Here is a 53,244-nt window from a genome sequence, read left to right as displayed (position 1 = left end):
GCCACGAACCAGTGGCCTCGATTTCGAACATCCGATCGGCCCCAGATTCGAGCGTTGCCGACAGCATCACGCGCGAAGCACTGGGACGCCGTGTCCACAGGCGACGTTAGATAGCGCCCTTCCGCGAGCTCCCGACCACTGAACGAGGGTCGCTGGTGGCGGCAACGTCAGGAGCACGGAAAACGCGGCGCGTAGGCGGGCAGATCCAGGACACGTTGTCGTGAACAAGGGGTGATCCAGTCGCGGTACCTTCCCCCTGTGACGACATCCCTTGGCCGCCTAACGGTCGTGCCACCTCGTCAAGTGTGGCCACACGAGGCGCACGATTTCACACCGTGGCTGTTGGGGAACGTGGACGTACTCTCTGACCTCCTTGGCATGGATCTGGTGCTAGACGTGGCGGAGCACCCAGTGGGCGGCTTCTCTCTCGACCTACTCGGGAGGGACGAGGCGACCGGTCACACCGTGATAGTCGAAAATCAGCTCGAGGTCTCAGATCACACTCATCTGGGGCAGATCCTCACGTACGCGGCAGGCACTGATCCAACAACAATCGTCTGGATAACGACGGGTTTCCGTTCAGAACACCGCGCGGCGATTGACTGGCTCAACGAGCGCACCGACGAGGAAACGCGATTCTTCGGTGTCGAGGTTGAGGTTGTCCGCATCGGTGACTCCGCACTGGCACCCGCCTTCAAGCTTGTCGCCCAACCGAACGACTGGGGGAAGCAGGTCCGAACCGTGACGGCTCTTGCGGCAGGTGAAGTATCGGAGCGGGGGCGTCTGTATTGGGAGTTCTGGGAGCGTGCCCGACTCCGGATTCAGTCCGACCATCCAGGCTGGAGTCGCGCGCGGACCTCAACAACCGCTTCTTGGTACAACACCGCGCTCGGGACCAGCGGAGTGGTTCTCTCTATGGCGTTCACGCGTACCGGTCTGGTCTGCCAGATCTACTTCGACGCTCCGGATGCGGACCTCAACGTCGCGCGCTTCGAGGCGATGTACGAGCGGCGCGCGGAGTTCGAAGCCGCGCTGGGCGAACCGGCAACCTGGGACGAAATGGCCGGACGCAAGGGCGCGAAGATCTTCATCCAGTCGACCTACGCGAATGTTGCCGACAGAGACAGCTGGTCGCTCATGATCGATTGGCTGATCGAGGCGCAAGCACGCCTCCGGAGGGCGCTCGAAGCGATTGGTGGGGTGCCCGCGGCCTGACGGTCCTCACTCCGGCCGTAGCTCTCAGGGCGACACGCGGCGGAGTGACGCACGCCGGAGAAGGCGTCGGACGAAGGCTCTTGGCATACGTGGGCATGCAGCCGGGGGCGCCCAGGCCCGGGTCGTGGGTGCCTATCGCACCTACGGGAAGATTGGGGCCGACGCAGAAGGCCCCAGCCCCCCGGTCGCCGAGTCCGGGCCTACCATCGGCGCATGGAGGCTAAGTGGGATCGACCGCCGGAGTTCGCGCAAGATGGCACGCCGCCACCCGTCCAGACCGCGCCCACCGATTTAGAAGTTGGCTACAGGGTCCGCACCGCTGAGTCGGTCCTACCAGGCGACCCGTTCGCCCTGCGGGTATTGCTTGATGATTCCGAATCGGGGGACATGGAGTTCAGTGCTGCACACAACTGGTTGGCCGGGCAGCTCAAAGCGAATCACCGGCACCACGTTGCTACGAGGGACAATTACCGGTTGGCCCGAGCTCAACGCGACCTCGGCAGAGGGATACCGGGCAGCATTCTGGCTGCGATCCCCGGAGGTGCTGCCGCCGGCGCCGTGGCAAAGTCACTGGAGTGGATGCAACGCACGTTAGGTATGTCGACCTACACCGGCCTCCTGCGCTGGCGATACCGCACCTACTGGCAACGCGAAACGGATATCAAGCAGGTCTCCAGAAACAATACTGAGAAGCTCAGCATCTCGAATATCGTGGGTGTTTCTGACACGACCCTCCACGAGGTTGCCGAGACCTTGGGCATAGAACTCGGCGCTAAGAACGGTCCCAAACTGTCTTCAGCTTTGACCGAGAAGTTTGCAACATCTGTGACCTTCACGACCCAAGACTCGACCACCAGAGAGATGACCCTCTCGGGCCCCACGGGCTCCGGCAAGTACCGCTACTATGCTTTTTGGCGTCGTCGCTATAAGTTCGAGGTCGACTTGTTAGTGGTAAGAGACGGCGCCCTCCATTGGCAAAATGAGCAAACTGCAGATTACTCGATCGACGATGCAGTGATCGTTACCGACACTGAATCCTCGACTGAGAGCAAGGGCCTTGATCAGGGGCATGGCTGAGACCAACAGTGCCGCAGCGGATCCCCGCCGCCGCTCGCAACTCAACCCTTGTTTGCCACCGCCCACGTCCGGTGACCGGCGCCGTGTCCCTTCTGCACATCGGAAGCAAAGCCACCAAGCGCTCGACGTCCGGTTCAGATCGGGCGGCGGTATCCCATCGAGGTGGCCCAGCCGTGCGCGGCCCCCATGTGGTTCAGGCCCGTTCGTCAGAGGTCAGGCCGCTCTCTAAGCGTCCTGCTGAGAGCGCTAGGCTTTGCCATCGCGATGCGCCCAGGCATCGACCCCGGTCGTATAGGAACGCTCTTTGAACAAGATGCCCCGCGTTGTGACTGCTGTTGCCATGACAAGCGTGGCGCTTGGCGCTTGCGGTGTAGGGGCGGACCCGGCGGCGCAGCCCTCGGCCACAACGCCACAGATCGTTAGCACCACTGCTTCGCCCACAACCGGCACGGCGACGTCATCCGCAGCCACCGCTCTTACAAGCCAAGCCGTCGGCGTTCCAGTGTTGTGGTCAACTACGACCGCCGGGAGCAAGTACGAATCGATCGTTGCGCCCGCGAGCGCCAACACCAAGAAGATGCTCCGCCTGATCGATGCGAACAACCTGCCAGGCCTGCGTAAGGCGTGCAAGGAACAGATCGCCCTGGACGACCTAGCTATGCGCAGCCTGAACGCTGGCCTGTGGCCCACAAAGGTGCAGCCGTACATCGACAAGGTCATCGACAACCTGGCCGCCCGGCGCGACTTCTGGAAAGACTGCACCAAAGTGGCGTCCGTCAGGGAGTGGAATGACCTGCCTGACATGCCCAATCCGAACGCTGGCGCATCTCAGCGCGTGCGAGTCATGCTGGGGCTCTCGGGCACGAACTGAAGACGGCACGCGCTGCAGGTCCGCCTCCTCGCGGCGTAAAGGCGCAGGTGCGCCCGGCCTGGTTCAGAGCCGCCGAGCGATAGTCCCGAACGCCGGTTGACCCGTCGCCTGAGGTGCTGAGCAGCATTGAGCCGGGATCGGCGGTCGCGTAGCGGTGGCAGTCGGCGGCTTGCTCGCCTTCGGTCCCTCGCTCAGACGCAGCCGTTGAGGTTCTCCTGCGTCATCGACCAGTGCCACTGTCCGTCTTCCCGGTACATGTGTGCCGTGACGGGAACCTTCACGCCCTGAACCGTCAGCTGCACGGTCACCTTCGTCGAGGGCAGTGACATCTTCGTCCCCGGGATCGCGTCCGTACCGCCGTCAGTGACCGACAGGACCTTCACCCACTTGAACGACGGCGCCGCCTTCTTGGACCGGCACGCGACGTACTCGTCCTTGGAGATAACCGCCTTCTGCGCGCTCACCAAGGTGTCGTAGTGGCCGATCCAGTTCTTGGCGTTGAACTGCTCGACCCACATCTTGAACGCGGCCTCGGCCGACCCTCCCGCCTGCGGCGTCGCCGCGCCCGTCGGACCAGCCGTCGAGGCGGCGGTGACTGGCGGCATCCCCTCACCGTCCCAGCTCGGGTCCGGCCCCACGTACGCGCGGCACGCGGCCGGCGCGCCGGAGACGAGGAGGTCGGTCTCGACCTTCACCTTCCCGGACGCGGGCACCAGGTCCGGGTAGGAGTTGCCGCCACCGATGATGCTGCCACTCTTGTTGGTGCACACGACCTGGATCCGAGGCGACTTGAGCGCCACCGTGACCGGGTTGGTCATCTCGAACGACGCGACGCTCGGGCTGAACTCGCCCTTGCCGATCTTCACGGCGCTCGTGGAGGCGACGGGGAAGGGCTTGTCGCTGAACGCACCATTGGCCTCCACGTCCAGCGATGCTTCGACCTTGGCCGCCTTCTGCCCCGGCTCCAAGCTCACCTGGGTCCCCACCGCGTGGTCTGCACCAGGTCGATAGAACGACTCGACCTGTGACCCCGTCTTCAGCAGGGTGCCGTTGGCGTCCAGGACGTTGAAGCTCACGGTGACGGCCTGCCCGACGTAGGTGCTGTTGTTGTGCACCACTGCGGTGACCCACACGTACTGGTCGCGCTGACCGAACCCGCTGGCCTTGATGGTCCCGAGCTCCTTCGGCACCGAGGACGTCGGCGACGGCTGGCTCGAGGCCGGAGAGACCGCGCTGCTCGAGGAGGGCGCCGAGGAAGGTGTCGGCCCGCCGCTACAGGCGGACAGGGCCAAGACGGAAACGGCGCAGGCGATGGCGGCACGGCGCATGAAGGAACCCCCGTGAAAAGTTAGATGTTCGGCGAGCCGGACACAGGCTAGCGCTCAAGCAAGGCGCGAAATCAGGCAGGGCCCTGCCCGCGCAAACCACACGACTAGCTGTGCGCCACGCTGGATGGACGGGCCCCGGATACTCCAAATCCGCGCTTTCGCTGAGGCGGTGGTTGCCCGGGTTGCCGTTGATTGATCACCGTGTACGAACCCATGCCCACGAGGCAGAGAGGAGACTTCACGCGGCCCCTACGGAACGAAAGGGGACGCCTACTGTGGTCGCCCGGACGCGGCGGCGAGACGCTGGATCCCTGTGGCACGAGCACGGGCGTTTGCGAGCAATCAGGGCCCCCGCTGGCTGCGGGGTCTACGCGCAGACTCGCGTCGGCTGCCGCCCGCGAGGCAACATCACCTCGGAATTTGACTCAAAGCGCGCCAGTGTTGACGGCACCTGTCAACAGATCGCGTGGCATTTGTCCAAATCTGGGCATCCTCGACGTGGCTTGAAGTCTTGTCTGCTAGAACCTGCCCCATGACACACAGGGGAACTGCTTTTGCTGCAGTGCTGCTCACATTTGGACTCGCTGGCTGCTCCAGCGCGACCACGCCCGATGCCGGGTCGCCGACCACTCCGGCAATGATTACAACCACCACAACCACGCCGTCACCGACGCCCACCTACGCTTCTGAGAATCAAGTCGCCTCGGTCATCGCCGGAAACCAAAAGACCTGGCGCGAGGTCGAGGACAGCGCGCTGCCCTGTCGGTCAGCCATGGTGCTGGGGGAGGACAGCGGGATGAGCGAGATCGAGCTCATCACCTGCTACACAAACGAGGTCACCGCGGGTGTCGCGGCTCAGAACGCCATTCGCGATCTTGAGGCCCTCGACGTCCCGCCCTCGATGGAGCCGCTCGTGGACGAGACCAGGAGGGTGCTGCAGGGCATGGCGGACGTGGATCTCGAGAAGGCTTGCGGGCCTTCCTTTGAAGTCCCGAAGGACAGCAAGGCGTGCACCGAAGCGTTGGGTTCGAGGGCCACCAGCTACTTCCTCGTCTCCGGAGTTCTCGACAAGTGGGCCCCGTACCTCTGACCTGGTCGCTGCCAAGCCGAGTACCTACGTTAAGGCGTCTCGCTCCGCGATCACGATCAGGGGCGCGGAGCGAGTCAGCCCTCGCTACATCACCCACTGAGTGAGTTGGAGCGCAACTTTCTCTTGCGGCGCAGTGATCCACGCCCACTGTGGGCGGTGTTGGGCAGGGGCTCGCGTGCATTTCGGATACCGCTCGAGTGGCCGTGGCTGTCCCCGCCCGGGACCGACGCGTGTGCTCGGTGGCAGTTTGCTCCCAGGTCTGGCGCTCGAGAAAGCACCGTCCCTTCCGACGTCCTCGCGACCGCCACGGGTGACGAGAGCCTTCATGCGGGGTTGTCTCGCCTCCCCGGCTTAGAGTGGAGGGCATGACCGTCCTTCCCGACCCGAGCGTTCGACCGGCAGGCCTGGCCGACCAGTTCGGCCGGGTGGCGCGTGACCTGCGCGTGTCCGTGACCGACCGCTGCAACCTGCGCTGCACCTACTGCATGCCCGCCGAGGGCCTGGCGTGGATGCCGAAGGCCGAGATGCTCACCGACGAGGAGATGCTCCGGCTCATCGGCCTCTTCGTCCGCGACGGCGTCACCCAGGTGCGCCTGACCGGGGGAGAGCCGCTGCTGCGGCGTTCCCTCGTCGAGCTCGTCGCCGGCATCGCTGCGCTCGAGCCGCGGCCGAAGATCGCGATGACGACCAACGGCGTCGGGCTCGAGCGGGTCGCGCGAGGGCTCAAGGAGGCCGGCCTCGACCGTGTCAACGTCAGCCTCGACACCATCGACTCCGAGACCTTCACCCAGCTGACCCGCCGCGACCGCCTGGCCGACGTCGAGGCGGGCCTCAAGGCGGCAGCCGACGCGGGCCTCACCCCCGTCAAGGTAAACGCGGTCGCCATGCGCGGCATCAACGACGACTCCGTCGCCGACGTGCTCGCCTGGTGCCTCGAGCGCGGCTACGAGCTGCGGTTCATCGAGCAGATGCCGCTCGACGCCCAGCACGCCTGGGACCGTTCCACCATGATCAGCGCCGGCGAGATCCACGCCAGGCTCTCCGAGCGCTGGGAGCTGACGCCGCTGCCGGCGGCCGACCGGGGGAGCGCCCCCGCCGAGCGGTTCCTCGTCGATGGCGGCCCCGAGACCGTCGGCATCATCGCGAGCGTGTCGAGCCCGTTCTGCGCGGCCTGCGACCGCACGCGCCTCACCGCCGACGGCCAGGTGCGCAACTGCCTCTTCTCCAACACCGAGACCGACCTGCGCGGCCCGATGCGCGCCGGCGCCACCGACGACGAGCTGCTCGACCTCATGCGCGGCGAGATGTGGCGCAAGCGCAAGGGCCACGGCATCGGCGACCCCGACTTCGTCCAGCCCGAGCGCCCCATGTCCGCCATCGGCGGCTGACCGGCTGACCGGCTCACACCTCACCCAACCGAGCCGTACGCGTACGGCCGGGTTCGAGCAGCTCTACCCGTCAGCCGAGGTGAGCGCCTCGACGGGCACCACCTCGATGAGGAAGCCGCGCAGCGCCACGAAGTCGGCCAGCGACTTCTCGTGCTCGTCGCACGCCAGCCAGACCTTTCGCCGCTCCGGCTTGTGCAGCTTGGGGTTGTTCCACACGACCGCGTGCCGAGCGGTCGCCCGACACCCCTTCGAACTGCACACGTGATCGGCGGCCTCCGACGCGGAGGCAGCCTCGAAGAGCCCGCTCACTGCTCGATGCGGCGGATGTCGTCCTGCGGCGTCACCGTCTGCAGGTCGCCGGGCTGCCGCGGCGCGACGGCGTTCGCGATGACCACGGCGATGTAAGGGATGATGACGGCGCCGAGCACCGCCGCCCAGCGCAGCCAGCCCGAGGTCACGAAGACGAGCCCGAAGAGGGCGACGCGGATCCCCATCATCGTGAGGTAGCGCTTGATGCGCTTGTCCTGGTCGTCGGTCGTGGAGGACGGCGCCGACGTGACGGTGTGCACGACGGGTTCGTGGTGGGCTCTTGGCACCCATCCACCATAAGCCCGCTGGGCGGGCATGGACCGTGCTGTCTACCCTTCGGTAGTCCGTTAGGTTTCGGGGCAGGACCGAGACTCCGGCACCGCCGGACGGATGGAGGAACGCACTGTGTCAACGACCGCGGAGACGGCACCCACGGCCACCCCCGGACCCACCAGCACCTCACCGCGCAACGTGCTCGTCACCGGCGGCAACCGCGGCATCGGCCTCGCGATCGCCCGCGCGTTCGCCGACGCCGGCGACAACGTCGTCATCACCCACCGCTCCGGCCAGCCGCCGGAGGGCCTCCAGGGCGTCGTCTGCGAAGTGACCGACTCGACCTCCGTCGACGCGGCGTTCAAGGCCGCCGAGGAGATCTTCGGCGGCCCCGTCGAGGTGCTCGTCGCCAACGCCGGCATCACCCGCGACACCCTCCTCATGCGCATGACCGACGACGAGTTCGACTCCGTCATCGACACGAACCTCGCCGGCGCCTTCCGCTGCGCCCGCCGCGCCGCCACCGGCATGATCCGCAAGCGCAAGGGCCGCATCGTCCTCATCAGCAGCGTCGTCGGCCTCTACGGCTCCCCGGGACAGGCCAACTACGCCGCCTCCAAGTCGGGCCTCGTCGGACTGGCGCGCTCCATCTCGCGTGAGCTCGGCGGCCGTGGCATCACTGCCAATGTCGTCGCCCCCGGCTTCATCGACACCGAGATGACGGCCGTGCTGCCCGACGACCAGAAGAAGCAGTACCTCGCCAACATCCCCGCCGGCCGCTTCGCGACGCCCGAGGAGGTCGCGTCCGTCGTGCGCTTCGTCGCCAGCGACGACGCCGCCTACATCACGGGCGCCGTCATCCCCGTCGACGGCGGGCTCGGCATGGGGCACTGACCCCACCCGACGGCATACGGCCGTATGCCGTGAATGTCGTTGCGCTCCAACCGTCCCCACTCTTCCCCACCCACACGAGAAAGTCGCAGGCATGGGAATCCTCGAAGGCAAGAAGCTCCTCATCACCGGCGTCCTCATGGACAGCTCCATCGCGTTCCACGTCGCCAAGCTGGCGCAGGAGGAGGGCGCGACGGTCATCCTCACCTCCTTCGGCCGCACGATGAAGATCACGCAGACCATCGCCAAGCGGCTGCCTGAGACGCCGGTCGTCATCGAGCTCGACGTCGCCGACCAGGAGCACCTCGACACGCTGGCCGACCGGCTGCGCGAGCACGTCGACGGCCTCGACGGCGTGCTCCACTCGATCGGCTTCGCCCCGCAGGGGGCCTTCAACTTCCTCGAGGGCACGTGGGAGGACGTCTCGACGGCCGTGCAGATCTCCGCGTACAGCCTCAAGGCGCTGGCCGTCGCCACGCTGCCGCTCATGCCCGAGGGCGGCAGCGTCGTCGGGCTCACCTTCGACGCGAAGTTCGCCTGGCCGGTCTACGACTGGATGGGCGTCGCCAAGGCCGCCTTCGAGTCGACCAACCGCTACCTCGCGCGCGACCTCGGCCCCAAGTCGGTGCGGTGCAACCTCGTCGCGGCCGGCCCGATCCGCACCACCGCCGCCAAGTCGATCCCCGGCTTCGAGCAGTTCGAGCAGATCTGGGACGAGCGCGCCCCGCTCGGCTGGGACGTCAACGACCCGGTGCCCGCCGCGAAGGCGTGCGCGGCGCTGCTCTCCGACTGGTTCCCGGCGACGACGGGCGAGATCGTGCACGTCGACGGCGGCGTCCACGCGATGGGGCAGTAAGGCGGGCGCTGAGGTGGTCAGCAAGGCGGGCAGGAAGGCACAAGTGGTGACCGGGCGAGGCCTCGCCCGCTCTCGCTAGAGTCCTGCCCATGCCTCACGCCGGGACCGAGTCCAGCACCCTGCCGACCGACGACACGCAGAACGAGACGGACAACGCGCCAGTGGCGGTGGCCCCGGTCAGGGTCGACGAGGTGCGCGTCCTCGACGGACCCAACCTCTACTTCGCGCGGCCCGCGATCAAGGTGATCCTGCACCTGCCCGGCTACCTCGACCTCAAGCGCACCGAGGCGGAGACGCTCGCCCGCCGCCTCGGCATGCGCTCGGCCCGCCCGGGCAAGCGCGGCACGGCGCTGCGCCAGCGCTTCGTCATGCGCCTCATCCGCAACGTCACGCGCCGCGTCGGCACCGAGATCGGCGCTGGACGACTCGGCGTACGCGTGCGGGCCGGCCAGACGGTCGAGGACGTCGTGCTCGCCTTCCCGTGGGTGCACCGCACGCGCGGTCGCGTCGCGGGAGAGCAGTTCGGCGCCGTCATGGCGGGTTTGCTCGACCCGTCGCGCCGTGTCGACGACGTCATCGAGGAGGTCGCCGCGGTCATCATGGCGGCGCCCGACGGCCCGGGGCCGAGCGTCATCACGCCGACGGTGCCCGTCGCGTCCGTCACCGGCACCAACGGGAAGACGACGACCACCCGCCTCATGGCCCACATGTGCATGACCGCCGGCCTCACGACGGCGTGGAGCTCGACCGACGGCGTCGTCGTCATGGGCGAGACGAAGGAGGAGGGTGACTTCTCCGGACCTGCCGGCGCGCGCGGCGTGCTGGAGACCCCTGGCCTCGACATCGGCATCCTCGAGACGGCCCGCGGCGGCATGCTGCTCAAGGGCATGGGCGTCACCGCCAACGACGTCAGCGTCGTCACCAACGTCAGCGCCGACCACCTCGGCCTGCAGGGCATCGACACCCTCGACCAGCTCGCCGAGGTCAAGGCCATCGTCACCACCGTGACCAAGCCGCAGGGCTGGGTCGTGCTCAACGGTGACGACCCCCGCGTCTGGGCGATGCGCTTCGGCATCAAGGCCAAGCCGTGGGCGTTCAGCCTCGACCCCGCGTCACCGGCGCTGTGGGAGTCGATCAACTCCGGCGGGCGCGGCATCACGGTGCTCGACGGCGAGATCGTCGTCCTGTCGCCCAACGGCGACCCCGACCGGCTGGTCAAGATCGTCGACGTGCCGATGGCGCTGAGCGGCCTGTCGCAGAACAACATCGCCAACGCCCTGGCCGGTGCCGCAGCCGCGTTGGGGCTCGGCGTGCCGCGGTCGGCCGTCGTCGAGGGGCTGCGCACCTTCGCGCCCGACCCCGAGCACAACTGGGGCCGGCTCAACACGTACTCGCTCCCGCTGCCGCAGGGCGGCAAGGCGACTGTGATCATGGACATGGCGCACAACGAGGCGGGGCTCGAGGCCCTCCTCGACGTCGCGCGCGGTCTCGCGGCACCGGGCGGGGCCGTACGCCTCGGGCTGGGGTGCGCGGGTGACCGCGCCGACGATGCCATCACCGCCATGGGTGAGATCGCCGGGCACGGCGCCGAGGAGGTCGTCCTGAAGATCGCCCGCCACTACCTGCGCGGGCGCCAGCCGGAGGAGCTCCTCGGGCTCTTCCGCGAGGGCCTCGCCAAGGTCGGCGTGCTCGACGTGCCCGGCTTCGACACCGAGCTCGAGGCGCTCGAGGCCCTCGTGCCGCATGCGCTCGACGGCGACGTCATCGCCCTGATGTGCCACGCCGAGCGCGCCGAGGTCAACCGCTGGATCCGTGACCACGGCGGCAAGGTCGACGATGCCCGCACGATCCGGCGCAAGGTCGTCGCGGCCCGCGGCGAGCACGAGCTCGAGGCCGAGATCGCCGCCCTGTGGGAGCTGGACGACGACACCGCCCGCACCGCCGCGGCCCAAGAGCTCGTCGACACGCATCCCGGAGACCCGCGCCTCGTCTTCGAGCTCGCCGGCGCCAAGGACGCCGGCGGCGACGAGCAGGGCGCGATCGGCCTCTACGAGCAGGCCCTCGCCGGCGGGCTGCGTGAGCCGCACCGCCACCGGGCACAGCTGCAGCTCGCCTCGAGCCTGCGCGTCGTCGGCCGCGCGGCGGAGGCACAGGCACTCGTCACCGACGTGCTGGAGGCGCGACCGCACAACACGGCAGCGCTCATGCTCCGGGCACTGGTGCAGGCCGACCTCGGCCAGGAACGCCAGGCCGTGGCCGACCTCATCCGCGCGACGCTCGAGGCGACGACCGACGTCGACACCCAGAGCTACCGACGGGCCCTGCGCGCCTACGCCGACGAGCTCGCCCCCGCCGCCGACTGACCGAGCGGCCGACCCTGAGTCGGCGGACGCGTACGCGGAAGCGAGGCTTTCAGCGACACCTCTCCCTGAGTCGAGTGCTCACTTTCTGACGCAGGGAACTGAGCCCTCGATGGGGTTGGTGCGTCGGAAACTGAGCACTCGATGGGGTTGGCGCGTCGGGAACTGAGCACTCGATGGGCCGGTGCCTCGAGTGCTCACCTTCCGACCTTGGAAAGTGAGCACTCGACGGCGTCGGGGGACTCGGATCAGATCGCGGTGTCGTCGGCCATCTCGGGCTGCGTCTCGCCCGGCACCGCACCGAGTGCCTCACCCTCGGCCTCGTCGCCCTCCGCCTCGGCCGTCTCGGTGAGGGTGGTCGGGTCGAGGTCGGGGTCGCTCGTCGCCGCCGCGGGTGTGCCGATGCGGGCACCGGCCTGGGCCGACTTCGTGCGCTCCTCGAGCTCGGCGACGACCATCGAGTGCTGGTCGACGCACATGACGACGAGGTCGCCGGGATTGGTGCGGGCGAGCACGTGGCGGGTCGCCTCCAGCTCGTCGAGCACGATCTCGACCTGGCGGCAGCGCGCCCCCTCGGCCATCGCCTGACGCGCCCCCTCGGCGACGAGCGCGGCGCTCACGCCGGCCTTGCGACCTCGGAGGCGGGCGTCCTCGCGCACCACGAGCACGTCGAAGTGCTGGGCGGCGACGGCACCGAGCTCGCGGATGTCGTCGTCGCGCCGGTCACCGGCCGCACCGATCATGCCGATGCGCGACGTCCGGCCGAGGTCGGCCTGGCCCTGCTTCTGCGCGGCGTAGCGGTCGACGAACGCGCCGAGCTCCTTCATGCCGGCGGCGTTGTGGCAGTAGTCGACGAAGACCTCGGCGTTGGCGACCTGGACGAGGTTGAGGCGGCCGGGGGAGAGGTAGTACGTCGTCGCGAAGGTGCGCAGCCCCTGGCGGATGTCGTGCAGGGGAGCGTCCGCGGCGAACGCGGCGCCCGCTGCGGCCAGCGCGTTGGCGACGTTGAACCCCGCCGCACCGCCGAACGTGGCCGGCAGCAGGTGCGTCCACGCGAGCTGCATGCTCCGGCGGCCGTGCTTGATGACGATCATCTCGCCGCGGTCGCTGGGCTCGAGCACGACGGCGCGGCCGCCGCGACGGCAGTAGTCGTCGACGAACTCGCGCACCTCGCTGCCCGGCTCGGACATCGTGAACCAGACGATGCCGCCCGAGCACTTGCGGCGCATGTTGCGCACGTGCGGGTCGTCGGCGTTCAGCACCGCGAAGCCGTCGCGCGGGACGGCCTCGACGATGACGGCCTTGACGTCGGCCAGCTGGCGAAGGGTGTCGATTCCCTTCATCCCCAAGTGATCCGGGGCGATGTTCGTGACGACCGCGATGTCGTTGCGGTCGTAGCCGAGGCCCTCGCGCAGGATGCCACCGCGGGCGACCTCCATGACGGCGAAGTCGACGCGAGGGTTCTGCAGCACCATCCGGGCCGACCGCGGACCCGACGCGTCGGCCTTGATGACGAGCCGCTCGTCGATGACGACGCCGTCGGTCGAGGTCATGCCGACCTTGCGGCCGAGGCCCTTGAAGATGTGGGCGATCATGCGCGAGGTCGTCGTCTTGCCGTTGGTGCCGGTGACGGCGACGATCGGCACGCGCGACTGGGCGCCCGGCGGGAAGAGCAGGTCGACGACCGGCTTCGCGATGAACTGCGGCTCGCCGACGGTCGGGTGCGTGTGCATGCGGAAACCCGGCGCGGCGTTGACCTCGCAGATGGCCCCGCCCGTCTCACGGACCGGGTAGGTGATGTCGGGGCAGATGAAGTCGATGCCGGCGACGTCGAGGCCGACGATGCGCGCGGCCTCCTCGGCGATCTCGACGTTGTCGGGGTGCGCGTCGAAGGTGCGGTCGATGGAGATGCCGCCGGTCGACATGTTGCCGGTGAGCGCCAGCTTGACCATCTCGCCCTCGGTCGGCACCGACTCGAGCGTGTGGCCCTGGCCGGCGAGGATCTCGAGCGCGTTGGCGTCGACCTTGATCTTCGTCAGCACCTTCTCGTGCCCGACGCCGCGGCGCGGGTCGGCGTTCGTGATGTCGACGAGTTCGGCCACCGTGTGCGTGCCGTCGCCGACGACGTGCGCCGGCACGCGCTCGGCGATGGCCTGCATGCGGCCGCCGACGATGAGGCAGCGGTAGTCGCGCCCGGTGACGAACGACTCGACGATGATCGTGCCGCGCCGCGACTCGGCCTTGGCGATGTCGTACGCCTTCTCGACCTCCTCGTCGCTCTGGAGGTTGAGGCACACGCCGCGCCCGTGGTTGCCGTCGAGCGGCTTGACCACGACGGGGAACCCGATGCGGCGGGCCGCGTCGAGCGTGCCGCGCAGGGTGCGTACGGCCTCCTGCTTGGGCACCGGCAGCCCCGCCGAGCCGAGCAGCTTGGTCGTCATGTCCTTGTCGCTCGCGATGTCGACGGCGAGGGCGCCCGTCTTCGACGTCATCGTGGCGCGGATGCGCTGGGCGTGGACGCCCTGCCCGAGCTGCACGAGCGAGGCGGAGTTGAGGCGGATGAACGGGATGTCGCGGGAGGCAGCCTCCTCGAGGATCGCCGCCGTCGACGGGCCGAAGGCGACCCGCTCGGCCTGCCTGAGGAAGGCGTTGAACTCGGTCTCGAAGTCGAAGCCGTCCTCGCCGTCGACGAGGTGGTTGATGAGGCGCACGGCGAGCTTGCCCGCGGCGACGCCGACGGTCTCGTCGGTGTAGCTGTAGATGACGTTGTAGTGGCCGGGCTCGCCCTTGACGGCGCGGGTCTTGCCGCGCCGCGAGTCGTGGCCGGCGAGGGTCTGCAGCTGCAGTGCGACGTGCTCGGCGACGTGGCCGAGCCAGGTGCCCTCGCGCAGCCGCTCGATGAAGCCGCCGCGCCGGCCGAGCGAGCACGTGTGCCGCTCGAGGCCGGGCACCAGCTCGATGAGCCGGTCGGTGAAGCCGTCGAGCGAGACCGTGGGGTACTCCTCGAGGCTGCCGAGGTCGACGACGAGGTGGATGGCCTGCTGGTAGGACCAGACGTTGGGGCCGCGGTAGATCCGGGTCTCGAGGATCTTCAGGTCCGGGCGGGCCGGGCCTGTGGGGGTGGGGACCTCGACGGCCATGGATCTCCTCCTACGTGGTCGTGCGTATGCCGCAGGGGCACCTCGCGCACGACCGTACTCTCAGGGACGGGCGGGACTGCTGGACTAGCGAGCGGCGCTGCTCGTCGAGGAGCGCGCCGCCCGGACCTTCGCCGGGACGACCGCACCCTCGATGTCGGGGTGACGTTCGACGAACGCGGTCAGCTCGACGTGGCCCAGGTCGAACGTACTGCCCGTGGGCAGCGAGTGCACCACCGCGCCGGAGACGAGCAGCGGCGCACCGCGCCGGGCGTCGGGCGCGTCGGTGATGGCGTTGCGGGCGTTGACGACGAAGATCGAGCCGGCCCCGATGACCGACATCACGGTGCCGCCGCGGATCTCGGCGGCCGTGTTCTCGTCGATGCCCATGCCGAGCAGGTTGGGGGAGGCGGCGACCATGGACATGAGCCGGCCGTAGCGGCCGCGCTGGTCGAAGTGCTGGTCGATGATGACGTCCTCGACGAGGCCGAGTCCCGCCGAGATCTGGCTCGCGCGCTGGCGTGGGGTGAGCCCCTCCTCGCCGAGCGAGATCATGTAGCGGCTCATGATCGAGGCGCCGGCGGACGTGCCGGCGACGACGGCGCCGCGCTCGTACGCCCGCACGATCGCGTCGCCGACGGGGGTGCCGACGATGTTCTGGGAGAGCTTGACCTGGCTGCCGCCGGTGAGGAAGATGCCGGTGGCGCTGTCGAGCAGCTCGACCATCGCCGGGTCGTTCGAGTCGCGTCGGGTCGCCGGGTTGACCACGGAGACGTCGCCCCCGCGCAGACGGGTGAAGACGTCGCGGTACGCGTCGGACACCTCGTCGGCGAACGACGACGCCGTGGGGATGACGACGATGTGCGACCGCCGGCCCCCGGCGAGCTTGACGAAGCGCTTGAGCACGACCGACCGGCCGATGCGGTCCTCGGCGCCACCGATGACGAGCAGCGTGCGCCGTATGCCGTCAGGGTTCGGTGCTGCTGACGAGGTGGCCACGGTCTGCATCGCGCCAGCCTAGTGACCGTGGTGCGGGACCGGCGGAGCCTGGGTCGGCGTGCCGTCGTCGATGTCGGCCTCCTCGATCTCCTCGCGGGAGATCCCGAGCAGGTAGAGCACCGAGTCGAGGTAGGGCACGTTGACCGAGGTCTGGGCCTGCTCCTGCACGATCGGCTTGGCGTTGAAGGCGACCCCGAGGCCGGCGGCGTCGAGCATGTCCAGGTCGTTGGCACCGTCGCCGATCGCGACGGTGCGGCTGAGGGGCAGCCCCTCCTGCTCCGCGAACTCGCGCAGGGCGCGCGCCTTGCCGGCCCGGTCGACGACGTCGCCGACGACGCCCCCGGTGAGGTGTCCGTCGACGATCTCGAGACGGTTGGCGCGGGCGTGGTCGATGCCGAGCTCGGCGGCGAGGTCACCGACGATCTCGATGAAGCCGCCGCTGACGAGACCGACCGTGAAGCCGAGCCGCTTGAGCGTGCGCACGAGCGTGCGGGCCCCGGGGGTCAGCTCCACCGCCGCGCGCACCTCGTCGAGCACGCTCGCGGGCAGGCCCGCGAGCGTCGCGACCCGCGCCCGGAGCGACTCCTCGAAGTCCAGCTCACCGGCCATGGCCCGCGCCGTCACCTCGGCGACCTCGGCCTCACGTCCGCAGTGGGCGGCGAGCAGCTCGATGACCTCCTGCTGGATCAGCGTCGAGTCGACGTCGAGGACGACGAGGCGACGCCCGCGCCGGGCGAGGCCGCCGGGGGCGACGGCGATGTCGATGGCCTCCGTCGCCGCGACGAGCGCCATGTCCCGGCGCAGCGACGGCACGTCCGCTCCCGAGACGTCGAACTCGACCGTCGTGACGGGGTAGCGCGAGAGGCGCCGGATGCGGTCGATGTTGGCGCCGTGCTCGGCGATCTGGGTCGTCACGAGCGACACGGCGTCCGCGCTCAGCGGCGCGCCGAGCACCACGACGGCGGCGCGGCCCTGGCGGGGACGCGCGTTGTCGCCGGTGCCCTCGACGACGGTGAGCGTGAGCCCGAGCCGGTGGGCGGCCACGGCCGCGGCGTCTCGCAGCTGGTCGACGTGCGCGCCGGGACGCAGCAGCACCGTCAGGGTGAGGTGACCGTGGACGACGACCTGCTGGATGTCGAGCACCTCGGCGTCCACGCCCGACAGCGCCCCGAGCAGGGTGCCGGTGACACCGGGCCGGTCGTCACCGGTCACCGTGACGCTGAGCGTCTGGATGTCCGTTGCGGAGGTCCCGTGCGTACGGCTCTCTTCGGTCACCCGCGTCAGCGTAGTGACGGCACGGGCGGGCGCCACCTCGCCATCCGGCATACGGCGGCTCGGGCGTGGTGACCGCCGTCTCAGCCGAGCGCGCTGAGCAGGAAGGCGAGGGCGAAGCCGATCATCGTGACGAGGCCCACGAGCCGGCCGGCGTGCTCGGTCGCCTCGGGGATCATCGTGTCGGCCAGCATCGTGATGATCGCCCCGGCGGCGAAGGTCTGGATGCCCGCCACGACCGCGGGCGAGGCGCCCTGCAGCAGCACGTAGCCGGCACCGGCCGCCAGTCCGGAGGCGAGGGTCACGGTGAGCCACAGCCGCAGCACCTGGCCGCTCGAGCGCCCGGCGCGCTTGAGCCCGGCACTCGCCGACATCGACTCGGGCACGTTGGAGAGGAAGACCGCCGCCACCATGGCGATGCCGACCTCGCCGCCGCTGAGGATGCTGACGCCGATGGCGGCCGACTCGGGTATGCCGTCGAGCAGCGCACCGAGGACGAGCGCCATCGCGCCCGCGCCCTGCTGCGGCGTGCCGGTCGGGCTCTTGCGCCGGTGGCCGCCGCGCCGGTCGATGAGCCAGTCGCCGACGAAGAAGACGAGCGACCCGCCCACGAGGCCGAGCACGACGGGCAGCGTGCCGCCTGACCGGAAGGCCTCCTCGGTCAGCTCGAAGGCCACAGCACTGATGAGCACGCCCGAGCCGAAGGCCATGACGATGCCGATGACACGGTTGGAGGCGTGCGCGTAGAGGCCGAGCAGGGCCCCGACGAGCAGGGCGGCCCCGCCCACCAGGCCCCAGAAGGTCGCGGTCAGCATGGCGGGTCCATACCCTCAGGCAGGCGCTGCGGTCGACCTCGCGCGTGTGGCGTTGACCTCGTCGCGCCACTGGAGCAGGTCTCGCACGCGCGCCAGGTCGGGGTGCGCGGCCGCGACGCTCGCCGTGAAGAGGCGGGTGCCGATGTCGTGGAGCTGCTGCGCGTTGCCGGCGTAGTCGCCGGACTGGTCGGGGTTGCGTCCCGGCACGAAGGCGACCCCCGCCGACCGCTCGATCTCGAGCGGGTCGCGGCCGCGGCGCGCGCACCACTCGTCGAGCACGCGGTGCTTGTGGGCGATCTCGGCAGGTCCGCCGAAGCCGTGCCAGATCGATGCGTGCTCGGCGACGATGCGCAACGTCTTCTTCTCGCCGCCGCCGCCGATGAGGATGGGGATGTCGCGCGTGGGAGGCGGGTTGAGCCTGGCCCAGCGGTCGCGGATGATCGGCAGGTCACGGGCCAGGTTGTCGAGCCGACCACCGGCGGTGCCGAACTCGTAGCCGTACTCGTCGTAGTCGAGCTGCTTCCAGCCCGAGCCGATGCCGAGGATCAGCCGTCCCTCGCTCATGTGGTCGATCGTGCGGGCCATGTCGGCGAGCAGGCTCGGGTTGCGGTAGCTGTTGCACGTCACGAGGGCGCCGATCTCGACGCGCTCGGTCGACTCGGCCCATGCGCCGAGCATCGTCCAGCACTCGAAGTGCAGGCCGCCGGGGTCGCCGCTGAGCGGGAAGAAGTGGTCCCAGTTGAGGAGGACGTCGACGCCCATCTCCTCGAGCGTCGCGGCCGTGCTGCGGATCTGCGCCCACGTCGCGTGCTGCGGCGGGATCTGGATGCCGACCCGCGCCGGTCGGGCGTCGACGGAGCTCGCGGGCGCTGCCGGCGCCTCGTCGGTCGCCGGGGTCACCGGGTGACGACCTGGCCCTTGCCGACGACGACGATCCCGGTGTCGGTGACGTGGAAGCCCCGTGCCCGGTCGTACTCGTGGTCGATGCCGATCTGGCAGCCCTCGGGGATGACGACGTTCTTGTCGATGATCGCGCGGCGGATCTGTGCATGCCGCTGCACCTGGACGCCGTCGAGCAGCACCGACCCCTGGATGCTCGCGTAGGAGTGGACGTGCACGAGCGGCGACAGCACCGACGCGTAGATGTGGGCGCCGGAGACGACGACGCCGGGGGAGACGGCCGAGTTGAGCGCCTCACCGATGCGGTCGCCGCTGCCGTGCACGAACTTCGCCGGCGGGTAGGGGCTGTGCTGCGTGTAGATCGGCCACTCGTAGTTGTAGAGGTTGAAGACCGGGTGGATCGAGATGAGGTCCATGTGGGCGTCGTAGTAGGACTCGATGGTGCCGACGTCACGCCAGTAGCCGCGGTCGCGGTCGGTCGCCCCGGGCACCTCGTTGTCCTTGAAGTCGTAGACGCCGGCCTCGCCCCGCGAGACGAAGTAGGGCACGATGTCGCCGCCCATGTCGTGGTTGGAGTCCGCGTCGTCGTGGTCGGCCGTCACCGCGGCCTCGAGGGCGTCGGCGGTGAAGACGTAGTTGCCCATCGAGGCCAGCACCTCGGCCGGGTTGTCGGGCAGGCCCTTCGGGTCGCTGGGCTTCTCGAGGAACGCGGCGATCTTCGACGGGTCGGCGTCGTCGACCTCGATGACCCCGAACTGGTTGGCGAGCGAGATCGGCTGCCGGATCGCGGCGACCGTGCACGCGGCGCCCGACTCGATGTGCTGCTCGACCATGGCGCTGAAGTCCATGCGGTAGACGTGGTCGGCGCCGACGACGACGACGATGTCGGGCCGCTCGTCGTGCATGAGGTTGAGGCTCTGGTAGATCGCGTCGGCGCTGCCGAGGTACCAGTTCTTGTCGACGCGCTGCTGCGCCGGCACCGTCGTGACGTAGTTGCCGAGGAGCGTCGACATGCGCCACGTCTTGGTGACGTGGGCGTCGAGGCTGTGCGACTTGTACTGCGTCAGCACGACGACCTGGAGGTAGCCGGAGTTGACGACGTTCGACAGGGCGAGGTCGATGAGGCGGTAGATGCCGGCGAACGGCACCGCTGGTTTGGCCCGGTCGGCGGTGAGCGGCATCAACCGCTTGCCCTCACCCCCGGCGAGCACGATCGCAAGAACCTTCGGACCAGCGGCTGGGCTTCGTCGGGCCATGCTCGCCACCCTAGGGCAGGCTCCGGCGCCTCGACAGGTTCAGCACGCAAGATCGCCAGAGCTTTTCGCTCTCTGGGATTGCGACGGCACTAGGGTCGAGGTGTGCGCGTCGACATCCTCAGCAAGGAGTACCCGCCCGCCATCTACGGAGGCGCCGGCGTCCACGTGGCCGAGCTCGTCCGGGCGCTGCGGGCCCGCGGCGACATCGACGTGCAGGTGCGCTGCTTCGGCGCGCCGCGCGACGAGGCCGGCACGACGGCATACGCCGACCTCACCGAGCTGGCGAGCAGCAACGCAGCCATGCAGACGCTCGGCGTCGACGTCGCCATGGCCGGCGACTGCGTGGGCGCCGACCTCGTGCACTCCCACACGTGGTACGCCAACATGGCCGGGCACCTCGCGTCGCTCCTCGGAGGTATGCCGCACGTCGTGACCGCGCACTCGCTCGAGCCGATGCGGCCCTGGAAGGCCGAGCAGCTCGGTGGCGGCTACCGCGTGTCGTCATGGGCCGAGCGCACCGCCTACGAGTCGGCCGCCGGTGTCGTGGCCGTCAGCGCGGGCATGCGTGACGACATCCTGCGCAGCTACCCGTCGCTCGACCCGTCGCGAGTCCACGTGGTGCACAACGGGATCGACGCGCAGCTGTGGCAGGCCGATCGCTCAAGCGAGGCCGCCGACATCGTCCGCAAGCACGGCGTCGACCCCGACAAGCGGTCGGTCGTCTTCGTCGGGCGCATCACCCGCCAGAAGGGCCTGCCCTACCTGCTCCGGGCCTGCGCCCAGCTGCCGCCGGACGTCCAGATCGTGCTCTGCGCCGGCGCGCCCGACACCCCCGAGATCCTGGCCGAGGTCGAGGGGCTGATGAACGAGCTGCGGGACCAGCGCGACGGTGTCGTGTGGATCCCCGACATGCTGCCGCGCAACGAGGTCGTCGCCCTGCTGAGCCACGGCACCGTCTTCGCGTGCCCCTCGGTCTACGAGCCGCTCGGCATCGTCAACCTCGAGGCCATGGCGTGCGAGCTCGCGGTGGTGGCCACCGCGACCGGTGGCATCCCCGAGGTCGTCGTGGACGGCGAGACCGGCTGGCTCGTGCCCATCGAGCAGGTGACCGACGGCACCGGAACCCCGGTCGACCCCGACCGGTTCGTCTCCGACCTGGCTGCGGCCCTCACCGACGCGGTGTCCGACGTCGACCGGGCGCGCGCCTTCGGGCAGGCCGGCCGCGCGCGAGCGGTCGACTCCTTCTCGTGGGCGTCGATCGGTGACCGCACCCTCGAGGTCTACCGGGCAGTCCTCGGCGGCTGATGCCGGCAGGCTTCACCGCACGATCCGACTGGGCCGATGCCCCACGATCGCTGGTCCGCGCGGTCGAGCGAGTCCTGGACGCGCCGATCGTCGGGGTCGAGGCCGTCCACGGCGGCATGGCGCCCGGGCCGGCGGCGGTCCTGGCGTTGGGTGACGGACGCCAGGTCTTCGCGAAAGCCGTTGCAGCCCAACAGAGTGCGAAGGCGCACGGGCTCTACACGCGCGAGATCGAGGTGCTCGCACGAGTCCCCGACGACGTGCCGCACGCCCCTCTCGTGGCGCACGTGGTGCACGGCGACTGGGTCGTCATCGTGACCGAGGCCGCATCGGGGAGGGCCGTGGGGCCGCCGTGGCGGTCGCAGCACCTGGCCGCGGCCACCAAGGCGGTGGCAGTCCTCTCCACGCACACCGACGTGCACGGACTCCCGCCGGCGGTCGACCGCCTCCCCGCGCTCGACGGCTGGGAGCTCCTCGCCGAGCGTCCGGATGCCGGCGAGGTGCTCGATCCCTGGGAACGGGAGCACCTCGGCCCGCTCGTCGCCATGAGCCGCGGCTGGCGCACTTGGACCGCGGGCCGGCACGCGGTCCACCTCGACGTCCGGTGCGACAACGTCGTGGAGCACGACGAGGGCGTCTGGCTCGTCGACTGGGCGCATGCGGCGATCGGAGCGCCGTGGCTCGACACGGCCTGCCTGGCCGCCGACGTCGTGGCCTGCGGGCATGTGGGGGGAGACGCGGTGGCCCTGCGCGCCGCCAAGGGAATCCTCTCCGGACTGCCTTACGAGGCAATACGATTTGTCGTCGCGATGACCGGCATGTTCCGGCACAACTCGCTGCGCGACCCGGTCCCGTCCGCTCCGACCATGCGCGCCTGGCAGGCCCGGCGGGCCCGCGCCCTGCGCCCGCTGGTCGAGGCGCTCGTCACCCGATGAGGCGTCCCGCCAGGGAGTAGGTCGCCCCGGTCACCTCGGCCGGACCTCCGAGGATCATCTGCAGCAGGTCCCGCGGCTTCGGGTAGTCCGGGCCGAGCGCGGCGAGGTAGGCGTCGTGGGCCTCGAGCGAGGCGACGGCGGCCTCGAAGTGGTCGGACGTGTCGACGAAGTGGGTCGGCTCGGGATCCGCGGTGACGAACAGCTGCTTGACCTGCCACGGCTCGTGCCCCTCGTCGAGCAGGTCGGGAAAGATCCACCGGTTGCCCGCGTCGGCCTTCGCGTCCACGGTGGCGAGCCCGACCGCGCGGTGGTCGGCCTGGTTGACGAACCCGCCGGGGAAGTGGTCGGCGTACGTCGTCGAGACCACGAGGTCGGGGCGCCGGATGCGGATCTCGCGGGCGATCGCGCGCCGGAGCGGCAACCCGTACTCGACGACGCCGTCGGTGAAGCCGTCGAGGAACTCCACGACGTCGACCCCGACCCGGGCCGCCCCCTCGCGCTCCTCGCGCTCGCGCAGCGGCCCGGCCTCCGCCGGCGCGATGGTGTCGATGCCGGCCTCGCCGCGGGTGACGAGCAGGTAGGTCACCGTCTTGCCGGCCCGCACCCACTTGTCGACCGCGGCGGCCGTGCCGTACTCGAGGTCATCGGGGTGCGCGACGACGCAGAGCACGGTGTCGAAGGTCGTCTCGTCGAGGGGGGTCAGGCGGGGGCGCTCGGTCTTCTCGCTCTGGTGGGTCACGGGACAAATCTAGGGTTCCTTGGCCCGTGACCGGCCGGATGTGACGATGGAGCATGCTGACCATCGAACTCGCCCGACGGCTCACCGACGCCGGCCTCGTCTGGCAGCCCAGCTCGGGCGACCGTTTCGTCGTCCCGGTGAACGGCATGGAGGAGGACGTCTTCGTCATCAGCGAGATCACCGTCGACGTGCACCACTTCAAGACGGGCGACGTCATCGGCTTCAACGGCACGACCGAGTGGGCGCTCGACAGCGTCGAGCAGGACAAGGTCGTGTGGCTGCCCCGCGAGGACCAGCTGCGTGACCTGCTCGGCGACGCGTTCGTCTCGCTGGAGCGCCTCGAGGGCGGGTATGCCGTCACGATCCGCGGGGCGCACGACGACCTCGAGCGCCACGTCGACATCGACGCCGAGCGCGCCTACGCGCGCGCAGTGACGGCCGTCCTCGGCTCGTCGGCACCGGACGAGGAGCAGTCCGCCTAAGCCGGACGCCAGCCGGCGATCGTCATGACCGCGACGTTGGTCGCGTCGGCGAGCGCCGAGTCGGCGTCGGCCGCGAGGCTGCGCAGGAGCATCCCCCGGCCAGCCGCAGTGCCGGCGTCCAGCCCGCTCGAGCCGAGCGAGGTCAGGCCTGCCGTCCGGTGCGCCAGGCGTGACAGGTTGGCGGCGAGGGCCATGATGCGCAGGGCGCGGCCGGGGGTCGCGGGCGGGATGCCCCAGAGCGCGGTGTCGAGGTCGGCCTGCGCCTCGGCGCGGGCCTCGTCGCCCCACGGATGGCCACCGACCTGCTCGAAGCGGGCGGTGTGCTCGCGCAGCCGGTGCATCAGCTCGCGCTCGACGTCGCGCAGGTCGAGCATCTCCATGCGGTGCCGCGGCACGGGGTCGGCCTCGTAGGCCGTCCAGTCCGCGCGGACGCCGATGTCGCCCTCCGGCCCGAACTCCGACAGCGTCGGCACGAGCACACCACCGATGCCGGCGACGAAGACGCACTCGCCGGCGTCGGCGGCGTGGGCAGTCGCGGCCGCCGAGCCACGCGGCATACGGCTGAGGTCGCCCGGCCGGGGGAGCGCGACGAAGAGTGCCTGCTCGCCGAGGTCGCGCCAGACGTCGAGCCGGGCCAGGTCACCGGCCACGTGGTCGAGGTCGGGGAAGGCCCGGGTCAGCGCCTCCGACGTCGTCGGACCTCCGTGCCACGACGCCGTGACCCACAGGGCGAGGCGGACGGAGGCAGGCAGCTCGGGCACGTCGTCATCGTAGGGGTGCGCCGCACCGGTGCCCGGTGACCGTGTCATAGGGTCTGGTCCATGAGTGACGTCCTCGCCTTCGCCGGAGTCACCGTTCGCCGCGGTGCGACGACGCTGCTCGACGACGTCACCTGGGAGGTGGAGGAGGGCGAGCGCTGGGTCGTGCTGGGCGCCAACGGTGCCGGCAAGACGACGCTGCTGCAGATCGCCGCCGCCCGCATGCACCCGACGTCCGGCGTCGCCGGCATTCTCGGCGAGGTCCTCGGCGCGGTCGACGTCTTCGAGCTGCGGCCTCGCGTCGGGCTCGCGAGCTCGTCGATGGCCGAGCGCATCCCGCCGTCGGAGCTCGTCGGCAACGTCGTCGTCACCGCCTCCTACGGCATCATCGGCCGCTGGCGCGAGACGTACGACCACATGGACTACGTGCGCGCGATGGAGCTGCTCAAGGCGCTCGGCGCCGACCACCTCGCAGACCGGGCGTTCGGCACCCTCAGCGAGGGGGAGCGCAAGCGCGTGCAGATCGCGCGAGCGCTGATGACCGACCCCGAGCTCATGCTGCTCGACGAGCCGGCCGCAGGTCTCGACCTCGGTGGCCGCGAGGACCTCGTGCGCCGGCTCGGTGACCTCGCCGCCGACACCGAGGCGCCGGCGATGGTGCTCGTCACCCACCACGTCGAGGAGATCCCACCGTCGTTCACCGACGTGCTGATGATCCGCGACGGCAAGGTCGTGGCCGCCGGACCCATTCCGCTCACCCTCACGGCCGAGAACCTCAGCGCCACCTTCGGGTTGCCGCTCGTGCTCGAGCAGCACGGTGAGCGCTGGTCGGCTCGCGCCGAGTCCTGATCGCAACCCGCGACCGCCCGCGATTCGTAGGTCCTCGAAGGGAACTGAGGCAGAATCGAGAGCGTCACAGGTGTGACGCACGAGACGTCGGTGTCTTCACGGTGCCGGCTCGACGATATGGGGCTACTGGTGTTCGAGGGCTACGCGTGGCTGGTCTGGCTGGGGGTGGCGCTCGTCCTCGTCGCCATCGAGGCCGCGACCGTCGACTTCACCTTCCTCATGCTGGCCGGCGGCGCGGTGGGCGGCTCGGTCGCTGCCGCGTTCGGTGCCCCGCCCGTCGTGCAGGCGGTCGTCGCGGCCCTGGTCGCGGTCGCCCTGCTCGCCATCGTGCGTCCCTGGTTGGTGAAACGCTTTCAGGCCAACACCCCACAGCAGCTCATGGGCGCGGCCGCCAACATCGGCCGGTCGGCGGTCGCCCTCGACCGCGTCAGCCCTGCGGGCGGCACGGTCAAGCTCGCCGGCGAGACCTGGTCGGCCCGCACCCTCGGCGACAGCATCGAGCCGGGTGAAGAGGTGGTCGTCGACTCGATCGACGGCGCCACCGCCGTCGTCAGCCGCGCTCGCCTCGTCGGCGAGTGAGACCGACGAACCGTCCGGGCCGCCCGGTCCGGACGCCCAGACCACGCGTCCTCGGGGGCGCACAGAGCAGGGAGTAGTCCGTGGACCCGGTACTCATCATCCCGATCCTCATCGTGATCGTGGCCATCGTCGTGGTGCTGCGCACGGTGCGCATCGTGCCGCAGCAGACGGCCCAGATCGTCGAGCGGCTCGGCAGCTACAACAAGACCCTCACGGCCGGCATCCACTTCCTGGTGCCGTTCGTCGACAAGGTCCGGGCGAACATCGACCTCCGTGAGCAGGTCGTGTCGTTCCCGCCCCAGCCCGTCATCACCTCCGACAACCTCGTCGTGAGCATCGACACCGTCATCTACTACTCCGTCATCGACGCCAAGGCGGCCGTCTACGAGATCGCCAACTTCATCCAGGGCATCGAGCAGCTGACGGTCACGACCCTCCGCAACGTCATCGGCTCGCTCGACCTCGAGCAGACGCTGACGAGCCGCGACCAGATCAACGGCCAGCTGCGCGGAGTCCTCGACGAGGCCACCGGCAAGTGGGGCATCCGCGTCAACCGTGTCGAGCTCAAGGCCATCGACCCGCCCCACTCGGTGCAGGACTCGATGGAGAAGCAGATGCGCGCCGAGCGCGACCGTCGTGCGGCCATCCTCACCGCCGAGGGCGTCAAGCAGTCGGCCATCCTCACCGCCGAGGGTGAGAAGCAGAGCCAGATCCTGCGCGCCGAGGGTTCCGCCCAGGCGCGCATCCTCGAGGCCCAGGGCCAAGCGCGCGCCATCCAGCAGGTCTTCTCGGCCATCCACCGCGGCAAGCCGACCCAGAAGCTGCTCGCCTACCAGTACCTCCAGGTGCTGCCGCAGCTCGCGCGCGGCGACAGCAACAAGATGTGGATCGTCCCCTCCGAGCTGACCGACGCCCTCAAGGGCATCGGCAGCGCCCTCGGTGGCACCGAGCCGCGGCAGGGCGACGACGACGAGCCGTGGGTGCCGACGACGGACGCCGAGGAGGACGCCTTCGCCGAGACGATCCTCGAGGACTCCGCCAAGGCCCTCGCCGAGGCCCGTGGCCAGGCGGCCGCCGCCAGCGCCGAGTCGACCGAGCACGCCGCCCCCATCGGTCGGCAGCAGCCTCCGGTCCGCCCCGGCGGAGCCGACGTCCCGCCGCCGCCAGCAGCAGCCCCGCCGACGCCCGGAGCCCTGCCGCCGGCGCCGCCTGCGTCGCCGCCGGCCGACATCGCGGCCCCCGAGGACCTTCCGGGGTCCAGCCCCGAGCCGCCCACCCAGCGCTGACCCCGGCGCTCCACGGACCGCCACCACGGCGACACCCGGTCACCCTCTGTAGGGTGGCCGGGTGTCGTTCTGGTCCGCCGTCGCCATCACTCTCGCGGGCACCGGGGCGGGACTGATCAACACGATCGTCGGCTCGGGGACGCTCATCACCTTCCCGACCCTGCTGTTCTTCGGGGTCAACCCGCTCGTCGCCAACGTGTCCAACAACATCGGGCTCGTCGCAGGCGGCATCACGGGCTCCTGGGGCTACCGGCACGAGCTCGGTGGCCAGGCCCCGACGCTGCGCCGCCTCATGCCCCTGTCGTTCGTCGGCTCCGTGGTCGGGGCCGGGCTGCTGCTCGTGCTGCCGGCGACCGCGTTCCGCGCGATCGTGCCGGTGCTCATCCTCGTCGCCCTCGTGCTCGTGCTGGCCGGTCCACGCATCCAGGCCCGGGCGCACCCCGAGGGGGTGGACACCCGTCCGCCGGCCTGGCACGCCCCGGCCATCGGGGTCGGCGTCTTCGTCGCCGGCGTCTACGGCGGCTACTTCGGCGCGGCCCAGGGCGTCCTGCTCATGGGCCTGTTCAGTGCCCTCAGCCTCGAGCCGCTGCAGCGGCTCAACGGCTACAAGAACGTGCTGTCGCTCATCGTGAACTTCGTGGCCGCAACGGTGTTCGTCATCTTCGCCCGTGACCACATCGACTGGCTGGTCGTCCTGCTCATCGCCGTCGGCGCCTTCGTCGGCGGCATCATCGGCGCCCGGGTGGGGCGACGCATCCCGCCCAACGCGCTGCGTGCGCTGATCATCACGATCGGCCTCGTCGCCGTGGTCAAGCTCGTCTGGTTCCCCTGACCATCCGCCACGGCCACGGCGCGACCGGGGCCTGCACCCGCCGGTGACGGCGCCCCCTCGTGACGGCACTAGCCTGACGGGCGTGCCGATCGAGATCACCGACCCCGCCGACCCCCGGCTCGCCGACTACGTCGCCCTGACCGACGTCGTGCTGCGGCGGCGCACCGAGCCCGAGCGGGGCCTCTACATCGCCGAGAGCCAGAAGGTGATCCGCAGGGCCCTGCGGGCGGGGCACCGGCCGCGGTCCTACCTCATGGCGCGGCGCTGGCTCGACGACCTGGCGGACATCGTCGCCGACGCGGAGGCGCAGGGCATCCCGGTCTACTTCGGCGAGCACGACGTCATCGAGCAGCTGACCGGCTTCCACCTCCACCGTGGCGCCCTGGCCGCCATGCAGCGCCCCGTCCTGCCCGACGTCGAGTCCCTGCTCGCCGGTGCGCGACGTGTCGTCGTGCTGGAGGACGTCGTCGACCACACGAACGTCGGAGCGATCTTCCGGAGCGCCGCCGCCCTCGGCGTCGACGCCGTGCTCATCACCCCGCGATGCGCCGACCCGCTCTACCGCCGCTCGATCCGGGTGTCGATGGGCACCGTGTTCCAGGTGCCGTGGACGCGCATCGACCCGTGGCCGGGCGGCCTCGACCTGCTCAAGAAGGCCGGCCTCACGGTGGTGGCCATGGCCCTCACCGACGACTCCGTCTCACTCGACGAGCTCGAGGCCCATCCGCCCGAGCGGGTCGCGCTGGTGCTCGGCACCGAGGGCGACGGGCTCTCGCGTCACACGGTGCAGGGTGCCGACGTCACGGTGCGCATCCCGATGGCCGGCGGCGTCGACTCGCTGAACGTCGCGGCCGCGAGCGCCGTGGCGATGTGGGCCCTGCGGGCTCGCTGAGCCGAGTCCCGTTCGGGCTCAGGCGCGCACGAGCCGGTCGAGCAGCCGCTGCAGCTCCACCGCCGGGTCCTCGCACAGACCGCCGTGCACGGGGCCCGGCTGCACCACGGTCGATCGCGGGGCGATGATCCAGCCGAAGCGCTGGCCCTGCTTGTCGAGCGTCGGCAGGCCGCGTCCGGTCTCGCCGCGGCAGACGGCACGCACCCGGTCGAGCATCGAGCGGACGCCGTCGAGGTCGCACGTCGGGCACAGGGCCGCGGCCCGCGACTCGTCGATCTCCCAGGCGGCGTCGAGGAACCCGGTGTCCTGCGAGTAGAGGACGACTCCGACGTTGATGAACTCCTCGCGGTCGACGCGGGGGACGAGGCGGAGCAGGACGTACTGGTACGCGTTCACGCCGCGACCCCCGACGGCACCCACGCGAGGGGCCCGTCCAGGCGCGCACGCAGCATCCGGGCGTATGCCGCCCGCACCGCGTCCGGGTCGGCGAGGTAGGGCGTCGGCTCGAGCCACTCGTCGGGCACCTCGGCGATGACCGCCGCGAGGGCGGCGGGGTCGAGCCGGGCCGCCAGCTCGTCGTGCCTGCGCGCGACGTCACCGGCGACGTCGCGCAGCACGTGCTTGCTCGCGTCGAAGGGCTGCGCCGCGAAGCGCTCGGGCGACGGCTCCTTGCCGGGCCACGAGTGGTGGAAGTAGAGGGCCGCACCGTGGTCGATGGCCCAGGTGCGCCCGTGCCAGACCAGCAGGTTGGGGTTGGCCCACGTGCGGTCGACGTTCGCCGTCAGCGCGTCGAGCCAGACGACCCGCTCGGCGAGGTCGGCGTCGGGCGGGCGCGAGCCGTCGTAGCCGAGAGAGCCGGGCAGGAAGTCGACGCCGAGGTTGGTGCCGACCGAGGCGGTGAGCAGGTCCTGGACCTCCTCGTCGGCCTCGTAGCGGGCGATGCGCGGGTCGAGCCGGACGACGGCGAGGTCGGGCACCGGCACCTCGAGCAGCCGGGCGATGCCGGCGACGAGCACCTCGGCCACGAGCACCTTGAGGCCCTGCCCGGCACCCCGGAACTTGAGCACGTAGGTGCCGTCGTCGCTGGCCTCGACGATGCCGGGGAGCGAGCCGCCCTCCTTGAGCGGCGTCACGTAGCGGGTGGCGGTCAGCTCGGGCAGCACGCCGGTCAGCCTAGTGGCCGCTCGAGGTCGAGCACGGAGGCCCGGGCCCAGAGCCGGCCGAGGAGCATCGCGGCGACGCCGTAGAGGCAGGCGAATGCGATGAGCGGCCACCAGGCCAGGCCGGTGGACGGCAGCACCAGGGCGCCGAGCGCCGCGGCGGCCACCATGCCCGCGTTGTAGACGACGTCGTACGCCGAGAAGGCGCGGCCCAGCAGGTGGTCGTCGACGTGCGCCTGCATGAGCGAGTCGACGGTGATCTTGACGCACTGCGACGTGAAGGCGACGACGAAGGCGACGACGACGATGCTCCATGGGCTGAGGAAGGGACCCAGCACGGCGCAGACGAGGGCGCCGAGCGCGAGCATGCGGGCGGCATACGGCACGGCGGTGAGGCGCGGGGCCAGCCACGGGGTGACGAACGCGGCCGAGGCGAAACCGACGGCGGAGGCGCCGGCGGCGATGCCGAAGCCGAGGGCGCCGCGACCCTGCTCGAACGGGCCGCGGAAGAGCAGCAGCGTCTGCAGCAGCAGGAAGCCGAACGGCAGGCGCGTCAGGAAGACGAGCACGAGCAGCAGGCGAGCCTTGCGCGGCAGCGTGCGCACGGCTTCGACGAGGCCGCTCACCACCGAGCGGGTGATGTGCCCGACCGAGGGCGCCCCGCTCGTGTCGTCGGGCCCGATGAACGGCAGACGGGTCGCCGCCCACGCGGCCACGACCACACCCACCGCGGCGAGCAGCACGTCGAGGACGTCGCTGCCTCCAGCGGCACGCAGGCCCGTGCCGACACCGCCACCGAGGAGGTACGCGAGTGAACCGCACGTCGGGGCAACGGAGTTCGCGCTCACGAGCGACGAACGGGGCACGACGTGCGGCATGGCCGAGCCGAGGCCGGCGAGGATGAAGCGGTTGACGGAGAAGACGACGAGGACCAGGACGAAGAAGGCCGGCCCCGTCTCCGCTCCCGTGACCAAGCCGGTCACCCCCAGGATGGCCGCGGCTCGCACGAGCTGGCTGACGACGAGGACGCGGCGACGTGGCCAGCGGTCGAGGAGCACACCGACGAAGGGCCCGAGCGCGCTGTAGGGAAGGAGCACGAGGGCGAACGCCACCGCGATGCCCTGGGCGTCGGCGGCCTTCTCGGGGTTGAACAGCACGTGGCTCGCGAGCGCCACCTGGAAGATGCCGTCGCTGAAGGAGGAGGTGACGCGTGCGACGAACAGGCGTCGGAACCCTCGGCCCCGGAGCAGGGTCCACAGGGCACGCAGGAAGGTCACGCGGCACAGACTAGGGCCCGGCGGCCCCGGGTCGTCCGAGGGCCGCTGCCGCGCGCTGCGGTCGCCTCGTCAGGCGCTGCCGTCGAGCACGGCCTGCTGGGCGCCGAGCGCGAGCGGGGCATGGGACCTCGGGGCGTCGGGGAGCCGGGCGGCCACCTCGGCGATGAGGGGGAGGGCGTCGGCGATGCGTGTGCGGGCCGAGGCGTCCAGCGACTCCAGCGCCGAGGCCATCGCGTGGGCGCGCTGGTCGCGCCACAGCTCGACGGCCGCTCGCGCGTGGGCCGTCAGGTGCAGCCGGGCGACGCGTCGGTCGCGGTCGTCACGCTCGCGCACGACCACGTCGAGCGCCACGAGCTGGCCGACCAGCGTCGAGACGGTGTTCGGGGCGAGCCCCAGGGCGGCGGCGGCATCGGCCACGGCCACCCCGGGGTTGCGGCGGATCACGCGGACCAGCTCGAGCTGGGCGCCGGAGAGGTCGAGCTCGGGCAAGGGTGCGCCGACGAGCCGGCGCGAGCGGCGGCGCACCAGGCCCAGGACGTCGTAGAGGTCGTCGGCGAGCGTGTGGGAGGGGCTCTCGCTGCGGTGCGGCTGGCTCACCCCGCCAGACTAGTTCGCCGACGCGGCCCGCTCAGGAAGTGACGCCGATTCGGTGTCTCGTGCACCGGACGCGTACGCGTGGCTGGCGGCCACGATCCCGGCCACGACCTCGAGCTCGGCGGCGTCGCGGGGGCCGAAGACCATGACGAAGCCCGGCGTCAGGCGACCACCGGCCCATGGGTGGGGCGTGCCCCAGCCGTGCGCGACGAGGTCCGCCGCCTGTGCCGCGGGCAGGGCGAGGTGGAGCGAGCCGTCGTACGCCGGGTGCAGGTGGGCGAACTCGCGGACCTCGGGGACGAGGAACGCCTCGTCGGGACCCGCCCCCTGCTCGAGCAGGAGTCCCCGGGCGCCCGGCACGGAGATGCGGGACGGCCCCGAGGTGACGTCGGCGAAGGCGCTGATGCGCGCGTAGAGCTGCTCCTGCAGCTCGGCCGGAGCGTTGTCGGACTGCTGTTGCTGGGGGATGGACCACGCGACGTCGGGTCGTGAGCCGGCGCGGTGGGGGAGGGAGCCGCCCGCGACGGTGGGCCAGGCGACGTCCGCAGGGACCCCGACCGGCACCGACCCCCGCTGGAGCACGTGCGAGAGACGGGCCTGCACCCACTCGGACAGCTGTCGCAGCGACGTCGGAGTGATGCCGTGGCCGCCGGGGTCGCGGTGCGCCCACGTGGGAGCCCCCGACTCGCCGAGCAGGTAGGTCCAGGTGCGGTCGAGCAGCTCGCGCGGGATGACGTGGTCGGCGTCGCCCTGGGCGACGAACATCGGCAGGTTGGCGAGCCGCCACGGCGTGACCGGCACTCCGGCGTCGAACGGCAGGGTGCCGTAGAGGATGGCCGCCCCGGCGTAGCGAGCGGGGTCGGCGAGCACGAGGCCCCCGGCGAAGGCGGCGCCGCCGCTGAAGCCGGCGAGCAGGACGGGGCGTCCGGCCGGCGCCACGTCGTCGAGCCACGTCCGGAACCAGGACATCGTGTCGGCAAGGGACTCGGCGACCGGCCGGCCGATGCCCCGGTTGGCGAACCACGCGTAGCCGCCACCCTCGGCGATCGGGGCGCGCACCGCCGCGTAGGTCGCGCCACGAGGCAGGTGTGCCGCGAGCGAGATGATCTCGCGCTCGTGGGAGCCACGCCCGTGCAGCAGGACCACCAGCGGTGCGTCGGGGTCGTCGCTCCCGGCGTACGCGACGGCGGGTGGGGCGAACGACGTGCTCATGGGGACCTCTCGACGGTAGTTGCGTGTTCAACCACGATGGCATGACTTGGTTGTAGCGTCAACTAAAGCGTAGGATGGTCTCATGGACACGAGATGGCTCGACGACGACGAGCGCGCGGCATGGCTCAGGCTGATGGCGGTGGTGGAGCTGCTCCCCGGGGCGCTCGACACCCAGCTGCGCCGCGACTCCGGCCTCTCGCACTTCGAGTACTTCGTCCTCGCCATGCTCTCCGAGGCCCCGGACCGGACCCTGCGCATGACCCAGCTCGGGCGCCTCACCAACGCCACGCTCACGCGTCTGTCGCACGTGTCGCGGCGCCTCGACGAGCGCGGGCTCATCGAGCGCTTCCAGTGCCCCGAGGACGGGCGAGCGACGAACGCCAGGCTCACCGAGAAGGGGTGGCAGACCGTCGTGCAGGCGGCTCCGGGGCACGTCGACAGGGTCCGCGCGACGGTGCTCGACGCCCTGACGCCCGAGCAGGTCGGCCAGCTGCGCGCCATCGCCGACGCCGTGCTGCCGCGGCTCGACCCCGAGCGGCGTCTCGCCGTGCTCTACGACGAGAGCGCTCCGGCCGACGTCGCCTCCTGACGACTCGCGTCACGACGCCCTGACGCCGGCACTGCGTCCGAACGAGAAAGGCCCCCGGGCTCCTGACGTGCAGGAACCCGAGGGCCTTTCGTTGGTGTCGAGGGGGGGACTTGAACCCCCACGCCCGTTAAGGGCACTAGCACCTCAAGCTAGCGCGTCTGCCATTCCGCCACCCCGACAAGGTGTGCAAGGGGCTCGTGGGATTCCCTTGCGGCGAGGCGAAACGTTAGCACGGGGCCACCCGAAAAGACCAAACGGCCCCGGCCGGCGCCCGCCGCTGCGGGACGGGCCGCACCCGCGGGTCCCGAGGAGGCGGCATACGCTGGCTCGCATGAGCCACGACGACGCAGACCGCCCCTCGCCGACCACGCTCGCACCGGAGGACGAGGTCGCCCGCATCTGCGCCGAGCTCATCCGCATCGACTCGTCGAACTACGGCGACGGATCGGGCCCGGGGGAGCGCAAGGCTGCCGAGTACGTCATGGGCGAGCTCGCCGAGGTCGGCCTCGAGGGGACGCTGCTCGAGAGCGAGCCGGGCCGGGCCACCGTCGTCGTGCGGCTCGACGGCGAGGACGGCTCGCGCCCCGGCCTCGCCGTGCACGGCCACCTCGACGTCGTGCCGGCCAACGCCGCCGACTGGCAGGTCGACCCCTTCGCCGCCGAGGAGCGCGACGGCTGCATCTGGGGTCGCGGCGCCGTCGACATGAAGGACATGGACGCGATGATCCTCGCGAACATCCGCCACTTCGCCCGCACCGGCACCAAGCCCGCCCGCGACACGACGTTCGTCTTCTTCGCCGACGAGGAGGCCGGCGGCACTCTCGGCAGCCACTGGCTCGTCGACCACCACCCGCAGTGGTTCGACGGCGTCACCGAGGCCGTCAGCGAGGTCGGCGGCTACAGCGTCACGGTGCCGACGCCGCAGGGCGAGCAGCGCGCGTACCTGCTCCAGACCGCCGAGAAGGGCATCGCCTGGCTGCGTCTGCACGCCCACGGCCGCGCCGGGCACGGCTCGGTGCCCAACGACGAGAACGCCATCGTGCGGCTCGCGGCGGCCATCGGACGCATCGCCGCCCACGAGTGGCCGCGCGAGTACATCGCGTCGGTGCGCGAGCTGCTCGACACGCTCGGCGCCATGACCGGCATCCCCGCCGCAGACGACCTCGAGCCGCTGCTGGGGACTCTCGGCGGCGCGCAGGGCTTCGTGCGCGGCACGCTGCGCGACACGGCCAACGTCACGATGCTCGAGTCGGGCTACAAGCACAACGTCATCCCGCAGACCGCCTCTGCCGCCGTCGACTGCCGGTTCCTGCCGGGTCACGAGGAGTCGCTCATGGCGACGATCCGCGAGCTCGCGGGCGAGCACGTGGAGATCGAGGTCGTCCATCGCGACGTCGCCCTCGAGGCACCCTTCTCCGGCGACCTCGTCGAGGCGATGAAGCAGTCGCTGCTGCGCGAGGACCCTTCGGCCGCGGTGCTGCCCTACTGCCTCTCGGGCGGCACCGACAACAAGGCCCTCGGCCGTCTCGGTATCAACGGCTACGGCTTCGCGCCGCTGCGGCTGCCCGCCGACCTCGACTTCGCGCCGATGTTCCACGGCATCGACGAGCGCGTGCCCGTCGACTCGCTGCGCTTCGGCGCGCGGGTGCTCGGTGACTTCCTGCGCACCTGCTGAGAGGTCGCGGCGGCCCGCCCGGGTCAGGCCGTGCGCTCGACGCGCATGATGCGCCGGCGCAGCCACATCCGGCGCACGCCGCCCTCGTAGATCACGGTGCGGGACAGCTCCCAACGGCCGTACTCGGCGTGCTCGCGCACCGCCTGCCGCGCCTGGGCCTTGGACGTGTGGCGGTCGAACGTCAGGACCCGGTACTCGTACTCCGTCATCGCGGCCATTCTGACACCAACCGTGATCCCAACGAGACCGTATGCCGTGTGTCGCGGTCAGCGTGCCGCGATACCGTCGCTGGGTCATCCGAGGTCGCCGACGTCCCTCGACGCCGGTCACGGCGCGGGGGAACCGCCGGGCCGGGCCCGGCGTCAAGGGGCCCAGGAGGTCAACACACATGAAGTGGAACATCCGCCGCACCGCGGCAGCAGTCATCGTCCTTCCCGCCGTCCTCGGTGTCGCTGCCTGCGGCAAGAGCGACTCCCCGGCGCCGGCCACCGGCCAGACGGCCAGCCAGTCGTCGAGCGCCCCGACCAGCGACGCCCCCGCCGCCGGGCAGCCCTACAAGGACAAGGCCTCGTTCGTCGCCGCCATGAAGGCCGCCGGCAAGAACGCCACGACCGCCCACGTCACGATGGACATGGACGCCGCCGGCCAGAAGATCGCCATCACGGGTGACACGAAGATCGACGCCGCCAACCCGGCGATGAAGATGTCCATGGACATGGGCCCGTCGATGAAGCTCGACATGATCCTCGTCGACAAGAAGATCTTCATGAAGGGCTTCCCCGGCCTCGCCGCCGGCAAGTGGGCCGTCATCGACAGCAGCTCGACGATGGGCAAGCAGCTCGCCGAGTCGCTCAACCAGGCCGACCCGACGAAGATGTACGACCAGTTCGGCGCGGCCGTCACCGACGTCAAGTACGTCGGAGAGGACACCGTCGACGGCGACAAGGCCTTCAAGTACGACCTGGTGCTCGACACCAAGGCCATGCAGGCCCAGCTGCCGAGCAGCCAGCAGACCAAGCTGCCCGACACCATCACCTACACCGCGTGGCTCGACGAGAAGGACCAGCTGCGCAAGGTCACCTTCGACCTGATGGGCGTCAAGGCCAACATGACGATGGGCAAGTACGGCGAGCCCGTCGACATCAAGGCCCCGGCCGCCGCCGACACGGTCAAGGCGCCGCTCTGACCCTCGGGCACCAGCGGGGGTGAACGCCCCCCAACACCCGGTGACGGTCCCGCAGCGAGCGAGTCTCGCTGCGGGACCGTCTGCGTCCCGGCGAGGTCCGAGGGTGGTTTTGACCGCTCGGAATCACTGCCCTCCGTGCTCCGGGTCGACTACCGTCGAGGCATGACAGTGGATCCCCGCTCCGCCCTCGAGCAGCTGGTCGCCGCCCTGGAACGACACTACGAGGCCGCCAACGCGAGCCGGGACCCCGACCACCCCATGGTGATGGCTGCCGCCCAGGACCTCGCCGAGGCCTTCGACGACTACGACGAGGCGCTCTACGAGGCCACCGAGGTCGCGACGCCGCTCGCGATCTACGGCGACGACTTCGACGGCCACGAGGACGAGGACGGCACCGAGGGACGCGTCTACGCCGGGCTCGACTCGGACGACTACGACGACGATGACGACGACGACGAGGACGACGACGAGGACGACGACCTCGACGACGATGACGACGACGATGACGACGACCTGGACGACGAGCTGGACGGCGACCTCGAAGACGACGACTACGAGGACGAGGATGACGACGAGGACGACGTCGACGATGACGACGACGTCGAGGTCAGCAACGGGGCCGGTGCCCGCGCCTGAGCGCCGGCCCTAGGCCGACACGTCGTCGAGAGCTTCGACGATCTCGTCCGGGAGCACCAGCTCGAGGCTCGCGAGCGACGAGCGCAGCTGCGCGGCGGTGCGCGCCCCCACGATCGGCGCCGCGACACCCGGCCGGTCACGCACCCACGCGAGCGCCACCTCGCCGGGCTTCGCGCCCAGTCCGCGCGCGGCCATCGCCACGGCCTCGGCCACCCGTGCCGACTGCTCGCCGAGGAAGCGCTCGGCGAACCCCGGGAAGTCGACCGACGCCGCCCGCGACCCCGACGGGATGCCGTTGCGGTACTTGCCCGTCAGCACGCCCCGGCCCAGCGGCGACCAGGGGAGCAGCCCGAAGCCCAGAGCGGTGGCCGCCTGGCTCACCTCGTGCTCGGCGGTGCGGCACACCAGGGAGTACTCGATCTCGTTGGCCACCAGAGGGATTCGCGCGGATTCGAGCAGGCTGAAGGCTCGCGCGGACTGCCAGCCGGAGTAGTTGGACACGCCGACGTAGCGGGCACGCCCGGAGGACGCCGCCCACTCGAGGGCCGACAGCGTCTCCGAGAGTGGCACGTCGTCCGACCACGTGTGCACGAGCCAGAGGTCGACGTGGTCGGTGCCCAGCCGTCGCAGCGAGGTCTCGAGCTGGGACATGAGCCCGCGCCGCGACACGTCGACGTGACGCTCGCCGCGCGCGCGTGAGATGCCGGCCTTGGTGCAGATGACGAGGTCGTCGCGCGGCACCGCGGTGTCGATCAGCGCTCCGAGGATCGTCTCGGCGTCGCCGCCCCCGTAGCCGTATGCCGTGTCGACGAGGTTGCCCCCGGCCTCGGCGAACGCACGCAGGTGGTCACCGGCCTCGTGCCGGTCGACCGCGTTGCCCCAGAGCATGGTCCCGAGGGCGAGGGGGGTGACCGAGAGACCGGACGAGCCGAGACGCCTGCGCATGCACGGAACGGTAGTGGGCGACACCGCGATCCCGCCGTCCGGCACGGCCGGCGCCACGCCGATAGCCTGCCCAGCATGAGGATCGGTGTGAACCTTGGCTACTGGGGGCGCGGCACGACGGGCGCCGACCAGGTGGCCGTGGCCCAGGCGGCGGACCGGCTCGGCTACGACAGCGTGTGGGTGGCGGAGGCGTACGGCTCGGACAGCCCGTCGATGCTGGCGTGGATCGGCGCCCTGACCGAGCACGTCGGCCTCGGCTCGGCGGTCATGCAGATCCCCGCTCGCACGCCGGCGATGACGGCCATGACGGCGGCGACCATCGACACGATGTCCGGAGGCCGGTTCCGTCTGGGGCTCGGCGTCTCCGGGCCGCAGGTCAGTGAGGGATGGCACGGCGTGCCCTTCCGCAGCCCGCTCGGGCGCACGCGCGACTACGTCGAGATCGTGCGGGCGGCCCTGCGCCGCGACACCGTCACCCACGCGGGACCCCACTACCCCCTGCCGCTGCCCGGGGGGCCGGGCAAGGCGCTCAAGCTGTCGGCGCGGCCCGTGCGGCCCGACGTCCCCGTCTACCTCGCGGCGGTGGGGCCCAAGAACCTCGAGCTGACCGGCGAGATCGCCGACGGCTGGCTGGCGATCTTCTTCAGCCCCGAGCACGCCACCGACCTGCTGGCGACGCTCGCGAAGGGTCGGCGTACGGGAGGGCGCGGGACCGGCGCCGACCCGATGGCCGGCTTCGACGTCGTCGCCACCACCCCGGTGGTGCTCGTCGACGACGTCGAGGAGGCGGCGAACCACGTGCGCGACTACTGCGCCCTCTACATCGGCGGCATGGGCTCGCGCGAGCAGAACTTCTACAACCAGCTGGCGTGCCGGATGGGGTTCGAGGACGCCGCGGCGCGCATCCAGGACCTCTACCTCGCCGGCCGGCACCGCGAGGCCGCGGCCGCGGTGCCGCTCGAGTTCATCGACGAGACGGCCCTGCTCGGCTCTCCGGCGCGCGTCGCGCAGCGCATCGGCCGCTACGAGCGGGCCGGCGTGACGACCCTGGCCGTCGCCGTCGGTGGGGGGATGACGCGCGACCAGGCGGTCGCCACGCTCCACGCCGTCGCAGAGGTCGCTGGTCTTCCCAGCGAACGCACTGGATAGGGTGCGACATTGTGCCGCGCGGCCGCCGGACCCGTTGGGGGCGGCCCGACCTGTCCCTCTGCGCAGAAGGTTCTCCCTGACCCATGGCTGACCTCAGCTACCTCGACGCCGTCATCCTCGGCGTCGTCGAAGGCCTGACCGAGTACCTCCCCGTGTCCTCCACGGGACACCTGACCATCACGGAGCAGCTGCTCGGGCTCAGGGTCGACGACCTGGCCGTGACGGCCTACACCGCCGTCATCCAGCTCGGCGCCATCGCGGCCACGCTGCTCTACTTCTTCCGCGACATCATCCGTTTCGCGGTCGCGTGGTTCCGGGGGCTTGGCAGCGCCGAGGCCCGCAAGGACCCCGACTACGGACTGGCCTGGGCGGTCATCATCGGCTCGATCCCCGTCGGCATCGTCGGCTTCGTGGCGCGCGACCTCATCTCCGGGGCCCTGCGGAGCCTGTGGGTCGTCGCTGCGGCGCTCGTGCTGTGGAGCGTCGTCATGGTGGTCGCCGAACGCATCCACACCCGCTACGAGTCCCGCGGCGTCGTGCGCGGCGAGCACTCGGTGCGCCCCGTCGACGGTCTCGTCATCGGCCTCGTGCAGTGCTTCTCGCTGATCCCCGGCGTCTCGCGCTCCGGTGCCACCATCTCCGCGGGCCTGGCACGCGGCATCGACCGCGTCACCGCGACCCGACTCAGCTTCTTCCTCGCGATCCCCGCGCTCACGGCGGCCGGCCTCTTCCAGGCGGTCGAGGAGAAGGACGGCCTCAAGGCGCTCGGCACCGGACCCGTCCTCGTCGGGCTCGTCGTCGCCTTCATCGTCGCGTACGCCTCGATCGCGTGGCTGCTCAAGTTCGTCGCGAGCAACAGCCTGCTGCCGTTCGTCTGGTACCGCGTGGCGCTCGGTCTGCTCCTCGTCGTGGGTCTGGCCACGACGGTCATCTCCGCCACCTGACCGGCCGTCGCGACACCGACCACCTCTTCGACGCCTCCACCCGGGCACACGGGTGGGGGCGTCGTCGCTAGAGCCAGCCCGAGCGCTTGAACGCCCGGTAGAGGCCGACGCACGCGGCGGCCATCACGGCCAGCACGAGGAAGTAGCCGTACTGGAACTCCGAGTCGCCGACGTGGATGCTCGCCGTCAGCTCGGGCATGTGCTCGAAGTTCATGCCGTAGATGCCGGCGATCATCGTCGGCACGGCCGCGATGGCGACCCACGCGGAGATGCGCCGCATGTCCTCGTTCTGCTTGACCGACACACTGGCCAGGTGGGCCGAGAGCACGTCGGTGAGCAGCCGGTCGTAGGACTCGACGTGGTCGTTGACGAGCCGCAGGTGGTCGGCGACGTCGCGGAAGAACGGCAGGATCTCGGCCGACAGCATGCCGCCGCGCCCGCGCTCCATGAACTGCGTGAGCGTGTCGGCGAGCGGCTGGCTGGCGCGGCGGAACTCGAGCACCTCACGCTTGAGCCGGTAGATCGTGTTCGCGTCGCCACCCTCGTTCGAGGCGAAGACCTGCTCCTCGATGCGCTCGAGGTCCTTGCGCACCTCGCGGTCGACGACGAGGTAGTTGTCGACGACCGAGTCCATCACGGCGTGCAGCACCGTCAGTGAGCCGTGGCCGAGGCGTTCCGGCTCGGTCTCGAGACGCTGGCGCACGCCGGCGAGCGGGTTGCCCTCGCCGTGCCGCACGGTCACGACGAACCGGTCGCCGATGAAGAGCATCACCTCGCCGGTCTCGATGTCGCTCGTCGCCTCGATGTAGCGCAGCGTCTTCAGCACGACGAAGACCGACGACTCGTACTTCTCGATCTTGGCGCGCTGGTGGCCGTTGACGGCGTCCTCGACCGCGAGCGGGTGCAGGTGCAGCTCCTCGTTGACGAGGGCGAACTCGTCGTCCGTGGGGTCCTTGAGCCCGATCCAGAGGAAGCCGTCCTGGGTCAGGCGCAGCACGTCGAGCTCGTCGCTGAGGTCGCCGCAGCCCTGCCGCCGGCCGTTGCGGTAGATGGCTTTGTCCACGATCACAGCCCTATGTGACCACGGCTCGCTGGGAGCGTCGGTGAGGTGGACGTCGACGCGGCCGTATGCCGGTCGGCCCGGCTGTCGCGTCTAGGCTGGCGCTCGTGCCAACCGTCCTCTTCGTGCGCCACGGCCGCTCGAGCGCCAACACCTCCGGCGTGCTCGCCGGGTGGATGCCGGGCGTCTTCCTCGACGAGACCGGCGAGGCGCAGGCGGCGGCCGTCGGCCAGCGCCTCGCGTCGGCGGTGCTGCCCGTCGCCGAGGTCGTCAGCTCGCCCCTCGACCGGTGCGTGCAGACCGCCGACCTGCTCGCCGCGGCGCTGCCCCGCCATGTCGCCCGCAGCGTGCACGACGGCTTCGGCGAGTGCCGCTACGGCGCCTGGACCGGGCGCCCCATCTCGGAGCTCGCCCGTGAGGAGCTCTGGAAGGTGGTGCAGGACCGGCCCAGCGAGGCACGCTTCCCCGACTCGGCGGCATACCCGGCGGAGTCGATGGTCGAGATGCAGGACCGGGCGCTGCGCGCCGTGCGCGAGACCGACGCCCGCATCCTCGAGACGCACGGCAAGGACGCCGTCTGGGTCGCCGTCTCGCACGGCGACGTCATCAAGTCGATCCTGTCGCACGCCACCGGGGCACACCTCGACGACTTCCAGCGCATCAACGTCGACCCGGCCTCGGTGAGCGTCGTGCGGTACACCAGCCGCAAGCCGTTCGTGCTGCGGCTCAACGACGTCGGGGGAGACCTCGCAGGCCTCCGCCCGCCCGAGAAGCCGGTCGCCGAGGAGGGCGACGCGGTCGTGGGCGGGGGCGCCGGCTCGCTCGGTGGCGTCGGATAGGGTCGAGTGCATGACGGTCCAGGACTTCGATCCCGCTGACCGGTTCGTGGCCGGGACGGTCGGCCCGGCCGGCCAGAGAGCCTTCTACCTGCAAGCGAGCGCGGGCCCGCGCATCGTCACCGTCGGGGTCGAGAAGCAGCAGGTGTCGATCCTCGCCGACCGCATCAACGACGTGCTCGACCAGCTGGCCCCGGTGGCCGCGGTGGAGCCCGGCGAGCCTGGCGGCGCCCCCGAGGACACCGAGCCGTTGCAGACCCCGTTCGACGAGGACTGGCGCGTGCAGACGCTCTCCCTCGCCTGGGACGAGGACCGCCAGAAGGTCGTCATCGAGTGCCACGACCACGACCCCGACGAGGTCGACGACGACACGGACGACGAGGTCGCGCCGCTCGCCCGCAACTCGATCCGGGTCAGCCTCGGCCCGGCCGAGGCACGCGCCTTCGCCCGCCGCACCAACGCCCTCGTCGCTGCCGGGCGCCCGCCGTGCCCGTTCTGCGGCAACCCGCTCGACCCCACGGGCCACGTCTGCCCGCGGGCCAATGGCTACAAGCGCTGAGCTGACGCCGTCGCCGGTCGACCTGACCGGCGAGATCGAGGTCGTCGGCCGCATCACCGACTCCTCCAACCTCGCCGTGCTGGCCACGGTCTCGACGCTGCCGGGTGGGCACGTCATCTACAAGCCGGTGCGCGGCGAGCGTCCGCTCTGGGACTTCCCCGAGGGAACGCTCGCGGGCCGGGAGGTGGCGGCCTGCGTCGTCTCGGAGCTCGGCGGCTGGGATGTCGTGCCACCGACGGTCATGCGTGACGGCCCGCTCGGCCCGGGCTCGGTCCAGCTGTGGATCGGCAACCCGTTCGACCCGGTGGCCGAAGACCGCGTGGTCGACCTCGTGCCCGAGGGGCGCACGCCCGACGGCTGGCGCGCCGTCCTCGACGGCGAGACGCCCGGCGGCGCGTCCGTGACCGTGGTGCACAGCGCGGCCGATGACGTGCGCTCGCTCGCCGTGCTGGACGCGGCCCTCAACAACTCTGATCGCAAGGGCTCGCACTGCCTGCGCGACGCCGACGGTCGGCTCTGGGCGATCGACCACGGGGTCACCTTCTCGCCGACTCCCAAGCTGCGCACGGTCCTCTGGGGCTGGGCCGGCGAGCCGTTCACCGAGGACGACACCCGCCGTCTGCGCCGGCTGCTGCGGGCCCTCGACGACGACGCGACGAGGGCGCGGCTCGACGACCTGCTGCCCGAGGGCGACCTCGAGGCGCTGGCGCGCCGGGTCGGGCGGCTCCTGGAGCGGGGTGTGCACCCGTTCCCCAGCCCCGACTGGCCCTCGGTGCCCTGGCCGCCGCTCTGAGCCGGACGGGCCGGACAGGCCGGACGGGCCGGACGGGGCTGCCGAGGCGCGCAGGCGTGCCTGCCCGACCCACGAACCCCGGGCGGGCCCTCGTGCTGCCGGGAGATACAGTCTCGGGGTGAGAAGCTGGCCGATGCCGTTCATCCCCCAGGTCCCCGGCAGTGCACCCGAGGTGCGGGTCCGCGACACGGCATCCGGCGAGCTCGTGCCCGCCGCCTCCGGTGACGACGTCACCCTCTACGTCTGCGGCATCACGCCCTACGACGCGACGCACCTCGGCCACGCCGCCACCTACGTCACCTTCGACCTGCTCGGCCGCGTGCTCCGCGACAGCGGCCACACGGTCCGCTACGTCCAGAACATCACCGACATCGACGACCCGCTGCTCGAGCGGGCCGAGCGCGACGGCGTCGACTGGCGCGACCTCGCCACCCGCGAGATCGCCCTCTTCCGCGAGGACATGACCGCGCTCGCCGTGATCCCGCCCGACGAGTACCTCGGTGCGGTCGAGAGCATCCCGACCTTCGTCGGCCCGATCGAGAAGCTCGTCGCGGACGGGTGGGCGTACGCCGTCGCCGCGCCCGACGCGTCCCGTGACGGAGCGCTGGACTACTACTTCGACGTCGCCAAGGACCCGCGGTTCGGGTCGGTGAGCCACCTCGACGAGGCCGGCATGCTCGAGGTCTTCGAGGAGCGCGGGGGAGACCCCGACCGCGCCGGCAAGCGCAACCGGCTCGACGCGCTGCTGTGGCGCGCCCACCGCGAGGGCGAGCCCGAGTGGGACGGCGGCTCGCTCGGCTCCGGCCGGCCCGGCTGGCACATCGAGTGCGCCTGCATCGCCCTGGACCACCTCGGCGTGCCCGTCGACGTGCAGGGCGGCGGCACCGACCTGATCTTCCCGCACCACGAGATGAGCGCCGCCCACGCTCGTGCCCTGAGCGGGTCGACCTCCTTCGCCGGCGCCTTCGTGCACCAGGGGATGGTCGGGCTCGACGGCGAGAAGATGAGCAAGAGCAAGGGCAACCTCGTCCTTGTCTCGACGCTGCGTCGTGAGGGCGTCGACCCGATGGCGATCCGTCTCGTCCTGCTGGCCCGCCACCACTCGCACGACTGGATCTACCAGGACGACCAGCTCGTCGAGGCGCAGCAGCGGCTCGACACGTGGCGGAAGGCGTTGTCCGGCAACGGCGGTCCCGTCGCCGACCAGACGGTCGACGACATCCGCGCGGCCCTGGCCGACGACCTCGACAGCCCGCGCGCGCTCGACGCCGTCGACCGGTGGGCCAGCCAGGCGCTCTCACGCGGCGGCGACGACCCGGGTGCACCCGGGGTGCTCGGTCGCGCCCTCGACGCCCTTCTCGGCGTCCGCCTCTAGCACATCGAGAGAACGCTCAGTTGGCGCTCTGAGCGTGCCTGTCGCGTGCAACGCCGATCGAGAGAACGCTTGGTTACCGCGTCCTGGTGACCGACTGTTCTTTCGATCGGAGGGGTGGGCTCGCAACTCCTGTCGAGAGAACACTCCGTCACCCTCGGTGGGTGACGGAGTGTTCTCTCGATCGGAAGGTCGGGCTCAGCGGCCGGTCTGGTCGTCGTCGCGGCCACGGAGGTAGCGCTCGAACTCGCGCGCGATCGCGTCACCGCTGGCCTCGGGGAGCTCCGCGGTGTCCTGGGCCTCCTCGAGGCTCTGGACGTACTCGGCGACCTCCTCGTCGGACTGGGCCAGCTCGTCGACGCCGCGCTCCCAGGCGCGGGCGTTCTCCTCGAGGTCGCCGTGCGGCACGGTGATGCCGAGCAGTGACTCGATGCGGCGCAGCAGGCTCAGGGTCGCCTTCGGCGACGGGGCTGCACCGGCGTAGTGCGGCACCGCGGCCCAGGCCGACACGGTCGGGATGCCGGCCTCGCTCGCGGTGTTGCTCAGCACGCCCACGATGCCCGTCGGGCCCTCGTAGCGGGAGGCCTCGACGTCGAAGCGGTGGATGGCCGCCTCGTCGTCGGCCGTCGCGGTCACCGGGATGGGTCGCGTGTGGGGCACGTCGGCGAGCAGCGCACCGACGGTGACGATGGTCGTGACGCCGAGCTGCTCGGCGAGCTCGAGCAGCTCGATGCAGAAGGCCCGCCAGCGCATCGACGGCTCGATGCCCTGCACGAGCACGACGTCGCGGTCGAGGCCGGTCTCGGTGGCGACGAGGATGCGCGTCGTCGGCCACGACAGCAGACGCCGGCCGTCCTCGATGGAGACACGGGGACGGTTGACCTGGAAGTCGTAGTAGTCCTCGGGGTCGAAGGCGGCAACGACCTCGGCGTCCCACACCTCGGCCAGGTGCCGGACGGCGCTCGTGGCGGCCTCGCCGGCGTCGTTCCAGCCCTCGAAGGCCGCGATGAGCACCGGGTTGGTCAGCTCCGGCACGTCCTCGAACTCCAGCACGTCATCTCCTTCACCGTGGTCGCGCTCGCGTCCACCCCTTCAGCCTAGGACCTGCCGCCCTCACGGAGCCGGAGTCGCCGGAGCCGCCGGGCGCGCCGCCGGGGCTGCCCGCACTGCGGGCGGTGGCGCGGGCCCGGGCCCGAGGTCCGTAGACTCGGGGCGGTCCCGTCCGACGGCGCACACCCCGCGCCGCAGAGAGGAGCCATCGTGTCCTCGTCGCAGCAGCGACCTGATGCCACCGCGACCCTGAGCGAGATCCTCGGGCAGCGCATCATGATCCTCGACGGCGCCATGGGTACGGCGATCCAGCGCGACCGTCCCGACGAGGCCGGCTACCGCGGCGAGCGCTTCGCCGACTGGCCGAGTGACGTGCAGGGCAACAACGACCTGCTCACGCTGACGGCCCCGGAGATCATCGCCGGCATCCACCGCGAGTACCTCGAGGCCGGCGCCGACATCATCGAGACGAACACGTTCAACGCCAACGCGATCTCGCTGTCGGACTACGGCATGGAGGAGCTCGCCTACGAGCTCAACTTCGAGTCGGCCGCGTTGGCCCGCCGCGAGGCCGACGCGATGGCCGCGCGCACGCCCGGCCAGCCGCGTTTCGTCGCGGGGGCCCTCGGGCCCACCACGCGTACGGCCTCGATCTCGCCCGACGTCAACGACCCGGGTGCCCGCAACGTGTCCTACGACCAGCTCGTCGCCGCCTACCTCGAGGCCGCGCGCGGCCTCGTCGACGGCGGCAGCGACCTCATCTTCATCGAGACGATCTTCGACACCCTCAACGCCAAGGCGGCGATCTTCGCCGTCGAGACGCTCTTCGAGGAGCAGGGCCGGCGCTGGCCGGTCGTGGTCTCCGGCACGATCACCGACGCGTCCGGCCGCACCCTCTCGGGCCAGGTGACCGAGGCGTTCTGGGACTCCATCCGACACGTCTCGCCGCTCGCGGTCGGGCTCAACTGCGCCCTGGGCGCCAAGGAGATGCGGCCCTACATCGCCGAGATGGCGCGCATCGCGGACTCGTTCGTCTCCTGCTACCCGAACGCCGGCCTGCCCAACGCCTTCGGCGAGTACGACGAGGCGCCCGAGGAGACGGCGGCGATCATCGGCGAGTTCGCCGAGGCCGGGCTCGTCAATCTCGTCGGCGGCTGCTGCGGCACGACGCCCGAGCACATCGCGGCCATCGCCAAGGCCGTCGACGGCAAGCCCCGTCGCGAGTTCGGACCCATCCCGCCCGCCATGCGCCTGTCGGGGCTCGAGCCGTTCACCATCACCGAGGACAGCCTCTTCGTCAACGTCGGCGAGCGCACCAACATCACCGGGTCGGCCCGCTTCCGCACGCTGATCAAGGACGGCGACTACGACACCGCGCTGTCCGTCGCGGCCCAGCAGGTCGAGAGCGGCGCGCAGGTCATCGACGTCAACATGGACGAAGGCATGATCGACGGGGTCGCGGCGATGGACCGCTTCCTCAAGCTCGTCGCGAGCGAGCCCGACATCAGCCGCGTGCCGGTCATGGTCGACTCCTCGAAGTGGGAGGTCATCGAGGCCGGGCTCAAGTGCGTGCAGGGCAAGGCGATCGTCAACTCGATCTCGCTCAAGGAGGGGGAGGAGTCCTTCCTCGAGCACGCCCGACTCGTGCGCAAGTACGGCGCCGCCGCGGTCGTCATGGCCTTCGACGAGGACGGCCAGGCCGACTCGCTCGAGCGTCGCAAGCAGATCTGCTCCCGGGCGTACCGGCTGCTCACCGAGCAGGTCGGCTTCCCGGCCGAGGACATCATCTTCGACCCGAACGTCTTCGCCGTCGCCACGGGCATCGAGGAGCACGCCTCCTACGGCCTCGACTTCATCGAGGCCACCCGCTGGATCAAGGAGAACCTCCCGGGCGCCAAGGTGTCGGGCGGCATCAGCAACGTCTCGTTCAGCTTCCGCGGCAACAACCCCGTGCGCGAGGCCATCCACGCCGTGTTCCTCTACCACGCGATCGCCGCGGGCCTCGACATGGGCATCGTCAACGCGGGCGCCCTGGCCGTCTACGACGAGGTCGACCCCGAGCTGCGTGACCGCATCGAGGACGTCATCCTCAACCGCCGTCCCGACGCCGCCGAGCGGCTCCTCGAGATCGCCGAGGAGTACAACAAGACCGGCGCGGCCGCCGAGGTCAGCGAAGAGGAGTGGCGCGCCCTGCCTCTGGGCGAACGCATCACGCACTCGCTCGTGAAGGGCATCGACGCCCACATCCAGGACGACACCGAGCTGCTGCGCGCCGAGATCGCCGAGCGGGGCGGTCGGCCCATCGAGGTCATCGAGGGCCCGCTCATGGACGGCATGAACGTCGTCGGCGACCTCTTCGGCTCGGGCAAGATGTTCCTCCCGCAGGTCGTCAAGAGCGCCCGCGTCATGAAGAAGGCCGTCGCCTACCTCATCCCGTTCATCGAGGAGGAGAAGGCCAACGACCCCGAGCTGGCGAAGCAGAAGGACACCAACGGCACCATCGTCATGGCCACGGTCAAGGGCGACGTCCACGACATCGGCAAGAACATCGTCGGCGTCGTGCTCCAGTGCAACAACTACGAGGTCATCGACCTCGGGGTGATGGTGCCCGCGCAGAAGATCCTCGACGCAGCCAAGGAGCACGACGCCGACATCATCGGCCTCTCCGGCCTGATCACCCCGTCGCTCGACGAGATGGTCGGCTTCGCCGCCGAGATGCAGCGCCAGGGCCTCACGATCCCGCTCCTCATCGGCGGGGCGACGACCTCGCGCGCCCACACGGCCGTCAAGGTCGACCAGCGCTACGACGGCCCCGTCGTGTGGGTCAAGGACGCGTCACGCTCGGTGCCGACCGCGGCCGCCCTGCTCAGCGACGAGCTGCGCCCCAAGCTGCTCGCCAAGGTCAAGGACGACTACGACGCGTTGCGCGCCAGGCACGCGACGAAGCAGGACCGCCCCCTGGTGACGCTCGAGCAGGCCCGCGAGCGGCGCAGCGAGATCGACTGGTCCGGCTACCACCCGCCGCACCCGCACCTGCTGCTGCAGCAGGACCACGACGTCTCGTCCATCACGCGGTCGCACCGGGCGTCCCAGCACGTCAAGGTCTTCCACGACTACCCGCTGGGCGAGCTGCGCCGCTACATCGACTGGCAGCCCTTCTTCAACGCCTGGGAGCTCAAGGGCAGCTTTCCCGACATCCTCAACAACCCGGCCAGCGGCCAGGCGGCCCGCAAGCTCTACGACGACGCGCAGGCCATGCTCGACCGCATCGTCGAGGAGCGCTGGCTGCGTGCCAACGGCGTCATCGGCTTCTGGCCGGCGAACTCGACGGGCGACGACATCGAGGTCTACCTCGACGACGAGCGCACCAAGCCGCTGGCGGTGCTGCACCACCTGCGCCAGCAGGGCGACCACCGTGCCGGGGTGCCGAACCGCTCGCTCGCCGACTACGTCGCCCCCACGGGCAGGCGCGACTGGATCGGCGGCTTCGCCGTGACGGCCGGCCTCGGCAGCCAGGAGAAGGTCGCCGAGTTCCGCGCCTCCCTCGACGACTACGACGCGATCCTGCTCGAGTCGCTCGCCGACCGGCTCGCCGAGGCGTTCGCCGAGCGCATGCACGAACGCGTGCGCAAGGAGTTCTGGGGCTACGCGCCCGACGAGCACCTCGACAACGTCGCGCTCATCAAGGAGCAGTACGCCGGCATCCGCCCGGCTCCCGGCTACCCCGCGTGCCCCGAGCACACCGAGAAGCAGACGCTGTGGAGCCTGCTCGACGTCGAGGCCAACACGGGCATGACCCTCACCGAGAGCATGGCCATGGCGCCGGGCGCGTCCGTGTCGGGCTGGTACTTCTCGCACCCGCAGTCCCAGTACTTCGTCGTCGGCCGCCTCGGCCGCGACCAGGTGCAGGACTACGCCGACCGCAAGGGCTGGACGCTCGCCGAGGCCGAGCGCTGGCTGTCCGCCAACCTCGCCTACGACCCGGAGGACTGACCCGGTGACCCTCTCGCAGGCCGCGACCGCCGACAGCGCCGCGCCGACCTATCCCGCCGCCGTCCTGTGGGACATGGACGGCACGCTCGTCGACACCGAGCCGTACTGGATCCAGGCCGAGCACGAGCTCGTCGCCGAGCACGGCGGGGTGTGGAACGACGAGTTCGCCCACAAGCTCGTGGGCAACGCGCTCGAGGTCTCGGCACAGCTGATCATCGACCAGTCCGGCATCGCGCTGACGGTGCCGGAGATCATCGACGCCCTGCTCGGACGCGTCATCGCGCAGGTCGAGCGACGAGTCCCGTGGCGTCCCGGCGCGCGCGAGCTGCTGCTCGAGCTCGGCGAGCTGGGCGTGCCGAGCCTGCTGGTCACCATGTCGTGGCGGTCCCTCGCCGACATGGTGGTCGGCCGGCTGCCCGAAGGCGCCTTCCAGGCCCTCGTCACCGGTGACGAGGTGAGCCACGGCAAGCCGCACCCCGAGCCCTACCTGGCAGCGGCACGTCTCGTCGGGGCTGACCCCGCCGACTGCATCGCGATCGAGGACTCCCCTGCGGGAGTGCGCTCGGCCACCGCGGCCGGGGTGCCGACCATCGCGATCCCGCACGTCGTGCCGGTGCCACAGGTCGAGGGAGCGGTGCACATCGACACGCTCGCGGGCGTCTCGGCTGCCGACCTCACCCGGATCGTGGCGGGGGCGCGGGCGGGGCACTGAGGCGACCCCGAGGCGACCCTGAGCAGTCCCGGCAGCCCCGGCAGTCGTGGCGGTCCCGGCGTCCCTGCCTCAGCGGCCCTTGCGCCGGCCGCGTCCCCCAGCTGCGCCGCCGCGCCCTCGACGAGTGTTGCCGCCGGCCGAGCCCTTCGCCCCGCCCGGGCGCTGACGCGTACGCGGGTGGCGGGCGCCGTCGTGTCCGCCGCCCTTGCGCGTGGAGCCGTCCCGACCGTCCTTGGCGGCCTTTCCACCAGCCTTCCCATCTCCCTTGCCGATTGGGGATGAGGCCGCCGGACCGCGGGTGCTTCGCTCGGTGCGGCCGCGCACGATGCCGATGAACTCCTCGAGGCGCGGGTCGTCGTCGTCGACCCGCCAAGCGAGTCCCACTCGTGACGGGGCCACGCCGACGACGGGCCGGTGCACGACGTCCTTGCGGTGGTGCACGCGAGCCACCGACAGCGGCACGATGACGATGCCGGAACCACTGGCCACGACCGAGATGGCCTGCTTCGCCGACATGGCCGGCATCGCGGCCGACCGCTCGCGGGTCTCCGGCGTCGCAGCCGCCGCCCACTCGGGCACTGCGTCAGGCTGCTGCATCAGCACCTCGGTCGCGAGGTCGGCGACGTCCACCTCGTCGAACGCCGCGACGACGTGCTCCTTCGCCACCACGACCACCGGGACCTCCTCGTAGAGCGGGATGACGTGCAGGCCGTCCTTGTCGACGGGAAGACGCAGCAGCGCCATCGACGCGGTGCGCGCGTGGAGGTGCGCGGCGGCGTCGGCATCGTCGACCGGGACGGCCTCGATGGGGGAGTCCGGCAGTCGCCGCCCCCAGATCCGCAGCCACTTGTCGGGTGTGACGCCGGGGACGAACTCGACCCGGAAGGGCGCGCCGTCGCCCGGCCGGGTCGTGGGTTCCTCTCCTGCAGGCACCACCCGAGCGTAGAGGACCGGCGCCGCCCGAAGCCGACGGCGTCACGACGCCCGTCGGGTACGCCCTAGGCTTGGCCCATGCCTTCGCCCAAGTCCCAGACGATGAAGCCCCAGACGGCCGCGAAGAAACTCGGCGTCCTGCTGTCGGAGACCCCTGCGGACTTCCAGGACGGCGTCGTCAGCCGTGACGAGCTCAACGCGCTGCAGGCCGAGCCGCCCGAGTGGCTCGCCTCGCTGCGTCGCAACGGGCCGCACACCCGTCAGGAGACCGCGCGTCGCCTCGGGATCTCGGGCAGCGGGCTCGTGCGCGCCGGCGTCGGTGAGCACCTGACGACCGAGCAGATCAAGGCACTCCTCGACGAGATGCCCGACTGGCTGGTCGCCGAGCGTGACATCCTCGCGCAGGTGCGCGCCGAGGACGCACGAGTCAAGGCCCGCAACGCCGAGCGCGCCTGAGCAGCAAAGAGGTTCGCTTCCTCAGCGGTGCTGGGCGGTCCAAGCGCCCACCGTCGCGGCCTCGGCGACGAGGTCGGCGACCTCGACGTGGTCGTGCCGCACCAGTCCCGTCGTGACCCGGACGTGGCCCGCCGGGCCGCTGACCGGCTCCACGGAGAAGGGCGAGCCCGGCGTCACGGCGATGCCGTGGCTGGCGAGCCGCAGGACGGCTGCCGCCTCGTCGCGCACGGGCACCCAGATGTTGAGCCCGTCCGACCCCGGGACGGGGATGCCGTGCTCGGCGAGCCGCGTGACGACGAGCTCACGGCGGCGCGCGTACTCCGCTCTGGCAGAGGCGATCTGGCGAGTGCACGCCTCGTCCTTGAGCAGTCCGGCGAGCACTCGTTGGAGCAGGCGGCTGGTCCAGCCCTGGCCGAGGGCGCGCGCGTGCCGCACCGGGGCGAGCAGGGCGCCGGGTCCGCTCACTGCGGCGATGCGCAGGTCGGGACCGTGCGACTTGCTGAAGCTGCGGATGTGGAGCACCTGGTCGGGGATCCACGCGCCGAGGCTGATCGGTGACGACGACGAGATCGGCCCGCTGGAGTCGTCCTCGATGACGATGCAGTCGCGGCCCTTCAACAGGGTGGCGAGGCGACGGGCCCGGGTGGGTGACATGGAGATCCCCGTGGGGTTCTGACCCCGTGGCTGCACCACGACGGCAACCGGGCGGCGGGGGAGCAGCGCCTCGACGCGGTCGAGCTCGATCCCCGTCTCGTCGAGCGGGACCCCGACGACGTCGACGCCGCGGTCCTCGAGCAGGTCGAGGAGCGGGGGGAACCCGGGGTTCTCGACCAGCACCAGGTCGCCCGGCCGGAGCGTGGCGCGGGTGACGAGGTCGAGCGCGTCCATGGCGCCGTCGACGACGAGCAGGTCCTCCGCGGCATACGGCCAGTCGCGCCGCAGCTCGGTCCGCAGCTCGTCCAGCACCGGGTCGTCGAGGTAGCTGCTCGGTGTGGCGGGGTCGTCGAGGCCGGCCAGCACCGTGTGCAGGGACGGCAGCAGCAGGCCGTCGGGGATGCCGGTCGACAGGTCGAGGCTGACGGGTGACTCGTGGCGCAGGGCGCGGCTGTAGCGCTCACCGCCGCGTGTCGTCGGGGCGACGGTGGTGCCGCGCCGTCCGTCGGAGCGGATGGTGCCGGAGCGGGCGAGCAGCTGCCAGGCGGCGCTGACCGTCGTCGGCGACATCATCAGCTCCTCCGCCACCCGTCGGATCGGTGGCAGCTGGTCGCCGGGCAGGAGCGTCGCGTCGCGGATGGCCCGCGACACCGCCTGGGCCAGCCCCTTCGCGGTGGGCGCGTCGAGGCGCTCCTCGATGGCCGAGATCGTCGCGCGCATGTTCGTAACATAGCAATGTGCGCTTTGTATGGTGCAAGACTGGAACGT

The 53,244-nt window shown here is 70.9% G+C and carries 52 protein-coding genes and 1 tRNA gene; 30 read left to right on the top strand and 23 right to left on the bottom strand.

Going from position 1 to position 53,244, the window contains the following annotated elements:
• The first annotated feature begins 378 nt into the window (after positions 1–378).
• The 3 genes from ACYVNR_RS12270 to ACYVNR_RS12260 all read left to right on the top strand — a co-directional run bounded on the left by ACYVNR_RS12270 (position 379) and on the right by ACYVNR_RS12260 (position 3,163).
• Positions 379–1,215 carry a DUF4268 domain-containing protein gene (locus tag ACYVNR_RS12270; protein ID WP_461048275.1) on the top strand — a complete coding sequence of 279 codons (837 nt, stop codon included), beginning with the start codon at positions 379–381 and terminating at the stop codon, positions 1,213–1,215.
• A gap of 213 nt (positions 1,216–1,428) precedes the next feature.
• Positions 1,429–2,292, top strand: coding sequence for a hypothetical protein (locus tag ACYVNR_RS12265; protein WP_461048274.1), 864 nt, complete (start codon positions 1,429–1,431; stop codon positions 2,290–2,292).
• A gap of 304 nt (positions 2,293–2,596) precedes the next feature.
• Positions 2,597–3,163, top strand: coding sequence for a hypothetical protein (locus ACYVNR_RS12260; protein WP_461048273.1), 567 nt, complete (start codon positions 2,597–2,599; stop codon positions 3,161–3,163).
• 191 nt (positions 3,164–3,354) lie between these two features.
• Here the strand turns inward: ACYVNR_RS12260 and ACYVNR_RS12255 are convergent, their stop codons facing one another.
• The gene (locus tag ACYVNR_RS12255) at positions 3,355–4,353 is read right to left on the bottom strand and encodes a hypothetical protein (RefSeq protein WP_461048272.1); all 999 of its coding nucleotides are present in this window, start codon (positions 4,351–4,353) and stop codon (positions 3,355–3,357) included.
• On the opposite strand from ACYVNR_RS12255, the gene ACYVNR_RS12250 reads away from it, so the two are divergent.
• From ACYVNR_RS12250 to moaA, 3 genes are all read left to right on the top strand, one after another.
• Positions 4,331–4,507 carry a hypothetical protein gene (locus ACYVNR_RS12250; protein WP_461048271.1) on the top strand — a complete coding sequence of 59 codons (177 nt, stop codon included), beginning with the start codon at positions 4,331–4,333 and terminating at the stop codon, positions 4,505–4,507. The two genes, ACYVNR_RS12255 and ACYVNR_RS12250, sit on opposite strands and share 23 nt — an antisense overlap.
• 621 nt (positions 4,508–5,128) lie before the next feature.
• On the top strand, positions 5,129–5,581 hold the full coding sequence (locus ACYVNR_RS12245) for a hypothetical protein (RefSeq protein WP_461048270.1): 453 nt from the start codon (positions 5,129–5,131) through the stop codon (positions 5,579–5,581).
• Between the two features lie 365 nt (positions 5,582–5,946).
• Positions 5,947–6,969, top strand: a complete 1,023-nt coding sequence (gene moaA, locus ACYVNR_RS12240) for a GTP 3',8-cyclase MoaA (protein WP_461048269.1) — start codon at positions 5,947–5,949, stop codon at positions 6,967–6,969.
• A 63-nt stretch (positions 6,970–7,032) separates the two neighbouring features.
• On the opposite strand, the gene ACYVNR_RS12235 is transcribed toward moaA, so the two are convergent.
• Positions 7,033–7,185 (bottom strand): hypothetical protein, encoded by a 153-nt coding sequence (locus tag ACYVNR_RS12235; RefSeq protein WP_461048268.1) that lies wholly within the window; start codon positions 7,183–7,185, stop codon positions 7,033–7,035.
• A gap of 89 nt (positions 7,186–7,274) precedes the next feature.
• Positions 7,275–7,565, bottom strand: coding sequence for a DUF3099 domain-containing protein (locus ACYVNR_RS12230; RefSeq protein WP_082080707.1), 291 nt, complete (start codon positions 7,563–7,565; stop codon positions 7,275–7,277).
• 118 nt (positions 7,566–7,683) lie between these two features.
• Between ACYVNR_RS12230 and fabG the strand changes: the two genes are divergently transcribed.
• From fabG to ACYVNR_RS12215, 3 genes are all read left to right on the top strand, one after another.
• Positions 7,684–8,445 carry a 3-oxoacyl-[acyl-carrier-protein] reductase gene (gene fabG / locus ACYVNR_RS12225; RefSeq protein ID WP_461048267.1) on the top strand — a complete coding sequence of 254 codons (762 nt, stop codon included), beginning with the start codon at positions 7,684–7,686 and terminating at the stop codon, positions 8,443–8,445.
• A 91-nt stretch (positions 8,446–8,536) separates the two neighbouring features.
• Entirely contained in the window at positions 8,537–9,298 is a 762-nt protein-coding gene (fabI, locus tag ACYVNR_RS12220) for an enoyl-ACP reductase FabI (protein ID WP_458799901.1), read from the top strand.
• 89 nt (positions 9,299–9,387) lie between these two features.
• The gene (locus ACYVNR_RS12215; RefSeq protein ID WP_461048266.1) at positions 9,388–11,661 is read left to right on the top strand and encodes a tetratricopeptide repeat protein; all 2,274 of its coding nucleotides are present in this window, start codon (positions 9,388–9,390) and stop codon (positions 11,659–11,661) included.
• Positions 11,662–11,906: 245 nt separating this feature from the next.
• Here the strand turns inward: ACYVNR_RS12215 and cphA are convergent, their stop codons facing one another.
• The 6 genes from cphA to glgC all read right to left on the bottom strand — a co-directional run bounded on the left by cphA (position 11,907) and on the right by glgC (position 20,037).
• Positions 11,907–14,798: a cyanophycin synthetase gene (gene cphA / locus ACYVNR_RS12210; protein ID WP_461048265.1), complete on the bottom strand. Its 2,892-nt coding sequence runs from the start codon at positions 14,796–14,798 to the stop codon at positions 11,907–11,909.
• 84 nt (positions 14,799–14,882) lie between these two features.
• Complete coding sequence (locus ACYVNR_RS12205) at positions 14,883–15,803, bottom strand: cyanophycinase (protein ID WP_461048264.1); 921 nt, start codon at positions 15,801–15,803, stop codon at positions 14,883–14,885.
• A gap of 9 nt (positions 15,804–15,812) precedes the next feature.
• Positions 15,813–17,069 carry a phosphoserine phosphatase SerB gene (serB, locus tag ACYVNR_RS12200; protein WP_461048263.1) on the bottom strand — a complete coding sequence of 419 codons (1,257 nt, stop codon included), beginning with the start codon at positions 17,067–17,069 and terminating at the stop codon, positions 15,813–15,815.
• Positions 17,070–17,149: 80 nt separating this feature from the next.
• Positions 17,150–17,881 (bottom strand): ZIP family metal transporter, encoded by a 732-nt coding sequence (locus ACYVNR_RS12195; protein WP_045188181.1) that lies wholly within the window; start codon positions 17,879–17,881, stop codon positions 17,150–17,152.
• 15 nt (positions 17,882–17,896) lie between these two features.
• Complete coding sequence (locus ACYVNR_RS12190; RefSeq protein WP_461048262.1) at positions 17,897–18,781, bottom strand: LLM class F420-dependent oxidoreductase; 885 nt, start codon at positions 18,779–18,781, stop codon at positions 17,897–17,899.
• The gene (gene glgC, locus ACYVNR_RS12185; RefSeq protein WP_045188177.1) at positions 18,778–20,037 is read right to left on the bottom strand and encodes a glucose-1-phosphate adenylyltransferase; all 1,260 of its coding nucleotides are present in this window, start codon (positions 20,035–20,037) and stop codon (positions 18,778–18,780) included. The genes ACYVNR_RS12190 and glgC overlap by 4 nt, the downstream gene beginning before the upstream one ends.
• A 102-nt stretch (positions 20,038–20,139) precedes the next feature.
• Here glgC and glgA point away from each other — a divergent pair, with 102 nt between their 5' ends.
• Positions 20,140–21,342, top strand: a complete 1,203-nt coding sequence (gene glgA, locus ACYVNR_RS12180) for a glycogen synthase (protein ID WP_461048261.1) — start codon at positions 20,140–20,142, stop codon at positions 21,340–21,342.
• On the top strand, positions 21,342–22,274 hold the full coding sequence (locus ACYVNR_RS12175; protein ID WP_461048260.1) for a phosphotransferase family protein: 933 nt from the start codon (positions 21,342–21,344) through the stop codon (positions 22,272–22,274). The genes glgA and ACYVNR_RS12175 overlap by 1 nt, the downstream gene beginning before the upstream one ends.
• Here ACYVNR_RS12175 and ACYVNR_RS12170 read toward each other — a convergent pair.
• The gene (locus ACYVNR_RS12170; protein WP_461048259.1) at positions 22,264–23,013 is read right to left on the bottom strand and encodes a PIG-L deacetylase family protein; all 750 of its coding nucleotides are present in this window, start codon (positions 23,011–23,013) and stop codon (positions 22,264–22,266) included. The genes ACYVNR_RS12175 and ACYVNR_RS12170 overlap by 11 nt on opposite strands.
• A gap of 53 nt (positions 23,014–23,066) precedes the next feature.
• Here ACYVNR_RS12170 and ACYVNR_RS12165 point away from each other — a divergent pair, with 53 nt between their 5' ends.
• On the top strand, positions 23,067–23,495 hold the full coding sequence (locus tag ACYVNR_RS12165) for a pilus assembly protein CpaE (RefSeq protein ID WP_461048258.1): 429 nt from the start codon (positions 23,067–23,069) through the stop codon (positions 23,493–23,495).
• On the opposite strand, the gene ACYVNR_RS12160 is transcribed toward ACYVNR_RS12165, so the two are convergent.
• Complete coding sequence (locus tag ACYVNR_RS12160; RefSeq protein WP_461048257.1) at positions 23,492–24,256, bottom strand: hypothetical protein; 765 nt, start codon at positions 24,254–24,256, stop codon at positions 23,492–23,494. The two genes, ACYVNR_RS12165 and ACYVNR_RS12160, sit on opposite strands and share 4 nt — an antisense overlap.
• Positions 24,257–24,316: 60 nt before the next feature.
• Between ACYVNR_RS12160 and ACYVNR_RS12155 the strand changes: the two genes are divergently transcribed.
• The 5 genes from ACYVNR_RS12155 to ACYVNR_RS12135 all read left to right on the top strand — a co-directional run bounded on the left by ACYVNR_RS12155 (position 24,317) and on the right by ACYVNR_RS12135 (position 28,691).
• On the top strand, positions 24,317–25,102 hold the full coding sequence (locus ACYVNR_RS12155; protein ID WP_045188167.1) for an ABC transporter ATP-binding protein: 786 nt from the start codon (positions 24,317–24,319) through the stop codon (positions 25,100–25,102).
• Between the two features lie 117 nt (positions 25,103–25,219).
• Positions 25,220–25,681, top strand: a complete 462-nt coding sequence (locus ACYVNR_RS12150) for an NfeD family protein (RefSeq protein WP_045188164.1) — start codon at positions 25,220–25,222, stop codon at positions 25,679–25,681.
• Positions 25,682–25,761: 80 nt separating this feature from the next.
• Positions 25,762–26,967: an SPFH domain-containing protein gene (locus tag ACYVNR_RS12145; RefSeq protein ID WP_461048256.1), complete on the top strand. Its 1,206-nt coding sequence runs from the start codon at positions 25,762–25,764 to the stop codon at positions 26,965–26,967.
• 61 nt (positions 26,968–27,028) lie between these two features.
• Positions 27,029–27,799: a sulfite exporter TauE/SafE family protein gene (locus tag ACYVNR_RS12140; protein WP_045188160.1), complete on the top strand. Its 771-nt coding sequence runs from the start codon at positions 27,029–27,031 to the stop codon at positions 27,797–27,799.
• Positions 27,800–27,881: 82 nt separating this feature from the next.
• Positions 27,882–28,691 (top strand): TrmH family RNA methyltransferase, encoded by an 810-nt coding sequence (locus ACYVNR_RS12135; protein WP_045188158.1) that lies wholly within the window; start codon positions 27,882–27,884, stop codon positions 28,689–28,691.
• A gap of 18 nt (positions 28,692–28,709) precedes the next feature.
• Here the strand turns inward: ACYVNR_RS12135 and ACYVNR_RS12130 are convergent, their stop codons facing one another.
• The 5 genes from ACYVNR_RS12130 to ACYVNR_RS12110 form a co-directional block, all read right to left on the bottom strand.
• Positions 28,710–29,087 (bottom strand): DUF3037 domain-containing protein, encoded by a 378-nt coding sequence (locus ACYVNR_RS12130; protein WP_458799921.1) that lies wholly within the window; start codon positions 29,085–29,087, stop codon positions 28,710–28,712.
• Positions 29,084–29,854 (bottom strand): HipA family kinase, encoded by a 771-nt coding sequence (locus tag ACYVNR_RS12125; RefSeq protein WP_461048255.1) that lies wholly within the window; start codon positions 29,852–29,854, stop codon positions 29,084–29,086. Before ACYVNR_RS12125 ends, ACYVNR_RS12130 begins: the two co-directional genes overlap by 4 nt.
• Positions 29,855–29,859: 5 nt before the next feature.
• A complete protein-coding gene (locus tag ACYVNR_RS12120) occupies positions 29,860–31,128 on the bottom strand; it encodes an MFS transporter (RefSeq protein WP_045188152.1) in 1,269 nt (422 codons plus the stop codon).
• A gap of 69 nt (positions 31,129–31,197) precedes the next feature.
• Positions 31,198–31,725, bottom strand: coding sequence for a MarR family transcriptional regulator (locus ACYVNR_RS12115; protein ID WP_045188151.1), 528 nt, complete (start codon positions 31,723–31,725; stop codon positions 31,198–31,200).
• Between the two features lie 9 nt (positions 31,726–31,734).
• A complete protein-coding gene (locus ACYVNR_RS12110; RefSeq protein ID WP_461048254.1) occupies positions 31,735–32,934 on the bottom strand; it encodes a luciferase domain-containing protein in 1,200 nt (399 codons plus the stop codon).
• A gap of 82 nt (positions 32,935–33,016) precedes the next feature.
• Between ACYVNR_RS12110 and ACYVNR_RS12105 the strand changes: the two genes are divergently transcribed.
• A complete protein-coding gene (locus tag ACYVNR_RS12105; protein WP_461048253.1) occupies positions 33,017–33,523 on the top strand; it encodes a MarR family winged helix-turn-helix transcriptional regulator in 507 nt (168 codons plus the stop codon).
• Positions 33,524–33,615: 92 nt separating this feature from the next.
• Here the strand turns inward: ACYVNR_RS12105 and ACYVNR_RS12100 are convergent.
• A tRNA-Leu gene (locus ACYVNR_RS12100) sits at positions 33,616–33,702 on the bottom strand.
• Between the two features lie 152 nt (positions 33,703–33,854).
• Here ACYVNR_RS12100 and ACYVNR_RS12095 point away from each other — a divergent pair.
• On the top strand, positions 33,855–35,198 hold the full coding sequence (locus tag ACYVNR_RS12095) for a M20/M25/M40 family metallo-hydrolase (protein ID WP_461048252.1): 1,344 nt from the start codon (positions 33,855–33,857) through the stop codon (positions 35,196–35,198).
• Between the two features lie 23 nt (positions 35,199–35,221).
• Here ACYVNR_RS12095 and ACYVNR_RS12090 read toward each other — a convergent pair whose 3' ends face one another.
• Positions 35,222–35,407 (bottom strand): DUF5703 family protein, encoded by a 186-nt coding sequence (locus ACYVNR_RS12090; protein ID WP_034770947.1) that lies wholly within the window; start codon positions 35,405–35,407, stop codon positions 35,222–35,224.
• Between the two features lie 179 nt (positions 35,408–35,586).
• Here ACYVNR_RS12090 and ACYVNR_RS12085 point away from each other — a divergent pair, with 179 nt between their 5' ends.
• On the top strand, positions 35,587–36,384 hold the full coding sequence (locus ACYVNR_RS12085) for an LppX_LprAFG lipoprotein (protein WP_045188141.1): 798 nt from the start codon (positions 35,587–35,589) through the stop codon (positions 36,382–36,384).
• Positions 36,385–36,546: 162 nt separating this feature from the next.
• Entirely contained in the window at positions 36,547–37,020 is a 474-nt protein-coding gene (locus tag ACYVNR_RS12080; protein WP_461048251.1) for a hypothetical protein, read from the top strand.
• A gap of 9 nt (positions 37,021–37,029) precedes the next feature.
• Here ACYVNR_RS12080 and ACYVNR_RS12075 read toward each other — a convergent pair whose 3' ends face one another.
• Positions 37,030–37,965, bottom strand: coding sequence for an aldo/keto reductase (locus ACYVNR_RS12075; protein WP_045188281.1), 936 nt, complete (start codon positions 37,963–37,965; stop codon positions 37,030–37,032).
• Between the two features lie 75 nt (positions 37,966–38,040).
• On the opposite strand from ACYVNR_RS12075, the gene ACYVNR_RS12070 reads away from it, so the two are divergent.
• Complete coding sequence (locus tag ACYVNR_RS12070; RefSeq protein WP_045188139.1) at positions 38,041–39,114, top strand: LLM class F420-dependent oxidoreductase; 1,074 nt, start codon at positions 38,041–38,043, stop codon at positions 39,112–39,114.
• Positions 39,115–39,197: 83 nt separating this feature from the next.
• The gene (locus tag ACYVNR_RS12065) at positions 39,198–40,058 is read left to right on the top strand and encodes an undecaprenyl-diphosphate phosphatase (protein ID WP_045188137.1); all 861 of its coding nucleotides are present in this window, start codon (positions 39,198–39,200) and stop codon (positions 40,056–40,058) included.
• Between the two features lie 67 nt (positions 40,059–40,125).
• Here the strand turns inward: ACYVNR_RS12065 and corA are convergent, their stop codons facing one another.
• Positions 40,126–41,127: a magnesium/cobalt transporter CorA gene (corA, locus tag ACYVNR_RS12060; protein WP_045188134.1), complete on the bottom strand. Its 1,002-nt coding sequence runs from the start codon at positions 41,125–41,127 to the stop codon at positions 40,126–40,128.
• A gap of 98 nt (positions 41,128–41,225) precedes the next feature.
• Here corA and ACYVNR_RS12055 point away from each other — a divergent pair, with 98 nt between their 5' ends.
• The 4 genes from ACYVNR_RS12055 to mshC all read left to right on the top strand — a co-directional run bounded on the left by ACYVNR_RS12055 (position 41,226) and on the right by mshC (position 44,681).
• Positions 41,226–41,957: an MSMEG_4193 family putative phosphomutase gene (locus ACYVNR_RS12055; RefSeq protein WP_461048250.1), complete on the top strand. Its 732-nt coding sequence runs from the start codon at positions 41,226–41,228 to the stop codon at positions 41,955–41,957.
• Between the two features lie 10 nt (positions 41,958–41,967).
• Positions 41,968–42,513, top strand: coding sequence for a DUF3090 domain-containing protein (locus tag ACYVNR_RS12050; protein WP_045188132.1), 546 nt, complete (start codon positions 41,968–41,970; stop codon positions 42,511–42,513).
• Complete coding sequence (locus tag ACYVNR_RS12045; RefSeq protein WP_458799937.1) at positions 42,497–43,306, top strand: SCO1664 family protein; 810 nt, start codon at positions 42,497–42,499, stop codon at positions 43,304–43,306. The genes ACYVNR_RS12050 and ACYVNR_RS12045 overlap by 17 nt, the downstream gene beginning before the upstream one ends.
• A gap of 118 nt (positions 43,307–43,424) precedes the next feature.
• On the top strand, positions 43,425–44,681 hold the full coding sequence (gene mshC, locus ACYVNR_RS12040) for a cysteine--1-D-myo-inosityl 2-amino-2-deoxy-alpha-D-glucopyranoside ligase (RefSeq protein ID WP_045188128.1): 1,257 nt from the start codon (positions 43,425–43,427) through the stop codon (positions 44,679–44,681).
• A gap of 195 nt (positions 44,682–44,876) precedes the next feature.
• Here mshC and ACYVNR_RS12035 read toward each other — a convergent pair whose 3' ends face one another.
• Positions 44,877–45,731 carry a PAC2 family protein gene (locus tag ACYVNR_RS12035; protein ID WP_045188126.1) on the bottom strand — a complete coding sequence of 285 codons (855 nt, stop codon included), beginning with the start codon at positions 45,729–45,731 and terminating at the stop codon, positions 44,877–44,879.
• A gap of 207 nt (positions 45,732–45,938) precedes the next feature.
• Here ACYVNR_RS12035 and metH point away from each other — a divergent pair, with 207 nt between their 5' ends.
• Both metH and ACYVNR_RS12025 read left to right on the top strand, forming a co-directional pair.
• Positions 45,939–49,721 (top strand): methionine synthase, encoded by a 3,783-nt coding sequence (gene metH / locus ACYVNR_RS12030; RefSeq protein WP_461048249.1) that lies wholly within the window; start codon positions 45,939–45,941, stop codon positions 49,719–49,721.
• Positions 49,722–49,725: 4 nt separating this feature from the next.
• Positions 49,726–50,433, top strand: a complete 708-nt coding sequence (locus ACYVNR_RS12025; protein WP_458799940.1) for an HAD family hydrolase — start codon at positions 49,726–49,728, stop codon at positions 50,431–50,433.
• 69 nt (positions 50,434–50,502) lie between these two features.
• Here the strand turns inward: ACYVNR_RS12025 and ACYVNR_RS12020 are convergent, their stop codons facing one another.
• Positions 50,503–51,366, bottom strand: coding sequence for a LysR substrate-binding domain-containing protein (locus tag ACYVNR_RS12020; protein ID WP_461048248.1), 864 nt, complete (start codon positions 51,364–51,366; stop codon positions 50,503–50,505).
• Between the two features lie 78 nt (positions 51,367–51,444).
• Between ACYVNR_RS12020 and ACYVNR_RS12015 the strand changes: the two genes are divergently transcribed.
• Positions 51,445–51,822 carry a DUF5997 family protein gene (locus ACYVNR_RS12015; RefSeq protein ID WP_045188121.1) on the top strand — a complete coding sequence of 126 codons (378 nt, stop codon included), beginning with the start codon at positions 51,445–51,447 and terminating at the stop codon, positions 51,820–51,822.
• 21 nt (positions 51,823–51,843) lie between these two features.
• On the opposite strand, the gene ACYVNR_RS12010 is transcribed toward ACYVNR_RS12015, so the two are convergent.
• On the bottom strand, positions 51,844–53,196 hold the full coding sequence (locus tag ACYVNR_RS12010; protein WP_461048247.1) for an aminotransferase-like domain-containing protein: 1,353 nt from the start codon (positions 53,194–53,196) through the stop codon (positions 51,844–51,846).
• Positions 53,197–53,244: the final 48 nt, after the last annotated feature.

The organism is Terrabacter koreensis (assembly GCF_054783315.1).
This window is presented reverse-complemented; position numbering and strand designations above follow the sequence as displayed.

Bases quoted from the DNA above. Each gene is read 5' to 3' on its own strand.
- ACYVNR_RS12270 (WP_461048275.1), top strand. From the start codon at position 379: ATGGATCTGGTGCTAGACGTGGCGGAGCACCCAGTGGGCGGCTTCTCT.
- ACYVNR_RS12265 (WP_461048274.1), top strand. From the start codon at position 1,429: ATGGAGGCTAAGTGGGATCGACCGCCGGAGTTCGCGCAAGATGGCACG.
- ACYVNR_RS12250 (WP_461048271.1), top strand. From the start codon at position 4,331: ATGGTCCCGAGCTCCTTCGGCACCGAGGACGTCGGCGACGGCTGGCTC.
- ACYVNR_RS12245 (WP_461048270.1), top strand. From the start codon at position 5,129: ATGATTACAACCACCACAACCACGCCGTCACCGACGCCCACCTACGCT.
- moaA (WP_461048269.1), top strand. From the start codon at position 5,947: ATGACCGTCCTTCCCGACCCGAGCGTTCGACCGGCAGGCCTGGCCGAC.
- fabI (WP_458799901.1), top strand. From the start codon at position 8,537: ATGGGAATCCTCGAAGGCAAGAAGCTCCTCATCACCGGCGTCCTCATG.
- ACYVNR_RS12215 (WP_461048266.1), top strand. From the start codon at position 9,388: ATGCCTCACGCCGGGACCGAGTCCAGCACCCTGCCGACCGACGACACG.
- cphA (WP_461048265.1), bottom strand. From the start codon at position 14,798: ATGGCCGTCGAGGTCCCCACCCCCACAGGCCCGGCCCGCCCGGACCTG.
- ACYVNR_RS12205 (WP_461048264.1), bottom strand. From the start codon at position 15,803: ATGCAGACCGTGGCCACCTCGTCAGCAGCACCGAACCCTGACGGCATA.
- ACYVNR_RS12195 (WP_045188181.1), bottom strand. From the start codon at position 17,881: ATGCTGACCGCGACCTTCTGGGGCCTGGTGGGCGGGGCCGCCCTGCTC.
- glgC (WP_045188177.1), bottom strand. From the start codon at position 20,037: ATGGCCCGACGAAGCCCAGCCGCTGGTCCGAAGGTTCTTGCGATCGTG.
- ACYVNR_RS12175 (WP_461048260.1), top strand. From the start codon at position 21,342: ATGCCGGCAGGCTTCACCGCACGATCCGACTGGGCCGATGCCCCACGA.
- ACYVNR_RS12165 (WP_461048258.1), top strand. From the start codon at position 23,067: ATGCTGACCATCGAACTCGCCCGACGGCTCACCGACGCCGGCCTCGTC.
- ACYVNR_RS12155 (WP_045188167.1), top strand. From the start codon at position 24,317: ATGAGTGACGTCCTCGCCTTCGCCGGAGTCACCGTTCGCCGCGGTGCG.
- ACYVNR_RS12150 (WP_045188164.1), top strand. From the start codon at position 25,220: ATGGGGCTACTGGTGTTCGAGGGCTACGCGTGGCTGGTCTGGCTGGGG.
- ACYVNR_RS12110 (WP_461048254.1), bottom strand. From the start codon at position 32,934: ATGAGCACGTCGTTCGCCCCACCCGCCGTCGCGTACGCCGGGAGCGAC.
- ACYVNR_RS12105 (WP_461048253.1), top strand. From the start codon at position 33,017: ATGGACACGAGATGGCTCGACGACGACGAGCGCGCGGCATGGCTCAGG.
- ACYVNR_RS12095 (WP_461048252.1), top strand. From the start codon at position 33,855: ATGAGCCACGACGACGCAGACCGCCCCTCGCCGACCACGCTCGCACCG.
- ACYVNR_RS12090 (WP_034770947.1), bottom strand. From the start codon at position 35,407: ATGACGGAGTACGAGTACCGGGTCCTGACGTTCGACCGCCACACGTCC.
- ACYVNR_RS12085 (WP_045188141.1), top strand. From the start codon at position 35,587: ATGAAGTGGAACATCCGCCGCACCGCGGCAGCAGTCATCGTCCTTCCC.
- ACYVNR_RS12080 (WP_461048251.1), top strand. From the start codon at position 36,547: ATGACAGTGGATCCCCGCTCCGCCCTCGAGCAGCTGGTCGCCGCCCTG.
- ACYVNR_RS12075 (WP_045188281.1), bottom strand. From the start codon at position 37,965: ATGCGCAGGCGTCTCGGCTCGTCCGGTCTCTCGGTCACCCCCCTCGCC.
- ACYVNR_RS12070 (WP_045188139.1), top strand. From the start codon at position 38,041: ATGAGGATCGGTGTGAACCTTGGCTACTGGGGGCGCGGCACGACGGGC.
- ACYVNR_RS12065 (WP_045188137.1), top strand. From the start codon at position 39,198: ATGGCTGACCTCAGCTACCTCGACGCCGTCATCCTCGGCGTCGTCGAA.
- ACYVNR_RS12050 (WP_045188132.1), top strand. From the start codon at position 41,968: ATGACGGTCCAGGACTTCGATCCCGCTGACCGGTTCGTGGCCGGGACG.
- ACYVNR_RS12045 (WP_458799937.1), top strand. From the start codon at position 42,497: ATGGCTACAAGCGCTGAGCTGACGCCGTCGCCGGTCGACCTGACCGGC.
- ACYVNR_RS12015 (WP_045188121.1), top strand. From the start codon at position 51,445: ATGCCTTCGCCCAAGTCCCAGACGATGAAGCCCCAGACGGCCGCGAAG.
- ACYVNR_RS12010 (WP_461048247.1), bottom strand. From the start codon at position 53,196: ATGCGCGCGACGATCTCGGCCATCGAGGAGCGCCTCGACGCGCCCACC.